The following is a 57671-nucleotide window of genomic DNA, read 5'->3' on the forward strand; positions in this document are numbered from 1 at the left end:
AAACGACTGATGGCGGATATGAAGAATGTGGCGCTCGCTACGGTAAACCAGAATTGCAAGGCTGTGCTTGTATGGAATCTGATGCTTGACAATAAGATGGGACCTAACCTGGATGGTGGATGCCAGACCTGCTATGGTGCTATTGATATCAATCAGAATGGCTACAACCAGTTGAGCTACAATTCTCATTATTACATCATCAACCACATGTCTAGTGTCGTTGCTCCTGGTGCGGTTCGCATTGGTAATACGTCCCGCACCGTTAATGACAGCAATATTACACATGCTGAGTTTGTTAATCCTGATGGTAGTTATGCTGCTGTCATTATCAACGAGGGAGATGAGGCTAAGTCAATCAACCTCAGTGATGGAACTCATAATTTTACCTGCAATGTTCCTGCTAATGGTGTGATTTCTTGCAAGTGGAATAAGTAATCCATAAACTATAGTAAATGATTCATTAAAGATACGATCATTATGAAACATATCAGATATTATATCATGGCGTTGCTCGCCCTGCCACTGATGGCATCTTGCGGCGATGATGATTACAGTGCGCCTACTCCTGCCGGTAATCCTGTGATGAGCTATACGGCTCCTGCTGCAGCTGTATGGATGGGCGATGAAGTGGAGGTGAAAGTAAACTGCAAGGATGAGGGAGGCGTGGCTCTCTCTACCTTGAAAGCAAACCTCCTGTTTAGTGGGCAGAGTGTAGATGAAACTACCATCCGTACCAAGGAGGCTGGTGAATATACAGTCAAACTGAAAGTGCCTTATGCACAGAATGTTCCTGATGGAAAGGTAGATATTCAACTTACTCTGCAGAATGTATCAACCAAATCGAATACAGAGACCTTGTCGTTTGATATCAAGCGCCCTCACTTCAACAATCTGCAGTTTGTGAGTGCTGATGGTGTTAAATATGACATGACAGAGAAAAGCGACTTTGTTTATCAGGCTGTTCTTCCTAGCAGTCAGAAGACCTTCAAGGGATATTTTGCAACGAAGGATGGAAAGTTTGTCTTCGGTTCCAGCACAGGTAAGGATATCAGTTTGGGAGAAACAGGCAACTTCAACTTCACTTCTGAGAATATGAACGATGTAGTTGTCACTTTCGATGCCAAGAACTATACGGCTGGTCCTACCGATGTATTGCCGGTTACTATCCTCGATTTTGCCGATTCTGATGCAGGCAAGACTTGGGTGGGTGATATCAAGCAAGGTGCTACCTGTAACCTTACTATCAACGGCAATAATCTGCCAGATGACTGGTATTATGACAGCGACTGGTTCCAGAAAGAAGCGGATGGAAGCTATACTTTCAAGGCTATTACCGGCAGATATACCGTTCTGGCAGACTTCACCCATAAGTCATTCCGTATTTGGACAATGAATGGAAGTGAGCCTATGTCACTGAATAGCGATGGTACTGGTGCACTCTGGATCATCGGTAATGAAGGTGTCAACAAGCCAACCTGGGACGCTGTAAATCATGGCTGGTGGACAGGTGTTGACTCTGACGTCTGCCTCACTCCAATCAAGGATAAGGTATATCAGGTTACACTCACCGTTGGTAAGCAGCTCAGAGCTACTGACGTAAACTTCAAGTTCTTCGGTCAGGCTAACTGGGGTATTGAGTTCAAGGGTAAGGATAACAGCCATCTCATCTCAACCGAGAGCGAGGTATTCGGCATCGGTGACGGTAACGGTCACGACAACGGCAATGTTTATCTGAAAGATGGAGTAGAACTGAAGGATGGCGAGACATACGTTCTTACAGTTGACTTGACTGCCGGTGTAGACAAGGCAGTTCTCAAAGTAGAAAAGAAATAATATGTAGGTTTATAATTATTCATAAGCTTTTTAGGTTTTAGTTTAATAATTTAGGTATAAAGTTTTGTTTTAGGCTGCTCCAAAATAGTTGGGGCAGCCTTTTTAAGTAGAGTTGTAAAGGTATGGGGAAGCTTGATACATTTAAAAAGAAAGAATATCAAAAAAATGCCCGAAAATTTGGATATATTCAAAAAAAACTATACCTTTGTCATTTGAATGTCCTATACAGCAGTAAGGGCTGGATTTAATGATACTTATACAACAAAATATTATCAGCTAATGATAGAAAGATTATTATCTATATTGTATATCTGGTGTTTCGCTACACTTACATCATGCTTTGCTCAAAAGGAAAGCATCAGTGAACTGTATGCCCAACTTGATCGGGCTATAGAGCAATCCCAGCACTATACCAAACTGAAAGAAAGTAGCATCGCTCAGTTGAAGGAATTGATTCATCAGGAGAACAATCCGAAGTTGCTCATCAATACTTATCGCAAGATTTATTCTGAATATAAGTCCTACCAGAGCGATTCTGCTGTGGCTTATATTCAGAAAGCCATTGTATTGGCTCAGAAGGAAGGACTGCCGGCTGAAGTTGCTGGATTGAAAAGTCAGTTAGCTTTACAGTATTCTACAGCCGGAGCTTTTGCTGAGGCTTTGGAGGTACTCAATCATATAGATAAAAAGACATTGGATGAATCGAACCGGAAAGATTATTTCATCGCCTATTACCATGTCTATGGTGAGTTGGGCTTTTCTAATATACATGTAGATACTGATTTAAGTCAGAATTTCTTTAGTCGTCAGAATGCATATCGGGATACTTTGTTTGCTATCCTTCCACATCATAGCGAAGATTATCTCATGCGTAAAGAGGTGATGCTTACCAGTCAGAATAAATGGGATGAAGCATTGAAGGTGAATGATGAACGGTTGAATTTATGTAAGGAGGGGAGTCATGAATACGGTATCGTAGCCTACTATCGCTATCTGATTTACCGTTCTCTGAAAAACGAAGAAATGAAGAAATATTGGTTGCTAAAATCTGCCATTTGTGATGTGAAGTGTGCTATCAATGATCAGGCTTCGCTCTGGATGCTCGCCGATATTCTGAGTCAGGAGGGAGATGTTGAGCGTTCCTATAAATACATCAACTTCTCCTGGAATGCCAATAAGAGTTTTAGTACGCGTATTCGCAGTTGGCAGATTTCGCCAGTTCTTGGTACCATCGATCATAATTATCAGGCACAGCTCAAAAAGGCAAACCAGCGTCTTGTCTTTGCCATCATCTGTGTCAGCCTTCTGGTTCTTTCTTTAGGTGTTCTGGCTTTCTATGTCAATAAACAGAAGAAATATGTTACCATAGCGAGAAATGAACTGAAGAAAACGAATGAACAATTGGAGGAACTGAATAAGAAACTTTCTGCTACCAACGAAATGTTGAAGACTTCGAATGATAAACTGAATGAGTCAAATGGTGTGAAGGAAGAATATATAGGTCAGTTCCTGGGAGCATGTTCTCATTATATAGATAAACTGGATAAGTTGCGTCTCCATGTCAATAAAATGGTAAAGAACCGTGAATATCAGGAACTTTATTCAATGACGAGAAGCAGTGAACTGAAGGAACACGAGTTGGGAGAACTCTATGCAAATTTCGATAAGGTCTTCCTGCATCTGTTCCCTGATTTCGTGGAAGACCTCAATAGCCTTCTGAAGCCGGAGGCACAAATCCATCTTACCGATGCAACAAAGTTACCGGCAATGGTGAGGGTATTCGCCTTGATAAGACTGGGTATTGATGACAGTACGAAGATAGCAGAATTCCTACATTATGCAGTTAATACGATATATAATTATCGGGCAAAACTGCGTAATGGAGCTATTGGTGAAAGAAATGAATTTGAGAAGAATGTGAAAGAATTAGGAACGATAAAAGGAAAAGGTTAATATATAAAATCAAAGAGGGTGTGTCATAAATACAGACACACCCTCTTTGTTTTTTATTACAACTGATAGAACTTGGTGAAAGCCTTCACGCAGTATTCGTGGTCGATAACGCTACCGGTTTCGCGGCAACTGTGCATAGCGAGGATAGCATTGCCCATATCAACACCCTTCAATGGGATGGAAGAGGCGAGGATGTTGCCCAATGTGCTGCCACCAGCTACATCGCTATGGTTTACGAAACGCTGGCATGGTACACCGGCTGCATCGCAGATGTTGGCGAAGATGGCTGCTGATACAGCATCGCTCGCATACTTCTGGGCTGCATTGAACTTGATGACCGGACCACCGCCCAGCATCGGATGATTCGTAGGGTCGAATTTTTCGCTATAGTTAGGATGCCAGGCATGCGCATTATCTGCTGAAATCATGAAGGCACGCTCTACTGCCTGATAATAAGCCTCTTCTGTATGGCTCTGTGCCAGGGCGATGCGCTGGAGCATATATGAAAGGAATGGACTTCCGGCTCCCTGTTTGGTCTGAGACCCCGTCTCTTCATTATCGAAGATGGCGAGAACCTGGGTGGTATCATTGGCTTCAGATGCAATCATCGCCTCTACACCAGCCCAGCACATAGACAGGTCGTCGAGTCTGCCTGAAGAGATAAACTCATCGTGTACACCGAAGGTGCAGGCTGGAGTGGCATCAGCCAGATAGAGATCGAAATCAAGAACATCCTCTTTCTGGATATTCAGTTCGTCGGTTATCACATTCATCAGGAGGTTACCCTTCTCCAGTTCATCATTGATGATGCCGAGGATAGGGAGCACATCCTTCTGCTTGCTCAACTTCACACCATCATTCACCTGACGGTTGAAGTGGATAGCGAGATTGCTGATCTGCAGCAATGGGCGCTTCACATGAAGAAGGAGCGTCTGGGGATTCATCGCATTCTCGCCCTTCACGATAACTCTACCTGCCAGGGTGAGCGGACGGTCGAACCAGGTTGACATGATAGGACCACCATAAACCTCGGTATTCAGTTTTACGATACCGCCCTCGCAAAGCATCTCAGCATTTGGCTTGATGCGGAAGGTAGGCGAGTCGCAGTGGGCGCAGATCATGTGGAAACCGGCATCTGCCAAAGGCTTCTTTCCAATTTGGAAGGCGTAGATGGAAGAGTCGTTCTTGGTAACAAAGTACTTTTCACCCGCTTCAATCTTGCCCAAAGGCTCCTGTGGGTTCATACGGCGGAACCCGTTCTTCTCCAATTCCTCGGAGATATTCTTTACTGCCAGGAAATTCACTGGCGATGCGTCTAGAAAGGATAATAATCTTTTGATCATAGTCTATATCTTTATATTAATATCTTGCAAAGATAATAGTTTTTTTTCATTTTATCTCATTATTCTATTTGTTTTTCATTTTTTTGTATTATCTTTGTCCCCAAATAATATCAATGAAAGAATTATGAAACGATATAAATCCTGCACTCTCATTATATTGCTGCTGTTGGCATCGGTTCTTCAGGCATATGCGCATATTTCCAGAAATATGTTCATGCTTTCCAATCTCAATGCTGACAATGGTCTTTCCAGTCCTCGAGTTTATTCTATTGTCGAGGCAGAGGATGGTGCCATGTGGATAAGTACTAAGCGTGGAGTTGACCGATATAATGGGCAACAAGTAACCAATTATACTTTATACACAGAGATGCCGTATAGTGATGCTTGTGGTAGAAGTATTAAACTGACTAAGGATGCGCAACATCTGATTTACGCCTACGACAACAAGGGAAAGGTGTATATATATGATAAGAGGAAAGATGCATTTGTCTTGAAATGTAATCTTCAGAATATTTTAGGTGGAAGTATCGTGTTGAACGAACTGTTGGTAGACGAAAAGGGCAATTTCTGGTTAGCTATGGATAGAGGCATTTATTGCTTATCAGCAGCTACTGATGGAAAGGAGATAGTTCGGGAGACAGCTAAGGGTAGGTTTGTATTGAAAAATACCTATATTAATCATATCCAATTTATAGGTCAGAAACTCTTGATAGGAACATTTAAAGATGTTTATTGCTATTCGATGTCTGCCCGGAAGTTAGAAAAGAAGATTAGTGGCAGTTCTGTAGTATCCTCTTATCATGATATTGTGGGACATCGTATCTGGCTGGGTACTTTTCACGAAGGAGTTAAAGTAGTGGATGATCGTACTTGGAAGCTGATAAAATCTGCTGATTTCCAATCTTTGCAAAACATTCCTAAAATTCCCGTACGTTCAATCATTTTATATGATAAGCAGACTCTTCTGATGGCTGTAGATGGAGCTGGAATATATGCTTATGACAGTTCGAATAAACAAACCAAGCTCTTGCTTGATACAGATGGACGTCCGGGTAACATGCTGAATGGTAATGGATTATATACCTTGTGCTGCGATCGTTTTGGCGATTTATGGACAGGCTCTTACTCGGGAGGAGTAGATTTGGCAATACCGATGAAACATACATTGGAATATATCACACATGAATATCTCAACAATCAATCACTGATAGATAATTGTGTGAACGATGTTTTCCAAAGCCGTGATGGGAAAATATGGTATGCCACAGATAAAGGAGTAAGTGTCTATGATGCGCAGACTCGTCTTTGGCATCATGGATTATATAATAAGGTGGCGCTTACGATTTGTCAGACTGTAGACGGCAGAATTCTGGTTGGTACCTATGGTAATGGCGTATATCAGGTTCATGCTGATGGCACTAGTATGCCTGCTTATTCTGTAGAAACAGGAATGTTGAAGAGTGATTACGTATTCAGTCTTTTAACTGATAGCGATGGTAATATTTGGGTGGGATGTTTGGATGGAGATATGGCTTGTTTCCCTTCAGATAAATATAATTTGAATGGAACGGGAAAGTCGGTATTCTATCTGCCTGTCAACGAAGTGCAATGCATCACGGAATCACTGGATAAGCGTTTTATTGCTGTAGGAACTTCGCATGGAGGCTATTTGATTGATAAGCGTGAACCTTTGCATCCTCGTCGTTTCTTTTATCCTGAACAGTATCCCGAAAAAGACATTAATTTGTTTGTCAACAGTATGGCTTTTCAGGATTCCCGTCATATCTGGATTGGAACGGATGGAGGAGGACTCTATGATTATGATTTCTTGACAAAGAAGTTTAAGCGCTATACGAATCAGGACGCTTTGCCTTCTAATACTGTTTATGGACTTATAAAAGGTATTAATGGCAATCTATGGATAAGTACGGATAAAGGATTGGCGTTCATGAAACAGGGGAAGATAGTAAACCTCAACATCTTTAAGGGAATGGAACGTGAGTATAACCGAATGTCTGTTGCGTGTACTTCAGATGGCAGGGTGCTTTTTGGCAGCAACGATGGAGTTGTCGCTTTGACTCCTATGTTTGCCAAAGGTTTGAATTATGCCGCTCCACTTCGTATTCATAGTGTTGAGGTTGAAGGTGTCGAACGTTCCGATTACTGGAATGAATGTCTCTTTGAAATGTTGAAGGAAGGCAAATTGAAACTTAGCCATAATGAGAATACGCTGGTTGTTTCTTTCGAGAGTATCAATTATCAATATCAGTATGATATTCAATATCAATATTATTTGGAAGGATACGACCGTAATTGGAGTAAACCATCTTCTAATCAGTTGGCACGATTTGTAAATTTGCCTTCGGGCAGCTATGTGCTTCATGTAAAGGCTATCTGCAGAAGTAATGGTAGAGAATTGGGAGAAACAACTTTGGAGATTCATATAGCCCAACCTTGGTGGAATACCTGGTGGGCATGGATTATCTATCTCTGTATTTTTGCTGCCATTTTATATTTTGTCTGGCAGTATTACAAAGAGCGCTTACAGCGAAAGTATTATGATGAGAAAATCAATTTCTTCGTTAATACTGCCCATAACATACGTACTCCTTTGAGTCTCGTGTTGGCTCCTCTTGATAATCTGGCTAATGATTCCAGCTTGAGTGAGAAAAGTCGTGGATTCTTGGATGTGGCGCATCGCAACGGCAACAAACTATTGAAGATGGTTACAGAATTGCTTGACTTCCAAAAGATAGAGCAGTCTGCCGAACAGGTTCGCCTGCAAGATATAGAATTGCCGATGCTTTTACGTGTGCAGTTGGAAAAGTTTGTATTGGCAGCTCAGGAGAAGCATATTCAACTGTGTATTGAAACGTGTCCGCAGCAACAGATTCATTCTGATGTCAAAATGATGGATCTGATATTGGAAAATCTTCTCTCGAATGCTATCAAATATACACCTCAAGGTGGAAAGGTTTCGTTGTCGGCTTCTGTTGAAGGTAAGATGGCTATGATTCATGTATGTGATACAGGTATAGGTATTCCAAAGGCCGAAATTAAGAGTATCTTCAAGACCTTCTTCAGGGCTTCTAATGCGATAAATTCTCAGGAAATGGGAAGTGGATTAGGACTGATGCTTACACGAAAGCTTGTAGAGAAATTAGGAGGAAAGCTTAGTTTCGTAAGTGAGGAAGGAAAGGGTACTACTTTCTGTGTGAAGATGCCATTAGGTCATGTAACAGATTCTTCTGTCCGGCTTGTGGGAGAAAAGAAAAATGTTGCAACTGAATCTTCTTTAGCAGAAGATAAGCATGATGAAACTTGCCAGACTGTGTCTTCTGCGGTTCAGCAGGATGCTGATGTTTCAACGGATACACTTCTTTTTGTCGATGACAATGAAGATCTTCGCAAATATATCAGAATGACTTTTGGTGATTCTTATCAAGTAGTTGATGTGGAGAGTGCAGAGGCTGCCTTGAAATATCTGAAAGAGGGCGGGGTATGTGATATCGTTGTTTCTGATGTCATGATGCCGGGAATGCACGGAGACGAGTTTTGTCGCAGCATCAAGGAAAATAAGGAAACATCATGGCTGCCTGTTATCCTGCTGACTGCTAAGGCTGGTCGTGACTTTATGATAGAGGGACTCGGACTTGGTGCTGATGACTATATAGCCAAGCCATTCGATACTGCTATTCTTGCGAGTAAGGTTGCCAGTATTTTGAAGAATCGTCGCCGGTTGAGTCAGTATTATATGGACAGAAGCCTTGCTCTTGTTAAAGGAGAGGTTGCTTCTGAGTCTGCTTCTTCCGAGCAGATTGTGGGTTCTGATTCTTCCTATGAACACTTGGAACCTACTGGAGCTTCTGAAGAGAAAAAGGATGATACAGTCTTGAATAAGCAAGGCCAGACATTCGAAAAAGTGGCAGAAGCTGTTCTGGATCCGCAAGACCAGGCTTTTGTAGATAAAGCTACCCGTTTGGTGTTGGCTCATCTGAGCGACACAGACTTTAATATCGACCGACTCTGTAGAGAGATGGCGATGAGCAGAACGCTTTTCTATGGTAGGCTGAAGACTCTTACGGGCAAAAGTCCGCAGGATTTTATGCGTTTGATACGTCTGGAGCAGGCTGCAATCTTCCTGAAACAGGGGGATAGTGTGCTGGATGTATCTGTGAAAGCCGGTTTTGTAAATGTGAAGTACTTTAGTACTGTATTTAAAAAGCACTTTGGGGTTTCTCCAAGTAAGTATCTGTAAATTAGAGTTTTAAATTCAAAGAAAAGGTTTCTGTTTAGACGATATGTCTGAATTGAAACCTTTTTTTGTTTGTTATCTAACCCTCTGAAAGTTCCTTTTCTTTATCTTTGCAACCAGATTCTGTTACGTAAGTTAAACAGTTAATTAAAAAACGAAACAATAACAATATAAACATAAAAATGAAAAGGAACTTTTTGAAAATTAGCCTCTTTTTAATAGGCGTCTTCACATGTTTTTCATGCGAAGCAAGTACGTTGCACTCATCCAGCAGTTCTGATGGTGTAGGCGAATCCATGCCTACTGCCCAGCAATGGAATAAAGATGTTGTGGGGTGGAATCTTGGCAATGAATTCGAGTGCTCAGCTCCTGGCCAGGATGGTGAGTCGATGCAGATTGGCAACCCTGATGGTTCTATCCATGCAGAGACAGCCTGGGGCAATCCCGTTGTTACCAAGAAGATGATACAAGCCGTGAAGAAGGCAGGTTTCAATGCCATCCGTATTCCAATCCGTTGGCAGTGCCACATTACCAACGCTCAGGCGATGAGCATCGACAAGGCTTGGATTGCTCGCATCAAGGAGGTGGTGGGCTGGTGCCTTGACAACGGTTTGAAGGTTATCATCAATGTGCATCATGAAAAATGGCTCGAAAGTCGTCCTACCTATCAATATAAGGAAGAAAACTGCCAGAAGCTTGCGCTCCTCTGGATGAATATCGCCTCTGAGTTTGCCAATTATGACAGTCGCTTGGCTTTCGCCGGTACCAATGAGGTTCACATCAGGGACAACTGGGGCAAACCTACTGCCGAGAACCTCGAAGTGCAGAATGCTTACAATCAGATATTCGTGGATGTGGTTCGTGCCACAGGCGGCAACAATGCCAAGCGCCACCTCATCTTACAGACTTACGTTTGCAACCCATGGTTTGGCATAGAGAATGGAGATTTCATCATTCCGAAGGATGCCGAAGGCAATGGCAACAACTATATGAGTGTGGAATTCCACTACTATCAGCCATGGAGCTACGCCGGCGATTGCACCTACGATTACTGGGGTGATGCCTACAAGGATGCTGGCAAGATACCTGCAGACAACGAGAAGACGATGACGGATTTCTTCGACAAGGCGGTGAATACCTGGAGCAACAAAGGACTGGGTATCGTAATAGGAGAGTGGGGAGTAACCGATCACTATAAGTCAAACTCAGAGAAAGTGCATGAAAACATGACCTACTACTGTAAGTTCTTGACTACGGAGGCTCGCAAACGAGGCTTCTCTACTTTCGTTTGGGACAACAACCACTTCGGCAACGGCTCTGAGAAGTATGGCATCTTCGACCGTTTCAAGAGTATGAAGGTGAATGCTCCTTGGATTCTCGAAGGAATCTTTGGGAAAGAATAATGTTAAACTAAAAACAAAAATATCAATTATGAGAAAGAAAACTATGTTTCTCGGCCTGCTTGGTGCAGGTTTGATGTGGATGCCTGCTTCTGCCATTCTCGCTGCCCAGATGAACAGTGCAGCGATGAGCGTTCAGCAGAACCAAGGCATCAAGGGTACAGTGGTGGATGCCACTGGCGAAACCTTGATTGGCGCTAGCGTGAAGGTGGCTGGTACAACCAACGGTGCCGTTACCGATATAGATGGTAACTTTACGTTGAACTGCAAGCCTGGAGTAACGCTCGAAGTGAGCTACATCGGTTACAAGACGATGACCGTGAAAGCTGCTAATGGCATGAAAATCACGATGCAAGAGGATGGTAAGGCCTTGAATGAGGTCGTTGTTACCGCCCTTGGTATCAAGCGCGACCGCAAGGCTTTGGGCTATGGCTTGGAGGAGGTTAAAGGTGAGGAACTTACCAAGGCGAAGGAAACCAACGTCATCAACTCTCTTTCAGGTAAGGTGGCTGGTCTCGTTGTGCAGAACACCGCTGGCGGTGCTTCTGGTTCTACCCGCGTGCTTCTTCGTGGTAATACAGAAATGTCAGGCAATAACCAGCCTCTCTACGTGGTGGATGGTGTGCCTTTGGATAATACCAACTTTGGCAGTGCTGGTGAAGCTGGTGGTTATGACCTCGGTGATGGTATCTCTGCCATCAATCCTGACGACATCGAGACGATGACCGTATTGAAAGGTCCTGCTGCCTCTGCCCTCTATGGTAGCCGTGCTTCCCACGGTGTTATCTTGATTACGACCAAGAAGGCGGAGAAGGATAAGGTGGCTGTAGAATATAATGGCTCTTTCACCATCGATACCCAGTTGGCTAAGTGGAACGACATCCAGGAAGTGTATGGTATGGGATATGGTGGCAAGTTGCCTACTTCTAGTACTTCTGGAACCAACTCCAGTTGGGGACCTAAGGCGGATGACTTTGTTTATAAGTATTTTGATGGTCAGGAGCATGCTTTCATGATGTATCCTAATAATGCCTCTGATTTCTTCCGCACTGGTTTGACCGCTCAGAACTCAGCCATCCTCTCTGTTAACTCTGGTAAGACTGGTATGCGTTTCTCTTTCACAGATATGCGCAACAAGGACATTCTGCCTAACACCAACATGAGTCGTGACAACTTCAACCTGCGTGTCAACACATCAGCTGGTCCTGTGGATTTCGACTTCACTGCCAACTATACCCGTGAGGATGTAAAGAACCGTCCTGCCTTGGGTGATTCTCAGAGCAATGTAGGTAAGAACCTCATGACTTTGGCTGGTACATACAACCAGGTATGGCTCAAGAACTATGAGGATGCCGATGGCAACTACCAGAACTGGAATGGTAACGACCAGTATAACAAGAACCCATATTGGGATCTCTATAAGAACAGCAATACATCTAAGAAGGATGTGTTCCGCTTGACAGGTAAAGCTATCTGGAACATCGACAAGCACTTGAAGTTGCAGGGTACCATCGGTACCGACATCACCAATATGAACTTCGAGGACTTCATCGCCAAGACCACTCCTGGTACACCTGCAGGAAAGCTTACCGACCAAATCTTCAATAACCGCACACTGAATGCGGAGCTCCTCGCCCTCTACAACAATTCATGGGGCGACTTCGATGTCAATGCCACAGCTGGTGGTAACATCTTCAAGGTGAACAACAAGACCATCACCAACACCGGTCTCAACCAGCAGATGAATGGCATCAAGAACATCATGAACTATCAGGAGCAGAACACTCGTGAGAGCATGTACAAGAAGCAGATTAGCTCTCTCTATGCCAGCGCAAGCATCGGCTACAAGCATACTTACTATCTGGAGGGAACCATCCGTGGCGATAAGTCATCTACGCTCCCTACCAGCAATAATACATACGTTTACCCATCTGTATCAGGTAGCTTGGTATTCTCTGAGTTCATCAAGAACAAGAAGATTATCAACTATGGTAAGGTACGTGCATCTTGGGCTAAGGTAGGTAGCGATACCGACCCTTATCAGCTTGCACTCAACTACTCCACAGGCAAGTACAGCTATGCTGGCTATACCATCGGTATGATTAGCAATGCTACCCAGCCAAACAAGGACTTGAAGCCAACCATGACAGGCTCTTATGAGTTGGGTTTGGAGATGAAGTTCTTCAATGGTCGCTTGGGCTTGGATGCCACCTATTATAATCAGAACTCCAAGGACCAGATCTTGAGCCTTGCCTCTACCACTACTTCTGGCTACTCTTACCGCTTGGTAAATGCCGGTGAGATTCAGAATAAGGGTATCGAGATTGCCCTCAATGGTCGTCTGCTCCAGATCAAGGACTTCGGTTGGGACATGGGTGTCAACTTCTCCAAGAATACCAACAAGGTGAAGTCGCTTGTAGATGGCATGGACTATTTCGAGTTGGCTAAAGCTACCTGGTGCGGCGTATCTGTAGGTGCCGAGGTAGGAGAGAATTATGGTGCTATCCGTGGTAAGGACTTCAAGCGCACTGCTGATGGACAGGTGATTATCAATCCAACAAGCGGTTTGCCAGAGGTTGACCAAACAGTGAAGACCATCGGTAACTCTTCTTGGGATTGGACAGGTGGTTTCTATACCACATTCTCTTACAAGAACTTCCGACTCTCTGCATCCTTCGATGTGAAGGTGGGTGCCGACATCTATTCTATGTCTATGAACTCTGCTTATAAGACTGGTAAGGCAAAGCAGACCTTGGCTGGTCGTGATGAGTGGTATGCTTCTGAGGAAGCTCGTGAGGCTGCTGGTATGACAGATGAGCAGTGGCGTGCTGCTGGCAATGCCAAGGGCTTTGTGGCTCCAGGTGTCATCGACAATGGTGATGGAACTTATCGTCCAAACGATATCGCAGTCAACCCAGAGACTTATTGGAAGGCTATTGCCAACAATGTGCAGAGTGCCTTTGTATATGACAACTCTTACGTGAAGTGTCGTGAGATTACCTTCGGTTATACTTTCCCTGAGAGTTTGTTGGGCAAGTGGGTCAAGGGCTTGAATGTTTCCTTCGTGGCACGTAACCCATTCATTGTTTGGAAGAACATTCCTAACATCGACCCAGACTCAAGTTATAATACTTCTGGACTCGGTTTGGAGTATGGTTCTTTGCCATCTCGCAAGAGCTATGGTATCAACGTGAATGTGAAGTTCTAACTTTATTTTAAAAGACAAGAAAAAATGAACAATATAATCAAGAAATATATAGGCAAAGGCGGTTTCGCCATGGCTATGCTGTTGATGGCTACTGGCGGTGTGATGACTTCTTGCTCAGACGATATGATGGAGCGCACCAACACCGATAAGACCAAGGTGAACCAGCTGGACCCTAATGCGCAGTTGACAACATCTTTGTTGCAGACTTATGGTGACTTTAGTTTGATGGATACCTATCGTAACTATATCACTGGTTTCACTCAGCATTTTGCTGGTGGTTGGAATGTGACCAATTACGCAGGTGCCGTACATCATGAGGATGATATTGCCCGCCGTATCTGGGACCGTTATTATGAGGTGGCTATCAAGAATCTCGTAGATGCCATCCACAAATCTGAGGACAAGGCTAACCTGAATGCTGCCCTCCGCATCCATCGTGTCTATCTACTTTCTGTATTGGCAGATACTTATGGTGACATTCCTGCTTCAGAGGCAGGTTTGGGTTACATCTCAGGTATTTCCAATCCTAAGTATGATACCGTAGAGGACTTGTATGGTTGGTTCTTCACCGAGTTGGATGCTTGCGAGCAACAGTTGGGTACTGGTACCGACCATATCTCTGGCGATGTTACCAGCATGGGTGGTGATGTGGCTAAATGGAAAAAATATGCCAACTCTCTGCGTATGCGTTATGCGATGCGTATCTCTGATGTAAATCCAAGCAAGGGCCAGGAAGAGTTTGAGAAGGCGATGAACCATGCCGATGGCTATATTGCATCAGCTGCTGACGATGCTTATATCAAGTATGCTGATTCACCTTATACCTATTATGATGGTGCCAACGACTACGACTTCCGTACCAATGCCTTGGGCGAGATTCTCTATGGTCAGGATCCATCGTCGCCAACTTTCGTCAGCTCGACATTGTTCTATCAGTTGCAGAATACAGGCGACCCTCGTCTCTATCGCATCTGTCGTCACTACTACAATATCAAGCGTAGCCAGGTGAAGCCTGACAAGGAGCAGAACATCGACCTTACCGATGAGGTGTTGGCTTATTTCCAGCGCAACAATATCGGTGAGGAACCATGTAATACAGGTTCGGCGTGGTATGAGAACTGGATGAATGTAGCTGATGCTGCTGAGTTCCCTACCTTGGCAAAACTTGCTGAGCAGGATGCCAACAGTTATGACAACTCCGACTATCGTGCCCGCTTGATGCGTCCTTGCTTGAACATCGATTTCGAGATGCCTTCATGCCCTGGTATCCTCATCACTTCTGCCGAGGTGGATTTCCTTTTGGCTGAGGCTAAGACCAAGGGATGGAACGTAAGCGGTGATGCCGAGAGCCATTACGAGGCTGGTGTGCGTGCTTCCATGGAGATGCTCAACAATTATTATCTTACATCCAATAAGATTTCTGAGGATGAAATCAATGCGTTTATCGCCAACAATCAGTTGGGCGAAAATCCAAAGCAAACCATCAACACACAGGCTTGGATTCTCCACATGATGAACCCATCTGAGGCTTGGGCGAACATGCGTCGCTCCGACTATCCTGCCTTGTTGGATCGCAGTCGTTTGGCGACATTCCCTGGTGATGGTTTCGTATATGACGACCCTAATATGTCAATGCCTACTCGCTTGCGCTATCCTGAGTTGGAAGGTCAGTACAACAGTGTGAACTATAAGGCTGCCATCGAGCGCATGGGTGGTACTGATGACTGGCACAAGAAGTTGTGGTGGGATAAGTCGGATGTCAACGTACAGGGCGACTTCAATCCTCCTTACGGCAAGGGCTACATTAAGTAATTAAGAATTAATAATTAAGAATTAATAATTAGGGGCTGACGCCTTTATGAATAAATATTATTAAGATGAAAAAGATAATGAATCAATATATGGGTAAGGTGTTGAAGTCATGGATGATGCTTTTCGCCATTAGCTTCGCACTCGCAGGCACTGCTACACTGTCTTCTTGTTCCTCTGACGACGATCCTTTCTTCACCGTATCAGAAGATGACGATCCTCGTATCTTGAACACCGACTTGGCTGACCAGAAGTTGGATCGCAAGACCAAATTGAACTTGGAAATTAAAGTCACTCCTGTTCACTACACCACTGTGACATGGCTCTTGGATGATACTCAGATTGCTGAGGGTACAACCATCGACCAGACTTTGCCAGTGGGCAATCATACTTTGAAGATTGTGGCAACCACCACCAAGGGCAAGAGCACATCCCGCACCTTGAAAGTTACCGTGACTCCTGCTGCCGATGATCCAGCCCTGGGTACCAATGCCATCGAGCTTTGGGTAGCTCCAGGTGCTGAGACCACTATCCATAAGTGCAAGAATCTCGGTACAGTAACTAAAGTAATGGTAGGTGGCAAGGAAGTAGTCTTCGAGGTTCTCGAAGAGGGCACAGCCTTGAAGCTCACAGCTCCTACAGGTTTGGAGAATGGTGACTATGATATCACTTTGGTAGATGGTGAGGGCAACCAGTTCTCTGGCGGAATCATCAAGGTAACCACCGAGGCTCGCCCATCTATGGAGAATACCCTCTGGGAAGGTGAGTTCTCTGTAACATGGGGCACTCCTTTCGAGGCCTTGAAGGATACCTTCCTCTCAAAGGTGAAGGCGGGTACTATCCTCCGTGTTTATGTGGATGGAAATGGCCAGGGTACCGCTACCACAGCTTGGTGGAACAACATCCTTACTGGTAAGGGCGACCCTGATCGTAATGACTTCATGGTGACTGGTCCTGCTACATGGGAGTTTGAACTGACCGACCTCTCTATCCAACTCTTGACAGAGCAGAATGGTTTCCTCCTCGTGGGTGATGGTTACACCGTAAAGAAAGTAACTATTGAATAACATATTAGAAAGATTTCCGTTTTTATCATAAAACGTCAAACCTTTACTGTTTATGAAGAAAATTTTATTATCTATTTCATTGTTGGCATTGGCTTATACAGCCAGTGCCAATGTTCCGGTTATCAAGAGCGACCCTAAGATTGAGGCTCAGGTAGAACAAACCCTGAAGAAACTCACCTTGGAGGAAAAGATAGGTCAGATGATGGAATTGGTGACCGACCTCTTTGGTGCCAACGACAAGAACGGTGTGTTCTATATCGACGAGCACAAGACCGATTCTATCCTTTCCCGCTATAAGATTGGCTCTATCCTCAACGCTCCAAATACCTGCGCACCAACCGCCAAGCAGTGGGAGAAGTACATTGCGCAAATCCAGAAGATCTCGATGAAGCGCATCGGCATCCCTTGTGTCTTCGGTCTCGACCAGAACCACGGTTCTACTTATACACAGGGCGGAACCCTCTTCCCGCAGAACATCAATGTGGCTGCCACCTTCAATCGTGAGATTGCTCGCCGTTCGGCTGAGGCTACCGCTTATGAGACTCGTGCGGTGAGCATACCTTGGACTTACAGTCCTACCGTTGATCTCGGTCGTGATGCCCGTTGGCCTCGCATCTGGGAGAACTTTGGCGAGGATTGCTACCTCAGTTCTGAGATGGGCAAGGCGATGGTCTATGGTTTCCAGGGCGAGGACCCAAACAACATCGACCAGTATCACATTGCCACTTCAATGAAGCACTTCATGGGCTATGGTGTGCCTTGGACCGGTAAAGACCGTACGCCAGCCTATATCTCTCCAGCCGACTTGCGAGAGAAGCACTTCGCTCCTTTCCTGGCGGGTCTGCAGGCTGGAGCCTTAACCGTGATGGTGAATTCCGCTTCCGTCAATGGTATGCCGATGCATGCCAACAAGGACATCCTGACAGGATGGCTGAAGGAAGAGACAGGATGGGATGGTGTGCTCATCACCGACTGGGCAGACATCAACAATCTCTATACTCGTGAGATGGTGGCAAAGGACAAGAAGGATGCGCTCCGCATCGCCATCAATGCCGGTATCGATATGATTATGGAACCTTATTCTTGCGATGCTTGTGGTTATCTTGTAGAACTGGTGAAGGAAGGTAAGATTCCGCTGAGTCGCATCGACGATGCCTGTCGCCGTGTGCTTCGCATGAAGTACCGTCTCGACCTCTTCAAGAACCCAACCCAGAAACTGAAGAATTATCCTAAGTTTGGTGGTGAGGAGTTTGCCAAGCTCGCCTTGGAGGGAGCTACCGAGAGTATGGTGCTCCTGAAGAACGAGGGTAATATCCTTCCTTTGCAGCATGGCAAGAAGATTCTCCTTACAGGTCCTAATGCCAATCAGATGCGTTGCCTGGATGGTGGATGGAGCTATACCTGGCAGGGGCATCGTGCCGATGAGTTTGCCGGCAAGTACAATACCATCTATGAGGCATTCTGTAATGAGTATGGCAAGGAGAATGTTATCTTGAACCAGGGTGTTACCTATAATGAGAAGGGAAAATACTGGGAGGAGAACGAACCTCAAATTCAGGGGGCAGTGGCTGCAGCGAAGGATGCCGACGTCATCGTGGCTTGCATTGGCGAGAACTCCTATACAGAGACTCCGGGCAACCTGACCGACCTTTGGCTCTCAGAGAACCAGCGTAATCTGGTCAAGGCTTTGGCTCAGACAGGCAAGCCTGTCATCTTGGTGCTGAATGAAGGTCGTCCTCGTCTCATCGCTGACATCGAACCATTGGCACAGGGCATCATCAACATCCTTATCCCTGGCAACATGGGCGGCGATGCTTTGGCAAACCTGGTATCGGGCAAGTCAAACTTCAGTGGCAAGATGCCTTACACCTATCCTAAGGAAATCAATTCGCTCGTCAACTATGACTTCAAGAAGAGTGAGGAGGTGGGTACGATGGAAGGTGCTTACGACTACAATGCGAAGATTACCCAGCAGTGGGGCTTCGGATATGGTTTGAGTTATACCACTTACAAATATAGCAACCTGAAGGTTTCTCAGTCTGATTTCCGCCACGGCGACATCATCAAGGTGAGCGTGGATGTGAAGAATACGGGAAAGGTGGCAGGCAAGGAGAGTGTCCTCCTGTTCAGTAGCGATCTCATCGCTAGTATGGTGCCTGATGGCCGTCGTCTCCGTGCCTTCGACAAGGTGGAACTTCAGCCTGGTGAGACCAAGACCATGACATTTGAATTAAAGGCAGACGATTTGGCCTTCGTAGGTTGGAATGGCAAATGGAGATTGGAGGAAGGCGACTTCAAATTGATGATTGCCGACCAGAGTGCCGATATCCATTGCACTGATACTTATCAGTGGTCTACTGCCAACCGATAATGTATATTTAAAAGATGATTTAAAGAAAAGAGCGTGCCAAGAGTGGTGCGCTCTTTTTGTTTGCATAGTAAAATGCAGAAGAGTTAAATATCTACAAGAATCCCCCATGATGTTTGGTGGTATGTCTTGAAATGATTACTTTTGCAAATCATAATTTTTGCAGATTTACAGAATCATTCAAAACAAGGATAAATGGAAATAGTAATTGGAATCATCATAGGGCTTGCCATCGGATTCTTCGTGGGGAAACTGATGGAAGCAAAAAGTGCGGGAGAGGAGAAAACCCAGCTCGTAGCGAAGGCTCAGGTGCTGGCGGCTAACATCGAACAGATAAAACTGCATCATGCTTCTGAGGTTCAATCAATGAAATCTCAAATGGAGAACGAGCGGCTGTATGCGGCGAAACTCAGGGCGGAAAGCGACCAGCAGTGGGCACAGAAACTCGAGAGTCTGAAGCAGGAAATGCAGCGAATGACGATAGAACAGCAGAAGGTGGCAGCTGAGCAGTTGGCTGCCAAGCAGTCGGCTCTGCAGGAAAACAACCGTCTGCAGATGGATGAACTCCTGAAACCTATCAAGGAACAGTTTGCTGATTTCAAGAAATCGGTAGAGGAGAGCAAAACCCAGAACGAGGTGAACAAGAAGGAACTGCAGAACACCTTCGAGGCAACGATGAAACTCTTCCAGCAGGAACAGCAGCAGGCTGTTCTGAACCTGAAGGAGCAGACCGAGAAGATTGGCTCCGATGCTGCCAACCTGACCAAGGCATTGAAGGGCGACAGCAAGATGCAGGGCGACTGGGGCGAGATGGTGCTGGAAACCATCCTGGAGAACAGCGGACTTCGTAAAAATGAGGAATTCTTCATTCAGGAGTATACGAAAGATGAAGAGGGAAAGAACTATCGTCCGGATGTCATCGTCCGATTCCCGGAAGGCAGAAGTGTGGTCATCGATTCCAAGGTTTCGCTTACCGCCTATTCCGATGCTCTGGCAGCTGAAGATGAGGCTGAACAGGAACGCCTGATGAAGGCGCATGCGCTGAGCGTACGAAAGCACATCGATGAACTGGCAGCCAAAGACTATTCCAAACTGGTGGATGATGCCATCGGCTTCGTACTGATGTTCATCCCTAACGAAACCAGCTATATCGCAGCGATGAAGCAGCAGCCTGATCTCAGCCGTTATGCTTATCAGAAGAAGATTATCATCATCTCACCAAGCAATCTGCTCATGGCGTTGCAGCTTGCCTATAATCTCTGGCAGTACGACCGGCAGAACAAGAATGTGGAGAAAATCGTGAAGACGGCTGCTGACTTGTATGATAAGGTAGCAGGCTTCGAAGATACCTTTATGAGTGTGGGTGATCTGATAACCCGCCTTTCGGGTACTTTTGATAAGGCTAAGAAGCAACTCTATGACGGCACCGGCAATGTGATGAGAAGGGTAGAGAGCCTGAAGGGACTTGGAGTAACACCGAAAAAGCAGATCAAGGAACTGGATAATCTGTAAAGTGTATACAAATAGTCTACTACCGGTAAAAAGGGAAACGGGGCGAAAAGTATTTTTTTAGTTACCGTAACATTTCTAATTGTTCAATTTAAGTTTCTAATTGTTCAATATTTTGAAATAATCTCTAAAAAGGAGCGGTATTTCAGATTAAATTCGTAATTTTGCCCCGACTCAACAGAAAAGAAATCATTGTATTGATTATAAAAAGGTAAAAATTTACATAAAACAACATCAATAATTATTAATCATGAAACTGAACGAAATTCTTTCAGACAGCTTTAATGCTGCAGAATGGGAAGCTAAGGGTTATGAGCTTCCTAAGTATGACATCGCAGCCGTAGCTAAGAAGACTCACGACGAGCCTACTTGGGTTCACTTTGGTGCAGGTAACATCTTCCGTGCGTTCCCGGCAGCCATCCTTAACGATGCACTTAACACCGGCAAGTACGATCGTGGTGTTATTGTTGCTGAAAGCTTCGACTACGAAATTATCGACAAGGCTTATCGCCCTTACAATAATCTCTCTCTTCTCGTAAGCCTCCAGAGCAACGGAACCATCGAGAAGAAGGTCATCGCTTCTATCACAGAAAGCCTCAAGGCGGATAAACAGTTTGGTGAGGACTGGGCGCGTCTGGTCCAGATTTTCCAGGCTCCAAGTCTGCAGATGGTAACTTTCACCATCACAGAGAAGGGATATTCTTATAATGATGCCGATTTGTCACGTGGTCTTGATGCTGTATTTGCTATGGGTAAGCTTACCGCTCTTCTCTATGAGCGTTATAAGGCAGGCAAGTTGCCACTTACTCTTCAGTCTACCGACAACTGTTCTCACAATGGCGACCATGTTAAGGCTGGCGTAAAGGCTTATGCTGAGCGTTGGGCACAGGCTGGTATCGTAGAGGCTGGTTTCGTAGATTATATCAATGACAGCAGCAAGATTACCTATCCTTGGTCTATGATTGATAAGATTACTCCTCGTCCACACGAGAAGGTACAGGCGATGCTCGCTGAGGATGGTTTCGAGGATAACAATACGATTATCACCGAGAAGCATACCTTCACCGCTCCTTTCGTAAATGCTGAGGAAGTGCAGTATCTTGTTTGCGAGGATACTTATACCAACGGTCGTCCGCCATTGGAGTTGGGCGGTGCGCTCTATACCACTCGCAAGACCGTGGATGAGGTTGAGACCATGAAGGTAACCACCTGTCTGAACCCTCTCCATACAGCGATGTCTATCTATGGCTGCATGCTCGACTATACCTTGATTTCTGCCGAGATGGCTGATGAGGACCTTCGTGCCTTCATCCAGAAGATCGGTTACATCGAGGCGATGCCAGTGGTTACAGATCCAGGTGTATTGAACCCATACGAGTTTATCGGCACCGTTATCAACAAGCGTCTGCCTAACCCGTTCATGCCAGATGCTCCTCAGCGCATCGCTACCGATACCAGTCAGAAGCTCTCTATCCGTTTCGGTGAGACCATCAAGAAGTATATCGACCGTGGTCTCGACAAGAGCAATCTCGTGTTGATTCCTTTGGTATTGGCAGGTTATGCCCGTTATCTCAAGGCATTGGATGATAACCTGAAGCCATTCGAGCCATCTTCTGACCCATTGTTGGCTGAGCTTCAGGCTATCGTAGCTCCTCTGGAGGTAGGCAAGGCTGATCAGGACTATTCTTGCCTGAAGAACCTCTATTCCCGCAAGGATGTATTCGGTCTCGATCTCTACGAGGCTGGCTTCGGTGAGCAGATTGAGGGCATGGTGAAGGAACTCTTCGCCGGCAAGGGTGCTGTAAGAGCGACATTGCATAAATATGTTTCTGCAAGATAATTCATTTTTAAACTTATACATTATAATATATATATGGAAAGAACATGGCGCTGGTTTGGCAAGAAAGATAAGATTACACTTGCACAGTTGAAGCAGATTGGTGTTGAGGGCATTGTTACCGCATTGCACGATGTTCCTCTGGGCGAGGTTTGGACACGCGAGAAGATTCATGAACTCAAGGAGTACATCGAGTCTTATGGTATGAAATGGAGCGTGGTAGAGTCTTTGCCTGTGGTTGAAACCCTGAAATATGGCGGTCCAGACCGTGACCATCAGATTGAGGTTTACAAGGAAAGTCTCCGTAACCTGGGCGAGGAAGGCATCAAGTGCATCTGCTACAACTTTATGCCAGTCTTGGACTGGGCTCGTACCGATTTGTCTCACGACAATCCTAACGGAGCCAACAACCTCTATATGAACTGGGGCGAGTTTGCCTACTTCGATATCTATATCCTGCAGCGTGAAGGCGCTCGTGAGGATTGGGCTGAGTTCTCTAAGGAGCACAAGTGGGGCAGAGACCTCGTGGCTGAGGCTGATGAAATCAAGAAGACTTCTACACCAGAGCAGGATCATGCCTTGGTAGAGAATATCATCATCAAGACCCAGGGTTTCGTATCGGGTAACTTCAGCGAGGGCGATTCTGCTCCTGTTCAGAAGTTCCGCGACCTCTTGAAGCTTTATGATGGCATCGACAAGAAGAAGTTGCAGGAGAACATGAAGTATTGGCTGGAGGCTATCATGCCTATCTGCGATGAGTACGATATCAACATGTGTGTTCACCCAGACGATCCTCCTTATCCTGTATTCGGTTTGCCAAGAATCATCGGTCGTGCCGAGGATATCCAGTGGATGTTGGATGCAGTGCCAAACAAGCACAATGGTTTGACTTTCTGTGCAGGTTCATTCTCTGCCGGCGAGCACAACGACTGTGTGGCAATGGCTAAGCAGTTTGCCGACCGCACTCATTTTGTTCATCTGCGTTCCTGCTACATTTTCCCTAACGGCAACTTTACAGAGGCTTCTCACTTGGGTGGTCGCGGCCATCTGATAGAACTTTGCCGCATCTTCGAGAAGGCTGAGCAGGAAGGCAAGTGCAATTCCGGTCGTCGTTTGCCTATGCGAGTAGACCACGGTATGACCTTCACTGATGAGCCGGGTGGCGTATTCGATGAGAGCAATCATGGTCACAATGCCGGTTACACTCTCCTTGGCCGTATGTTTGCCATGGGTCAGATTCAGGGTGTCATCGCAACAGTAGATGATGAACTGGGCATTGAGTATAAGCAGCCGGGATTCTATGATTAGTTGATAGTTTATAGGCTATTAAGTGATTTGAAATTCAGGTTAGATAAAATACGAAAAAGGCTAGCGTGCGTTTTTGCATGCTAGCCTTTTTGTGCTGATTTTTTTGGTTATTGGCTAAAGCACCACCTCCTCTACATACTTCACCAGCGAATCCTTGCCGTTATGCAGATAGAAGTCTACACGAACCACGTGGTTGATGTCGGCATTGCCCTTCACCTTTATGTGTCGGGTCTTGCTGTACATCATCGTGTCGCGGCGTGAAGGATAGGATACGAGCTCGATGAGGTCTTTGGTAGAATTGCTGCCCACATAATAGATGCCTACACTGTCTTTTCCGTTCTTGATGGCTGCAATCTTCGCCATCTTCTTGGCATGAGCCGCAGAGGTATCTATCGGGTAAAACTCGCTGGCAGCTACCGTGTCGCCGTCATGCTGGTCGGGTGCAAACTTGCAGCTGGTACCCATCGTAGTGATAAAGGATGCAGCAGCCAGGGCTGCCACAAAGTATAATATTTTCTTCATTGTTATTTCCTTTCTTTTCTTTAAAGAATCCTGTTTTGTTCGCAAAATGCGTTATCGGCTGCAAAAGTACAAAAAATAACTCGAAAAGCCATACCTTTTTTATCTTTTTCCTTTTAATACTTCGGATGGAGAGACGCGTGCTGAGTTGGGCGGAAGGAGTTGTGGGGATGGCATGGAAGGAGCGCTATGGAAGGAGTTGGAAGGTATGGATGATATGGATGGAATTCCGTGCAAAGATACAACTTTTCTCTGATACTGCAAAAATTGGGGGTGTGATAAGGAAATGTTTGAACTATGCTTTCAGATTGAAAGTAGTTAAACTTCCTTACTCATAGTTTTGCAGGTGACAACTCATAGTTTTACGGGTAGCAACTCATAGCTTTGTTCTCTTAAAGTATAGAGTTAAGCAGTAAATCAGGTGTTTATGAGGGTTGTGATGTTTTTACAGCAATGACTCAGTTCCTCAGTTTTTCTCTGACCCTTCACTTTTTCCTTTATTTAGAAGTTTATTATATATATAATATATAACAATTTAAAACAACTTTGAACTATAAGGGCTATATACCCCTAGAAAAAAACTGAGGAACTGAGGAACTGAGTCAATGATAGAGACTTAGAATCTTACTCTTGATACTGTTGAATAGGTGCTTATGTTAAAATTTAAGTATCAGATTATCAGATAAATAAAATACTTGACCCCCTGAAATAAGGGGTCAAGTGTTTATTGTGATACCCATACGTCGTGAAACACAACGTATGGGTATGAAAAAGAATTTCGTTACATTGAACTTTCAAATCGTAACTTGATGAGATTTGGCTGATTTACATCTCAACCACTACTTCATGCTTGCCTTGAGAGCAAGGAATGATGGTGCCTGAGATAGGAGTGCCATCCACTGTAATCTGCTTCACACCCTTCTGGTTTCCGCTAGGATTCTTTACTGTGATATGGTATTCGCCACCACGGAACTTGCGGGTTACCTCATACTCCTTAGCGGTACTTGGGAGACAAGGATCGATGAGCAAACCTTCATAATCTGGCTTGATGCCGAGGATGAATTCTGATACAGTATACCACATCCATGCCGCTGTACCGGTGAGCCAGGAGTTCTTTCCTTCGCCCGGTTTGGCTGCATCCTTACCGGCTACCATCTGGCAGTTTACGTAAGGCTCTACCTTGTGAAGTGTCTGATATTTTTCCTCTACATAGCTAGGCAGAATCTTGGTATAATGGCTCCAGGCATCGTTGCCTCGACCGGCTACAGTCTCTCCGATGATGACCCAAGGATTGTTGTGGCAGAAGATACCGGCGTTCTCCTTGTAGCCTTCAGGATAAGAAGAAATCTCACCCATTTCTACATGATAGGTAGTGTAGGCTGGATTGTTCAGCACCAGTCCGTGCTCGCATTCCAGTCGTTTCTTACTGCTGTCCAGTGCTATATCGCAGAGTCCTTCTTCCAGACCGATACCAGCCATCGTACACCAGCCCTGGCTCTCGATGAAGATTTTGCCTTCCTCGTTCTCATCACTACCAATCTTGTTGCCGAAGAAATCGTAAGCGCGGAGGAACCATTCACCATCCCATCCATGCTGCTTTACAGCCTCGTTCATCTCATCTACAGCCTGCTGCATGCGCTCAGCTTCTGTCAAATAATCTTCCTCTGCAAGACCGGCTATTTCGCCCTCCTTGCTTTCCATAGCTTCCTTGGCAAGCTGCTTGCACAGAGCCACATAATCCTTGCCGGTAACAACGAACAGACCGGCTATCATCAGACTCTCTGCCTTGCTTCCTTCGCCCTTGTTTTCGGTGGTCTGGAAACTCTCGTTAGGGTCCCAGGAGAAGCAGTTTAGGTTCAGACAGTCGTTCCAGTCGGCTCTTCCGATGAGTGGCAACTTGTGCGGACCCAGGTTGTTGATAACATGGTTCATCGAAATCTTGAGGTGCTCGAAGAGGCTTACTTCTGTGCCTGGCTGGTTGTCGAAAGGCACCTGCTCAGCGAGGATAGAGAAGTCGCCCGTCTCCTTGATATAGGCTACGGTACCGAAGATGAGCCAGCAAGGGTCGTCGTTGAAACCGCCACCGATATCGTTGTTGCCACGTTTGGTGAGTGGCTGATACTGGTGGTAGCAGCCACCGTCAGGGAACTGGGTGCTGGCGATATCGATGATGCGCTGGCGGGCACGGGTAGGTATCTGATGAACGAAACCTACGAGGTCCTGGTTGGAATCGCGGAAGCCCATGCCTCGACCGATGCCGCTCTCGAAGAAACTTGCCGAACGCGACATACAGAAGGTGATCATGCACTGATACTGGTTCCAGATGTTCACCATGCGGTCTAACTTGTCGTTGCCGCTCTTCACGGTGAAGATGTTCAGTAGGTTATCCCAGTACTGGTTGAGTTCTGCGAAGGCAGCATCCACCTTTTCTGTGGTATCAAACTTGGCGATAAGCTGATGAGCCTTCTCCTTGTTGATTACCTTCTTGGCGCTGAACTTCTTGTCCTGTTCGTTCTCCACATAGCCCAGCAGGAAGATGAGGTCGCGGCTCTCGCCTGGCTGCAGGGTAACCTCGATATAATGAGATGCGATAGGGCTCCAGCCGTGGGCAAAGCTGTTGCGTGGCTTGCCTTCCATCACAGCCTCAGGCTCGGCAAACTCGTTGTAGAGTCCGATGAAGCTCTCGCGGTCGGTATCGTAGCCCTGAATCTCGGTATTCACTGTATAGAAAGCATAGTGGTTGCGGCGCTCGCGGTATTCGGTCTTGTGATAGATAGTAGAACCCTCTACCTCCACCTCGCCCGTTGAGAAGTTGCGCTGGAAGTTCTCCATGTCGGTAGCAGCATTCCAGAGGCACCACTCTGCAAAGGAGAACACCTTGAGGGTCTTCTCCTCCTCAGTCTGGTTCTTCAGCGTCATCTTCTGCACCTCAGCCCATGTATGGAGCGGAACGAAGAAGAGCACACTCGCCTCCACGCCGTTCTTGCTGCCCGTGATGCGGGTATAGTTCATGCCGTGGCGGCATTCGTAGCTGTCGAGCGGTGTCTTGCAAGGTTTCCATCCCGGGTTCCATACGGTATCGCCATCTTTGATATAGAAATAGCGACCGCCATTATCCATTGGCACACCATTGTAGCGATAACGGGTGATGCGACGGAACTTGGCATCCTTGTAGAAGGAATAACCACCTGCTGTGTTTGAGATGAGCGAGAAGAAATCCTCATTACCCAAATAATTGATCCAAGGCCATGGGGTCTTTGGGTCAGTAATCACGTATTCGCGATTGGCGTCATCAAAATGACCATACTTTTTTTCTGCCATTGTTTTTTAAATGTTATTTCTTGGTAAAATATACGATTTTGGTGCAAAGATAGTAAAAAGTTTCACTTTCGGGGTTAGAAAACAGTTTTTTTTTGTATTTTTGCAATGAAAAGTTTGATGATTATCATCATTCTATAAACATTTTATACAGTTGGCTTATGAAAAGAAATATTTTATCACTTCTGATAGCCCTCTTTGCTACGATGCAGGTAGCGGCTCAGACATACGACAACTTGTGGAAGCAAGCTGAAATCAATGCTCAGAAGGACCAGCCTAAGAGCGAAATCGCGGTGATGAAGAAAATCATCGCCAAGGCTTCGGCTGCCAAAGATTACGGGCAGCTGCTGGCGGCTGAGATAAGACAGATGACACTCTGGAATGAGATTTCGGCTGACTCGCTGACGCCTAACGTAAAGCGGATGGAAGCAGAGGTGCTGAAGGTGAACGACCCTGCATTGAAGGCGGTGAGATATGCCGTGCTGGGTAAGGTGTACTGTGATATGAACGAAAAGAAAAGCCAGGAGTTCTTCAAAAAGGCCTTGGAACAGCCTGAACTTCTTGCTCGACATACATCTACAGAGTATGTTCCATTGACACTGAAGGGCGTGGATGGCAGTTCCTTTAACAACGATCTGCTGCATCTCATCGGATTCGCGGCAGACAGCAAGGAGGCGTATCTGCAGCTGTACACCTATTATAATAAGGTGGGCAATCGGGGTGCGGCTTGTCTCTGTGCCTATAAGCTCATCGAGAAATACCGCCAGGACGACGTGAGAGAGGTGAAGAAATCGAAGTATCTGCAGACCATCGACTCGCTCATCCAGGTTTATCAGGATATTCCGGAGGCAGGCGAACTTGCCGTGGAGCATTTCCGCTTCATGGAAGGTGCTACCGATGCCAAACCGCAGGATAAGCTCAACTATATCAACTATGCGCTGAGCCGCTGGGGTGGATGGTCGAGAATGAACGAACTGAGAAATGCGCAGAAGCGACTCACCGAACCGATGTTCCGGGTAAAGGATATGCCACAGGTATTGCGACCTGGGGAGAAGGCGTGGGTACAGCTGAACGTGCGCAATCTCCAGAACCTGAAAATCAGCATCTCCCGCCTCAATATTACGGCAGATAACGATTATAATGCGCAGAATGAGGCTACCTATAAGATGCTCCTGAAGAAGACTACGAAGCTGCATCAGAAGGATTACAGCAGGAATTACTATGGTCGTCCGGATTATCAAGTGGTGAAGGATTCCATCGAAATCGGTGGCAATCTGCCGCTGGGTGCCTATCTGATGGAGGTAACTTCGGATAATACCGGCATAGCTCCGCAGCGCAAACTCTTCTATGTCAGCAATCTGGCGGTGATGATCCAGCAGTTGCCGGATGATAAGCATCGCTACGTAGTGGTGAATGCTACTGATGGCCAGCCTATCGCCGGGGCTAAGATTGAACTCTATGACCAGTGGTATGGTTTCAACATGAAGAAGGACAAACGAACGGTTCATGCCCGCTTGACGACCGATGAGAACGGAGAGGCTTACTTCAAGAATGTGGATGGAAACATCTTGATTTCCACCAGCAATGATAAGTTTACGCCTGCCAAGGGCATCTATCTTTCTCGTGACCGCTATTACGAACGGAAGGATAATGAGACTAAATATCAGGTTTATACCGACCGCAGCATCTATCGCCCGGGTCAGAAGGTACATGCCTCAGCCATTTCCTATACTGTCAAGAAGGGGTTGGATGCCAGCGTGCCAGGAAAGAGTATGGAACTGAAGTTTGTCCTGAGTGATGCCAACTGGAAGCAGGTGGCAGAACAGAAGGTTACGACCGATGAATATGGTACGGCTTCGGTAGATTTCGAACTCCCGAAGGAGGGAAAGACAGGACAGTATTCCATCTCCGTGAACGGTACGGCAACAAAATATGTAAGAGTGGAGGAGTACAAGCGTCCAACCTTCGAGATTACCTTCCCGAAGGTGAACGAGAAATATAACTGGGGCGATACTGTAGTGGTGAAGGCTACAGCCAAGACCTACTCTGGTGTGCCTGTGCAGGGTGCCAAGGTGGAGTATCAGGTGACTCGCAGAAACCAGCTCTGGTGGTGGGGCGCAGGCTCTACCGGACAGTTGGTGAAGACTGACAGTTGCGTGACTCGTGAGGACGGAACCTTCGACGTAGAGATTCCGCTAGAGGCTTCCTTGTCAGGAAAAGACGAGGCTGATATGAGCGACTTCATGCGCATCGCCCGTTTCTTCAACTTCGAGGTCTCAGCCATCGTTACCGACATCAGCGGTGAGAGCCACGAGGGTGTGATGAGTCTGCCTCTGGGCACCAAGCCAACCATCCTCACGGTGAATCTTCCTAAGCGTATCGAGACAGACAGTCTGAAGACGGTGACCTTCGCTTACCGCAATGCCAGTGGTATGCCGATTTCGAGCAGGTTGAAATATCGAATTGATAAGGGCGAATGGAAGGATGCCGAGGCGAATGCACCGGTTTCTATCAAGGAATATGCTTCTTCTGCATCTTCTGCCTTTGTTTGGAAATCTGGCGTTCATCAGCTGGAGGCAATCTGCGGACAGGATACCCTGCAGCAGAAGTTCACGCTCTTCAGTATGAAGGATACCCATCCGGTGGAGCCAACTACCGAATGGTATTATCAGACGGCGAAGACCTTCCCTCGTGATGGCAAGCCGGTCTATATCCAGGTGGGCTCTTCGGAGAACGGAGCGCACATCGTATATTCCATCATCGCCGGCAACAAACTGCTGGAGAAGGGCGCCTGGGAGTTGGGCGACAGTATCGTGACTCTGCCTTTCACCTACAAGGAGGAATATGCGTCGGGCATCGTACTGAACTATAGTTTCGTGAAGCAAGGCAAGTGCTATACCCGAATGATGAGCATCGCCCGTCCTTTGCCTGAGAAGAAACTGAACATCGCCTGGAAAACCTTCCGCAACCGTCTGACCCCTGGACAGAAGGAGGAGTGGACGCTGAGGATTACCACCCCTGACGGCAAGCCAGCCAAGGCGCAGCTGATGAGCGTACTCTATGACAAGTCGCTCGACCAGATAGCCCCGCATTCCTGGAATTTCTCCCTGGGCTTCTATCAGAGTTTGCCAAACTGTTACTGGAAGCACAACCTCAGTTTCCGTTCATTATACTTGAATGGTGTTTATCCTACCAAGTATTATGATGAGAAGCAATTGGATGTGGATAAGTTTGATGGCAAATTCTTTAGCTATTATACTTATATGCAAGCGGTAGAGCTGAGCAAGTTGGAACGTTCTTCTGGCGGAACCGTTGAGTCTGTTCGTATACAGAAAGACGAGCTGGTTCAGGAAGAAGCGAAAGTCATAAGGATTCGTGGCTCTAAGATGACCCGTGTTGCAGCGGCTGCTCCATCTGCCAACAAGGTTTTTGATGTAGTAGAGGAGATGCCGCAGTTTGTAGGTGGTTCTGGCTCAGACGTAGGACAGTACCTTGACAATGTGCAGGTGCGTGAAAACCTGAACGAGACCGCCTTCTTCTATCCTGCCTTGGAGAGCGACAACAATGGCAACGTAGCCATCAGATTTACCCTGCCGGAAAGCGTGACTACCTGGAAGTTCATGGGCTTGGCTCATGACAAGGAGATGCGCAACGGTTTGCTGGTGGATGAGGCTGTGGCTCAGAAGACCGTGATGGTGCAGCCTAACATGCCTCGCTTCCTGCGTGAGGGCGATAAGAGCACCATCGTGGTGAAACTCTTCAATACTTCCGACAAGAAGGTGAGCGGTAACGCCCGTATGCAGATTCTCGACCCGGAGACCAACAAGGTGGTTTGGCAGAAGACGCAGAACTACAGCATCGATGCCGAGGGCTTTGCTACCATCTCCTTTGATGTCCAGGGACTGAAAGAAGGCGTATATATTAATAAGGTGGTGGCTGCCGGTAATGGCTACAGCGATGGTGAACAGCACTATCTGCCGGTTTTGAGCAACCGTGAACTCGTGGTGAACACCCTGCCTATCACCCTGCATCAGAAGGGTGAGCAGAACTTCGACCTGAGCAAACTCTTCCTGAACAAGGAGGGCAAGCAGGCGAAGGGAGCTGAAGAGGCAAAGGTAACCATCGAGTACACCAACAATCCTAGGTGGCTGATGGTGAAGGCGCTGCCAGCTATCAGTAATCCGGATGAGGAGAACGCCATCTCGCTGATGTCTGCCATCTACGCCAATACCATCACTACCCATGTCCAGAAGACTCTCTCTTTGGATAATCATTCTCAGAAGAATCTCTCTCAGGAGAGCATCCGCTTGCAGAATCAGGTGGAGAAGCTGAAGAAATTGCAGAACGCTGACGGTTCCTTCTCCTGGTGGAAGGGAATGAAGGGCAGCCGGTATATGACTACATCGGTAGCCGAAATGATGGTTCGATTGAATGCCATCGCAGGTGTGCAGAAATCAACCGCCAAGATGCTGACTTCCGCCATCGATTATCTCTCCTGGCAGACAGCACAGGAAGTAAGAGAAATGAAGAAGCAGGAGGAGAAAAAGCAGAAGGTGAATCCTAGCGAACAGGCGCTGCATTATCTCTACATCCTTTCGATGGATGGCAGAAAGATGAAGCAGAATCTGGAATCTGACAAGGCTTATCTGCTGGAAAAGATGTCGAAGATGACGGGTGATTTCTCCATCTATGGCAAGGCGCGTGCCGCCGTGGTTCTCGCCAGAAACAGCCAGCAGAATGCTGCTTACCGCGAGAAGGCAGGCGAATATCTGCAGAGCGTGAACGAATATGCCGTTTACCGCGAAGAGATGGGCCGCTACTACGATACCCGCAAGGCACTCTACAGCTGGAGAAACTATAAGATTCCTACCCAGGTATCCGTGATAGAGGCGTTGCAGATGCTGAAACCGAACGACAAGCAGACCATCGAGGAACTGCAGCGTTGGCTCCTGATGTCGAAACGCACCCAGGTTTGGGATACGCCGGTGAACACCGTGGATGCCGTTTACGCCTTTATGAAGGGCAATGAGAGCAACTGGAGCAGGAAGGCTGAGAATGCCGTGCTGAAACTGGACGGAAAGCTGCTGCCGATGCCGCAGGATTCCACTACTTTGGGCTATGTGAAGACCGAAAGACCGGGCAAGGCATCTAGGCTGAGCATCGACAAAAAGAGCGATTATACCAGCTGGGGAGCCGTCTATGCAGAGTTTAAGCAGCCTATCAGCGAAATCGGTTCCATGGAGTCGGGCATCAAGATTCGCCGTGTCATCGTTCCAGCCGAATCTGAGGGTAAGGGCAAGGCGCAGGCGAAGGTAGGCGAGAAGGTGAAGGTAACGCTCCTCATCACCGCCGACCGCGACTACGACTTTGTGCAGATTACGGATAAGCGTGCGGCATGTCTGGAACCGGTTAACCAGAAGAGTGGTTATCAGTGGGGCATAGGCTGCTATGTTTCTCCAAGAGATCATGCAACAAATTTCTATTTCGATCGTTTATCTAAAGGTATGCACATCGTTGAAATGGAGTATTACGTGGATAGAAAGGGCGACTATCAAAGCGGAACTTGCACCGCTGAGTGTACTTACAGTCCGGAGTTTGGTGGCCGCACAGAGGCGTATGAGTTGAGAGTTAACAATTAATAGTTTATAGATTGATAATTTAAAATAGAATAGTATGAAACGGATGAATATATGGATGCTCTCAGCGCTGTTGGCACTGCCTGCATCAGCACAGAAGATTACAACCCAGCACGAGGTGGTAGACTGCGGACAGGTGGTGTTCCGCAAGCCTGTAACTGCCGAATTCATGCTGAAGAATGACGGGCACAAGCCGTTGGTTATCAACAATGTATTGAAAAGCTGCGGTTGTACGGAGGTAGATTATCCGAAGACGAGCATTGCTGCCGGCGAAAGTTTCGTCATCAAGGCGGTATACGATGCCAAGCAGATGGGTACTTTCACCAAGCAGGTTTGCCTCTATACCAATGCGGATGAAGAGCCGTTCATCCTCTCTATGAGGGGAAAGGTAGTGGGCAGCGTAGTAGATTTCGCTGGTTCTTACGATGAGATGCTGGGTGTCATCAAGAGTGATGCCCAGGAGGTGGAGTTTGATGACGTGAACCGTGGCGACCGTCCGGTTCAGCGCATCCATATCTTCAATCCTACCGACGAATTACTGGAGCCGGTAGTGATGCATCTGCCATCCTATCTTCATGCTTTCGTATCGCCTTCCAAGGTAGCTCCGCGTCATTCTGCCGAAATCAGTTTCGTGCTGGATTCCAAGAAACTGCGCGACCTGGGCTTGAACCAGACATCGGTTTATCTCGGTGAGCGTCCTGGCGATAGGATTGCGCCTGAGAAGGAAATCGTGGTATCAGCCGTTCTTCTTCCTGGTTTTGAGAACATGACTCCAGCCAAGAAGGCACTGGCTCCGAAGATAGAGATGTCTGCCACCGATCTCAATCTGGGTAGTTTCAATGGAAAGAAGAAGCTGAAGGGTGAGATTCTGATTACCAATAAGGGTAAGTCGGAACTGGATATCCGCAGCATGCAGATGTTTACGATGGGCTTGCAGGTGAACCTGAAGAAGAGTAAGATTCAGCCAGGAGAGACCGTTAAGATGAAGGTGACGGCTGTGGCTGCCGACTTGAAGAAATCGCGTGTCAGACACCCTCGTATCCTCATGATTACGAATGACCCTGACCATGCTAAGGTGGTGGTGAAGATTAATGTACAATGAATTAAAAACGAATATCGTGCAGATAGAAATAGATAACGGTAGTGGGTTCTGCTTTGGCGTAACCACTGCCATCAAGAAAGCTGAAGAGGAGTTGGCTAAGGGCGGTAAACTTTACTGCCTGGGCGATATTGTGCATAACGGTATGGAGGTGGAGCGCCTGCATGAAGCGGGACTCATCACGATAGACCATGAGCAGATGGAGGAACTGCAGGGCGTAAAGGTCTTGCTCCGTGCTCATGGTGAACCGCCTGAAACTTATGCCCTTGCCGAGCGAAACAACATCGAAATCATCGATGCTACCTGTCCTGTGGTGCTCCAGTTGCAGCGCCGCATCAAGAAGCAGTATGTCAACAATCCGGAGGCACAGATCGTGATTTTCGGCAAGAACGGCCATGCTGAGGTGCTCGGACTGGTGGGACAGACGGAGAGTCATGCCATCGTGGTAGAGAAGTTTGAGGATGTGAAGCAGTTGAAGGAAACCGGTCAGCTGGATTTCTCTAAAGATATCTATCTTTACTCCCAGACTACCAAGAGTCTCGATGAGTTCCACCGCATCATCGAATACTGCCAGGAGCATATTGTTGAGGGCGCTGTCTTCAAGAGTTTCGATACCATCTGCCGTCAGGTGGCTAACCGCATGCCTAACATCGCTGCCTTTGCCAGCAAGCATGATGTCATCCTCTTTGTGAGTGGTAGAAAGAGTTCGAACGGTAAGGTGCTTTTCAAGGAATGCAAGAGCGTGAATGCCAACAGCTACCAGATAGAAAGTGCCGACGAAATAGATATGAACTGGTTCAAGGATGTGGAAACGGTAGGTATCTGTGGTGCTACCAGTACGCCGAAGTGGCTGATGGAAGAGTGCAAGGATAAGATTATCAAGGAAAGTTCTGCTCTTTTGTAGTAAGAGTTAATGCGTTGATTGTTAGTTTGTTAACCCACTTGTTACCGCGTTTTGCGGTAGCAAGGGGGCATCTTTTATAAACTGTCTGAAAATAAAACAGGTGATAAATCTTCTCCCGAAGACCTATCACCTTCAAAAAACAGTAATTAACTCAAAATTTATAATCTATATCATTACTACCTTGTTAATATGGTTGCAAAAATACTAAATTGAAGTTTTTTTTCCAAATCTTTTTCATCGAATAAAATAAATTTATCGGCAAAAGTAGTATATTTAACGTATTTTTGCATTAATAACCCGGCAGTCTCTTTTCTGTAGCTTATTCTGCTATTGCTTTTTGATATTGTTCCATCAGCCATGCCTTCTGTTCAGGAATGGTCATGTTGCTGTTGTCGAGCGTGATGGCATCATCAGCCTTTCTGAGTGGGGAAGTCTCGCGGTGGGTATCGATATAGTCGCGCTCCCCTACATTCTTCAGAATCGCATCGAAGTCGGCTGGCATTCCTTTTTCCTTCAGTTCATCGAAACGGCGCTGTGCTCTCACCTGTGAGCTGGCTGTAACGAAAATCTTCAGTTCGGCATTAGGGAACACGGTGGTACCTATATCGCGACCATCCATCACAATGCCCTTGTCTTCGCCCATCTTCTTCTGCTGCTCTACCAGCGCCTCTCTGACGAAAGGAACAGCGGCAATCGGACTAACGTGGTTGGAAACCTCTAATGAACGGATTTCCTTTTCTACCAGTTCGCCGTTCAGATAGCAGTCTGGGCGACCGGTTGTTTCATTAAACTTGAATGAGATGCTGATGTTCTTCATCTCCTTCTGCAGTTCTTCAGTCTTTACGGCTCCATCGGCTTCGAAGAGCTGATGACGCAGCGCATAGAGGGTTACCGAGCGGTACATGGCGCCCGTATCTACATAAACATAACCTATTTCCTTGGCAAGATCCTTTGCCATCGTACTCTTACCGCAAGAAGAGTATCCGTCTATTGCTATTGTTATTTTCTTCATAATTTCGAACTAACTTTAATGTATAATTTATCATGTAGAATTTATAATCTGTAACTTACGTTCAGCATGAGACTGCTGCTACTGACGTGATATTTGCCGTAGGCAACGTTCAGATGGAAGCGCTCCAGGTTGATACCGCCACCCACAGAGAAACCGGCTCCATGACTGCTTTCCTCATCTTCTGAGGTACTGATTTTCATCTCGCTGGCTCTCCTGAAGTTGTAGCCGGCACCTATCCACAGGCTCTCCGAAAGCAGAATGTCGGCACCTACTACGGCATGATCACGAAGACTGCTGTCCCAATGGTTCAGGTTGACCAGTGTGGCTGATACCCTGAACGGTGCGTTGGCGAAGCGTTTCGTCACGCCCAACTGCAGGTCGATCGGCATCTTCTCATATTCATTGTCGTAAGCTTTCAGCTGTCCACCCAGATTCTTTGCCACGCAAGAAACCGACCATTCCGTTTCAGGGTCGTAATAGTTGATACCCAGATCCACTCCTACAGCGATAGAATTGTAATCGCCAATATACGAAGTGATGAATTTGGCGGCAATACCACCCGCAAACTTTTCACCGAGCATATAAGAGAAGTAACCCGCAATGGCAATATCCTTTGCAGAGAACTCACCCATCTGGATGTTGTTCTCATCCGTCTCTTTCATCTTGCCGTAGTCAACAAGCTGAGCCGAAACAGCCCACGAAGCCTTGTCGTTGACAATACGGTTGAAACTAGCCGAGGCAGTGTTCACCCCCGACATATAGTTCATATAATTGAGATTGACCGTCTTGTCGTTTACTGATGACAGGAGAGCCGGATTATGGAATATGAGTGCCTCATCATCTTCTATCAAGGTGATGTTGTCGCCACCCAGAGCAGCTGCATGAGCACTCACCGGCAAGCGAAGGAAATTATACCCCGTTTGGCTCTCTTGAGCATCAATAATTGTCGCAAAAAGCGTCAATATTGCGGAAATTACATATTTTTTCATTTAAATTTTCTAATTCTTTGGCAAAGATACTGCTTTTTTCAATAATAAGAAGTAATTTTGCAATGTTTTCGTAGGAAATAACGATTTTAAACGGTTTTTATTGTGGAAATTAAGAAATCAAATAGCGCACAACTGGAAGATAAGCGGGTTACATTTTTCCTGCTAGGGTTGCTGCTGGCTTTTACTTTCATCTTCGTAGGACTCCAATATCAGAGAGGTCCGCAGGGAGATGATGACTTGTCGGAATCGATGGAAGATCTTTCACAGGATCTGGAAATGTCGGCTCGTCCCGACCTGAAAGATATGGTGAGTGCAGAGGCTGTTTCGGCTCCTGCTTCTAAGTCAATAACTCAGGAAGTGAAGGCTGCCGAGCAACAGACTCAGAAGGCACCGCAGAAAATCAGTTCTACAACCAGCGAACTGGTTATCGGCGACGGCTCGGGTGTAGTGGATGGAGCAGAGGTGAAGGAAGCGGTTCCTGAAACTCCCATTGAGAATCCGGGAGCTGAGGCTCCTATCAAACTGACCGTCGTGCAGAAGATACCGCAGTTTCCTGGTGGCTGGTCTGCCTTCATGCAGTGGCTTACCAAGAACCTGAAGTACCCTGTAGCTGCCCAGAAGAGTAAGATTCAGGGAACCGTAGTGGTATCCTTTATCGTAAACAAGGATGGTAGTGTTGCCAATATCAAGGTAAGCACTTCGGTAGATCCATTGCTCGACAACGAGGCTTTGAGGGTGATGAAGATGATGCCGAAGTGGAAACCGGGCATCGATAAAGGCAAGGTCTGTCGCACGATGATTGCCATCCCGGTAGTGTTCCAGCTATAAATTATAAATTGTTCATTGTAAATTATACATTATAAATTATACATTATTATGAAGACAGCAGATGAAATTTTAAGCATGGTAAATGAGTTTCTGGCTAATTTGCCTTACGAAAGAAAGCCAAAGTCTCTTTATGAGCCTATCAGATACGTTCTTTCTATGGGTGGCAAGCGTATTCGTCCTACGCTCATGCTTCTGGGCTACAATCTTTTCAAGGACAATCCTGAGAAGATTCTGATGAATGCCGTTGCCCTGGAAACTTATCATAACTATACTTTGCTGCATGATGACCTGATGGACAATGCTGATTTGCGTCGCGGTCATGAAACGGTTCATAAGAAATGGGATGCCAATACGGCAATCCTCTCGGGCGACAGCATGCTCGTTCTGGCTTATGAACGTATGGCACAATGTGATGAAAAGCATCTTGCCAAGGTGTTGAAACTCTTTACGACCACTGCTCTGGAAATTGGTGAAGGTCAGCAGTTTGATATGGAGTTTGAAAACCGTAACGATGTGAAGGAGGAGGAATATATCGAGATGATCCGCCTCAAGACCAGCGTTCTCCTGGCTTGTGCCTTGAAGATGGGTGCTATCCTTGCCGATGCTTCTGATGAGGATGCAGAGAACCTGTATAAGTTTGGCGAGCAGATAGGATTGGCGTTCCAGTTGCAGGATGATTACCTCGATGTTTACGGCGATACCAAGGTGTTCGGTAAGGAGATTGGTGGCGATATCACATCCAACAAGAAGACTTACATGCTCATCAATGCCTTCAACCATGCCAACGACGCTCAGCGTGCAGAACTCCAGAAATGGGTGGATGCCAAGGAGTTCGACCGCAAGGAGAAGGTGGCTGCCGTTACCCGTCTATACAACGAGATAGGTATCGACAAAATGGCGCAGGATAAGATTGCTTATTATTTCGAGCAGAGCAAGAAGTATCTGGATGCCGTGAATGTGCCTGCTGAGCGTAAGGAGGAATTGGCAAAGTATGCTCAGAAAATGATGAAGCGCCAGTACTAGTTGATAGTTAATAGTTTATAGTTGACAGTTGATAGGGCAATGTTCAAAGTAATAGATACACATACGCATTTCGATGCGGAGGAGTTTGATGAGGATAGGGCGGAGGCTTTCGCCCGTGCCAAGGAAGCGGGGGTAGGCAAGGTGTTCTTGCCTGCCATCGATGTGAAGACCACACACGCGGTACTGGCATTGGCTAAGGAATATCCGGGCTATGCTTATCCGATGATTGGTCTGCATCCTGAAGAGGTGAAGGCTGACTGGAAGGAACAGCTGGCTGAACTCCGGAAGATACTGGAGGAGCATCGCATGACCGGTAATGCCTGTCAGGAGGGTGGTTCTCCTCGGTTTTCTGACTTGATCGCTATCGGAGAGGTAGGACTTGATTATTACTGGAGCCGTGAGTTCGAAAACGAGCAGCTCGAGGCTTTCGAGGAACAGGTAAAATGGTCGGTAGAAACCCAGCTCCCGCTGATGATTCATTGCCGCAAGGCGCAGAACGAGATGGTACATCTGCTCAGAAAGTATGAGAAAGAACTGCCGGGTGGCGTCTTCCATTGCTTTACCGGCAATCAGAAGGAGGCCGAAGAACTCCTCTCCTTCGATAAGTTTGTATTGGGCGTCGGTGGCGTATCTACTTTCAAGAGCAGCCATCTCAGAGAAGACCTACCTGCCGTAGTTCCTCTGGATCGCATCGTGCTGGAGACAGACAGTCCGTATATGGCGCCTGTTCCTTATCGTGGCAAGCGTAACGAGAGTGCTTTCGTGGTAGAAGTGATGAAGACGCTCGCCAAGGCTTATGGCGTAAGCGAAGAGGAGTTTGCCCGGCAGACCAACCTCAATGCAGAGCGGGTTTTTCCGCTTTCCGTATCGCAAGTATAGGACGCAAGCGTTCAAAACTCCTTAAATAAACATAAAAAAACAATGAAAGTTATGGTATTTCGGAGGAAAAGCAATAATTTTGCACTTCGAAATTGTTGCGGCAGCATGTTGCGGCGATTAAGAAGAGTTCTTCGGAATATGGAAAGGTGCTCGAGTGGCTGAAGAGGCACGCCTGGAAAGCGTGTAACCGGCAAAACCGGTTCGGGGGTTCGAATCCCCCTCTTTCCGCTTTTATATATATAATAAGGTATATGAAGAAAAATACAGCTATTGCACGTTTTGCAATATTGGTTTTCACATGGATGTGTTCTCTGCCTATGATGGCTCAAGAAGAGAACATGGGATTTCATCAAGCTCTTAAGACAAAGTTTATAGAGGGTAATGCGGGATTTATGTCTCTCGTTGCCATCGCCCTCATCGTAGGTATGGCTTTCTGTATCGAGCGCATCATCTATCTGAGTCTTTCTGAAATCAACGCCAAGAAGTTGATGCAGGATATCGACCAGAAGGTGTCGGCGGGAGATGTGGAAGGGGCTAAGACGCTCTGCCGGAATACCCGCGGACCGGTGGCTTCTATCTGCTACCAGGGTTTGATGCATATCAGCGAGAGTCTTGATGACATCGAGCGCTCGGTAAGCGGATATGGTACCGTTCAGGCGGCTAACCTGGAGAAGGGATGCTCCTGGATCAAACTCTTTATCGCTATGGCGCCATCGCTCGGATTCCTCGGAACCGTGATAGGTATGGTCATGTCGTTCGACCAGATTCAGCAGGCGGGCGATATCAGTCCTACTATCGTTGCTTCGGGTATGAAAGTGGCGCTCATCACTACCATCTTCGGTATCATCGTAGCCCTCATCCTTCAGGTTTTCTATAACTACATCCTTTCAAAGGTGGAGCACCTGACAAGCCAGATGGAGGAGTCGGCGGTTACTTTAATGGATATTATTGCCAAGAATAAATAAACGAAGAGAGAAATGGTTAAATTTCAATTTTCAAAGCAGAAGACGAAGTCGGCCGAAAAGATATCGCAGCAGGTGTTCTATATCATGATAGGACTGGCGGTGCTGGTTTTCGGTCTGTTCTTTTTGGTAGGCTACGATTTGCCTTTCGAAGAGAACCCCGACTTTAATGCGCCTCTCTTTACCGATGTGCTCATCCTGCTGATGTGGCTCTTCCTGATAGGAGGTACAGGTCTGGCAGTCTTTTCGATGATCAGAGATTATCGCAGCAGCAAGTCGGAGGCTGTAGTGAATGGCATTCCCGTGCGTCGCATCTTCCGCATCACATGGATCGGAACTTTGGCAGTTTTGCTGCTTACCTTCTTTTTGGGCGGTTCTGCTCCGATGCTCATCAATGGCGAGAATTATGCCGACTGGCTCTGGCTCAAACTTTCAGATATGTTTGTCATCACATCGCTCCTGATGCTGGTGGCAGGAATCGGTGCCGTCTGTTTCGGTGCCACACGTTATATTCGGAAGAAAAACTAAAGAGAGTGCTTTGGGCTCTCTATTCTATAAATAAGGATTAAATATGCTGATTAGAAGGAAGCAACACGAAACCCCGGGACTGAATACCACATCTACAGCCGACATCTCGTTCATGCTGTTGATATTCTTCCTTGTCACCACATCAATGGATGTGGATAAGGGACTGTTGCGCCAACTCCCTTCACCTGAACCGCAGAAGAAGGAACAACAGCAGTCGGTGGTAGACAAGGCTAACCTCATGGAGCTGCGCCTGACGGCTGGCGATACGCTTTTGGTCAACGGTAAGCCGATGCAGGTGAGCCAGCTCAAGGAAGAAACCATCCGCTTTGTACACCGCCTGGGCAAGAAACATCTCATCTCTATCGAGAGTGACCGCGATGCCGACTATAATCTCTATTTCCAGATGCAGAATCAGCTGATGGAAGCATATAGCCAGCTACGCAACGAAACAGCCCAGAAGAAATATCACAGGGATTATGCCCTCTTGAACAATGACCAGAAAGAACAGGTGCGCAACATCTGTCCGCAGCGCATCACAGAGTCGTATGCCAACGCAATGACTCATGCCGACCAGCGTGTTGATGTCAATGCTGAAGAAAAGCAAGGGGAAGAAAATTCGACAGAAACAGCTACAGAACAGCAGAAAGGAGGTAAACAATGATGAATTTTCATAAGAAATCGCATGAAGTGCCAGGGTTGAATACATCTTCTCTGCCAGACCTCATTTTCTCCGTACTGTTCTTCTTTATGATTGTTACCCACATGCGCCAGGTTACCTTGAAGGTAGACTGCCGTTTGCCACAAGGTAAGGAACTCACCCGCCTGACCAAGAAATCGGCGGTGAGCCATATTTATATAGGTAAGCCAACCAAAGAGATGCAGGCAAAGTATGGTACCGGTACCCAGATTCAGTTGAATGATAAGTTTGCTTCGGCTCCCGAAGTGATGGATTACATTTCGGCAGAAAAGAAGCGTATGTCACCGGAAGACCAGAAGCTGATGACCGTATCAATCAAAGCAGATCAGGAAACCAAGATGGGTGTGATAACCGACGTAAAGCAGGCTTTGCGCCAGGCAAAAGCACTAAAAATCAGTTATTCTGCCACAGAAAAAGGAAAATAATATTAATTTATCATGTTTTTCTCTTAAAAAATTGCTTTTATTAATTTTTTGTATTATCTTTGCAAGCAAATTATTAGTATTATGTCAAAACAAATTTTAGATTCATTAGATAGGCAGATTCTGAAGCTGATTTCTCAGGATGCCCGTATTCCATTTTTGGAAGTGGCACGCGCTTGCAATGTGAGCGGTGCTGCCATTCATCAGCGTGTTGCTAAACTTACAAATCTTGGTATCATCAAGGGTTCACAATTCATCATTGACCCAGAAAAGATAGGTTACGAAACTTGTGCTTATATGGGACTCTATCTGAAGGAGCCTGAGAAGTTTGACCAGGTTGTAGAGGAGTTGAAGAAGATTCCTGAGGTTGTAGAGTGTCACTATACTACAGGTGGTTTTGATATGTTTATCAAGATTTACGCGCTGAACAACCACCATCTCCTGGAAATCATCCACGACAAGTTGCAGCCACTGGGATTGTCTCGCAGCGAGACCATCATCTCTTTCAATGCATCTATCAACCGCCAGCTTTCTATGCAGGATCTCAAGAGTTTCAACGATGATGAAGAGGAAACTGATGAGGAGGCTGCAGCAGAGAAATAAGATATAAAAAGAAAAAAAGCAGTAGCACCCTGCGGGATTACTGCTTTCTATAAAGGGTGAGGAATGTGAACGGTAAGCCGTTTTCATTCCTCATTTCTTTTTCTGTCACTTCCCATTCTGCCGGATTGATTTCCGGAAAGAAGGTATCGGCATGTTCAGGTTCCTTTTCTACGATTGTGAGATAAAGCTTGTCTGCAAAAGGCAAAGCCTGTTCATATATGCTGGCTCCTCCGATGATGAAACATTCATCTGAAGCTTCTTTGCTTCCAACCGTTTCTTTGTTTCCAACCTCTTCTTTCCTTGCTGCCTCTTCTTTCCTTGCTGCCAGCGCTTCTTCCAGAGAGGTGTATACTTCGCACCCTGTTATCTGCTCTCTTGTCTTCGAGATAACAATATTACGGCGGTTGGGCAAGGCTCCGTTAGGCAGCGACTCAAATGTCTTCCTGCCCATGATGATCGTATGTCCGGTTGTGAGCATACGAAATCGGGTCATGTCTGATGGGATGGCGTAGAGCAACCGGTTCTTGTACCCGATAGCTCTATGCACTTTTGATATACAGGCGATGATGCTGAGCATTTTTTTATTTTAATGTTAAGTGTTAAATGTTAAATGTTGAATTATTCATTCTTGCTGTAAACTATTAACTATAAACAGCTCTCCCGTCCCGTGGCTGCTCTTGATCTTCCACTCCTGCGGATAGAGGTTGTTGGCACGGTTGCCAATGTTCTTTTCCCAGCCTATCGGAACCTGTCTGTAGGTTATCAGAACATAACCCTTAGGCGTATCGGCAGGCAGATTCACAGCCTCCTTGCGAAGGTAGCGGATGGCATCATCGTAGGATAACTCCACCTGTGGGAAGTGATCTTTGTTGAGCATCGTAGAGAGAGCGAGAGCCTGGTCGGGAATGAGACCCTTTCCCTTGTCTGTTCCCAGTTTCACACCGGCATGCAGCACCTTCAGGTTCTTTTCAGCCTGGTCGTAGATGTCTTTCCATCTGCCCGGAATGGCGTAAACCGTCTCGTTGCTCTCTGCAGGCATCCATTCCGTATCAGCCTTCAGCCAGCCGTCCGGAATCTCCGGTCCCTTTCCTTTAGCCACCTTCTTGTCTTTCTTCTTCTTATCCTTCCTGTTCTCCTTGGCTGAAGAACCGGCTTCCCATTCGCCCTCTTTCTTCAGAATCGCCATAAACAGACCTTCGCCTCGCGAAACGCCAGGAATGAACCGGTAAACAGGGAAGTCGGTGCCCGTGAGGTTGCGGGTGATGTTCCATGCATCTTCTACACCCTCCAGTGCCATCACTTCAGCGCCAAGTTCTTCGCATATCCAGTCCACGTTCTCCTCATCTTCGTGCGCATTGAAGGTGCAGGTAGAGTAAATCAGGATACCGCCTGGCTTCAGACAGTTCCAGATATCCGATACGATTTCGCGCTGCAGCTGCCAGCAGTTGTTCACATTCTGGGTACTCCATTCGCCGATAGCCCCTTCATCTTTGCGGAACATTCCTTCGCCGGAGCAGGGAACATCTGTAAGAATCACATCAAACTGCAACTTCGATTTCTTGTAATCGCGGGGATAGTTGTTGGTAACAATCATATCCGGATGACCGAACTTCTGTACGTTCTCGGCAAGAATCTGTGAGCGGGTGCGCATCGGTTCGTTGCTGAAGAGCAGACTCCCTTCCGGCAAGGCAGCTCTTACGGCAGTCGACTTTCCGCCAGGGGCAGCACAGAGATCCAGCATCATCACCGGTTCTTTTACGAACTGTCGGATAGCCATATCAACAAACATAGATGAGGCTTCCTGTACATAATATAAACCGGCATGCAGCAGCGGATCGAAGGTGAATCCGGGACGGGTAGAGAGATAACGGCCGGTTTCCGGACACCAGGGAATCGGTTCGCCATCAGCATCCTTGCATTTAAAAGGATTGATGCGGATACTGGTTGGTGCCTCCTCTTCAAGGATAGCATGCTCCAGACGCTGATACAGCTTTTCGCCCATCAGTACCTGCGTATATGTTCTGAAATCTTCAGGTAATGTCTTCATTCTGTTTCTTTTTCTTTAATTTGTTTGCAAAAATAAGAAATTTTTCGTTTCTTTGCAACTAAATCGCGAAGAGATGCGTCTAAGAAGCAGAAATTTTTCAAATAACAAGGTAAAACAATAAAAAATAATGATATGAAGAAAGCAATATTGGCATTAGCGCTCGTTATGAGCATCGGAGCCACCCAAGTGTCTTTGGCGTCTTCTGCTCCAAAACATCGTTATCATCCAACTACCCAACAGGTAGATTCAAAGGCTGCTCCTGCATCTGCCGCACAGCCATCTGCTTCGAAGGATAAAGACGACGAGGCGTTGGAGGCTTATTCTGATACAACCAGTACAGATTCGGCTAACTATGATGATTATGATGAGAATGATAATAGGTCTGTTCATTCTAGATACAGTTTAGACAACTATGATGATCCGTTCGATTTCATCGGTTCGGTATTTGGTGGCGGAGCGCTGGCTGTTATGATCATTTTCTGCATCATTTTCGGCTTGTTGTTCGTCTTTGCCCCTTTGATTATCGTCTTTCTCATCGTCCGTTATCTGATGCGAAGACACAATGATCGGATGAAACTGGCGGAGATGGCGATGGAAAAGGGCATCAATGTTCCGGAAAGCGACCGGCCGATAGACAAGCAGAGCGATGAGTATCTGGTAAAGCGTGGATTGAGAAATGCCTTCCTGGGAGCCGGCTTGTGTGCCATGTTTGCCTGGTGGGATGCAGATTTCCTGGCTGGCATCGGAGCCCTGGTCTTCTTCTATGGCATCGGTCAGACCGTTATCGGCTCGCTTCCTGCCATCAAGGACTGGTGGAAGAACCGTCACGGCGACCAGGGCACGGGCTATAATGGTACTCCGGTCTAGCAGCCGACATTCAATATATCATGGCTTCTCAATAGGAGGGGGAAGTCACAAGGAAAAGAACAACAATTATTAGTTAATATATATATAAGGTGGAAAAGTTATCCGATATCTCTCTCGTCACGAAGGTGGTGATGCTTCATGACCGCAAGTCGTTCGACCTGCTGGTCAGGAAGTATCAGTCACCCATTCGTGGGTTCTTCCTGCGGCAGACGCTGGGGGATGCGCAGCTGAGTGACGACTTGGCTCAGGATACCTTTGTCAAGGCTTATACCCATCTGTCCGGTTTCAGGGGTACAGCCAGCTTCTCCACCTGGCTCTACCGCATCGCCTATAATGTATGGTATGATTATACTCGCAGTCATAAGGAGACGCAGGACATCGATACGCCTGCCGTTTCCAGTAAGAATGCACAGGGCGCCCATACCGGATTAAAGATGGATTTGCTCAAGGCATTACAGATATTGAATGAAAATGAACGTACATGCATCACGCTGCAGCTGATGGATGGACTCTCTATAGATAAGATTGCAGAGGTGACGGGATTGGCGCAAGGTACCATCAAGTCGCATCTCTCTCGAGGAAAACAGAAACTTGCAAGTTACTTAAAACAGAATGGTTATGACCGATAAGATAAATGATAAGAAGTTGAAGAGCATGAAAGGGGAACCGTTGAACCCTCAGGATGAAGAACTCTTGCAGATGTTCTTTTCCGATTGCCAGATGTCAGAGATTCCTGATGACGGATTCTCCGACAGGGTGATGCAGGCATTGCCGGCTTTACCCGAAACTGATACTGCGATGTCGCTGGTTAAGCGCCAGCGCCTGGAACATTTATGGACGGCAGCCTGTGTGGCAGCAGGCATCATCATAGCAGTAGTCTGTCAGGGATGGGAGCAGATTCAGGGATGGCTTTTCTCTATGAAGATAGATTTCCTCCTTTCCGGTTCGCGTGTTCTTACGCATGTGGCAGATTCCATCGCCCACTCTCAGAATCTCCTGATGGTGCTGGCTGGCTTCGTTGTCCTCATCATGGTTTGGGGATATAATGAACTGGCTGATGCACGTCAGTAGGCTTCTTCCCTGATATCAATTGTATGAATGATCAACTCTTTCTATTAGCAGAATAGTTTTTAGTGCTAATAGAAAGAGTTTTTTATTACTATAAATATCATCTTTATGCCTTTGAAATCTCCGTTCATCGACGCTGAACGGACATTCAACGTCGCTGAACGTACATTCAACGTCGCTGAACGGACATTCAGCGTCGATGAACGAAGATTTAATATTGCTGAATATAGAAAAACAAATAGGTGCTGCTACTTTTTCAGTAGAGCACCTATGCTTATGATATCGGTTTCTAAAACAATTTATAGGTAGTGCGGAGCACTTTGAACTCGGTTCGGCGGTTCAGCTGGTTGCAGATTGCCTGATGCTCCTTGCTCTGCTTCAGGATAAATTCTTCGCTGAGCACATCGCCTTCCTTGAGCCAAGGATACTTCTCGGTAAGTTTCTTGCGCACATTCTTCGGCTTCTCCTTGCCGTAGCCCACAGGGGTGAGGCGCTCTTTCTCTATGCCGTGTTTTATCAGATAGTCTACTACCGATTGGGCGCGGCGCTGAGACAGATGCTTGTTATATTCGCTGTTTCCCTTGTAGTCGCAATGGGCGCTGAGTTCGATGGTAACGTGCGGGTTCTCTTTCAGCAGCGTTACCAGCTGGTCGAGGGCTGTTGTACTGGCTTCGGTAAGGGTTGCCTTGTCGAAATCGTAGAAGATGTTGTCGATGAGTACAGGGGCTGTGATGGAAGCCAGCGGGAACTGGAGCACGTATTCCTTACTCTCTTTAGCCGAATCAACCCGAAGTTCTTCCTTGTGGTTGAGGTAGCCTTTGCAGGATGCCATCACCAGGTAGTCGACATGCGGATTGATAGGGAGGACAAACGAACCGTCGCCCTTGACGGATAGTTTCCTGTTCGTTCCGTCGTTGCCTACGATTCTCACCTCGGCGGCAGGCAGTTCATAACCGTCTTTCTCGTAGACCCATCCCTTCATCGTGGTAACAATCTCCGGATTCTCGAAGGAGTAGATATGATCGTAGCCTCTTCCGTCTTTTCTGTTGGAGCAGAAGAAACCCTGGTTGTGGAGACCCTCGAAAGTCATTCCGAAGTCATCGGCTTCTGTATTCAGCGGATAACCGGGGTGGGTGAGTTCATATTTCCGGGTGATGGAATTCACTTTGGCGATATAGATGTCGAGTCCGCCCATTCCTACATGACCGTTGCTGCTGAAGTAGAAGTCGCCGTTAGGACGGAAGGTAGGGAACATCTCATCGCCTGGGGTGTTGATAGGTTCGCCCAGGTTCTCTACGCCGCCCAGTCCGGCAGGAGTGATGCGCACTCGCCAGATGTCGAGACCGCCCTTTCCGCCCGGCATGTCTGATACGAAATAGAGCCATTCGCCATCAGGGGAGATGGCTGGATGGGCAAAACAACTGAGCGTATCTTTGCTGATTTCCAGATTTGTAGGCTTGCTCCAGGCTGCATCTGAGCGGTTGGAGGTTACTATCTGGGCTAAGCGGGGCGAAGTGGGATCGGTGGTACACTGGGTGAGGTACATCTGCTTGCCGTCTGGGGTAAAGCAGCATGCGCCCTCTTCGTAGTCGGTATTGAGACCGGTTCCGATGGCTTCCGGCTTGCTCCATTTGCCTTTGTCGTTCTTTTCAGAGAAGAAGATGTCGGCAGATTTCGTTCCCGTCACTCCGTTCAGGTCGCTGCCCTGGGCTTCGTTGCGGGTTGAGGTGAAATAGAGCTGGCTGTAGTCATCGCTGAGGAACATCGGCGAATAGTCGTCTCTTCGGGAGTTGAAAACATCCATCCGCTTTACCTTGTACCGGCTTCCTTCCTTCTTCCAGACTGGGGCTTTTCGTGCCGATTCGAGTCCGTTCTTTACCAGCACATTGTCGGGCATGGAATCGAGCAGGAATTCGAATTCCTTGGCTGCCTGTCTGTAACTTCCGTTCTTCAGGAGAAGCCGGGCGTAAGCCAGGCGGTCGTTGAGGTCTGCCTGCTTGTATCGGATGGCATTGCTGTAGGCAGCCAATGCCTTCGGCGTACTGTTGATTTTATCATAGCAGCGTGCCATCTTCAGAGCCACCTTGCCCCGGGCAGCCCGCTCTTTCGTAGGTGTTTTGGTGTACACCTTTTTATATTGGGTTGCCGCATCGTAGTATTCGCCTAAAGAAAGATGCTTGTCTGCTTTCTTCAGGTTCTGTTCAATGCCGCAACTTATCAGAAAGAGGCAGCTGATTGCTGTTATGATTTGATAAAGTCTTATTTGTTTCATATTGATTTACATCTGCGAGAATGGCTGACGATATTGGCAGCCTGCCTTCCAGTTGCTGCAGCCATAGGCGGTCTTGCCCTTGATGATGACGCCCTTGCCGCAGAGCGGACATGGTTTGCCAACCATTGGGTCGGCAGCTGGAGCCGGCTGAGCAGGAGCATTCTGAGAATCTGTATTCTGTGCTGCAGCCTTATCGGCTTTCTTGGCTTGAGCTTTCTTGGCAGCCGGTTTCTTCTTGAGGTCTTCCTCTGTCATGATGGTCACTCTCCGGTTGCTGTTGTCTGACAATACATCGATGACTATCTTGTTGATCTGTTCTTTCAGTCCGTTGATGAAGTCGGCAGGATCGTAGGTCTTGTGTTCGATGTCGCGGAGTTTCTTCTCCCAGATTCCGGTCAGTTCGCAACTCTTCAGCAGTTCCTCATGGATGGTGTCAATGAGTTCGATGCCTGTCGGGGTTGCCATCAGATTCTTGCGCTGGCGACGGATGTAGTGGCGCTTGAAGAGGGTCTCGATGATGCCGGCACGGGAGGAAGGTCGGCCGATTCCGTTCTCCTTCAATGCAGCACGCAACTCTTCGTCTTCTACGAATTTGCCGGCTGTCTCCATCGCACGGAGCAGGGTTGCCTCGGTATAATACTTAGGTGGCGTGGTCCATTTCTCCGTCAGGGTAGGCTGATGTTCTCCCGATTCGCCTTTTGTGAAGGATGGGAGGGTTCTTTCTTCTACTACTTCCTTCTTGGCACCGTTTCCAGAGTCTGCATTTCCGTTGGCGTTATCTGAAGCATCATCGTCATCTGCATTCTTTACATCCTTGGCATAGACTACTCGCCAGCCTGGTTCGAGAATCTCCTTACCGCTTACCTTGAACTCTATCTTCTCCGGTTTCGGTCCGTCTTCGTTGATGACTTCGCCCAAAACGGTGGTGGTAGAGAATTTACAGTCCGGATAGAACACGCTGATGAAGCGCTTGGCGATGAGATCATACACGTTTGCCTCCATATCGGTGAGTCCGGTTGGCGGAACACCGGTTGGGATGATGGCGTGGTGGTCGGTTACCTTGCTATTATCGAAAACCTTCTTGCTCTTCGGCAATTTCTTGCTGATTGTTGCGAGCTGCTGGATGAGCGGGAGGTATTTCTGCTGACTCATGATCTTTGCCTGACTTACTCCGTTCAGAATCTGCGGACATTTCGGATAGATATCGTCGGTCAGGAACTGGGTGTCTACACGAGGATAAGTGGTATACTTCTTCTCGTAGAGACTCTGGATGAGCTTCAGCGTAATATCGGCAGAGTAAGCAAACTTCTTGTTGCAATCCACCTGTAGCGAGGTGAGGTCGTAGAGATGAGGTGGCGCCTCGTTTCCCTTCTTCTTGCTTACTTCGGTAACGGTGAAGGGTTTGCCGGCGATGGTGCTGAAAGCCTTCTCGCCTTCCTCCTTGCTGGTAAACTTGCCGCTGGTAGCGGTAAACTGGGTGTCGCGGTAGATGGTGGCGAGTACCCAGTAAGGTTCGGAAACAAAGTTGTCGATTTCCTTCTGTCGGTTCACGATGAGGGCAAGGGTAGGGGTCTGCACCCGGCCGATGCTGAGCACCTGTCGGTTCTGACCGTATTTCAATGTATAAAGTCGGGTGGCGTTCATACCGAGAATCCAGTCGCCGATGGCACGGGAAAGTCCGGCAAGATAGAGTGACTGGTATTCGGTCTGGTCTTTCAGTTCCTGGAAGCCCTGCTTGATGGCTTCATCGGTCATGGACGAAATCCACAGTCTCTTGACGGGGCATTTCGCCTGTGCCTTCTGCATCACCCATCTCTGGATGAGCTCTCCTTCCTGTCCGGCGTCACCGCAGTTGATGATGCTGTCGGCAGCCTGCATCAGTTTCTCGATGGTAGCAAACTGCTTCTTGATGCCTTCATCGTTGATGAGCTTGATACCGAATCGCTGTGGAATCATCGGCAACGCCGAAAGGCTCCAATGTTTCCACATCGGAGTATAATCATCCGGTTCCTTCAGCTCACAAAGGTGGCCGAAGGTCCATGTTACTTGGTAACCATTACCTTCCATATAACCGTCGCGTGCCGTGGTAGCCCCGATGATTCGGGCGATATCCTTAGCCACACTCGGTTTCTCTGCTATACAAACTATCATGTTTTATTCTTATTTCTGTTTGCAAAGGTACAATAAAATAATGAGATAGCCATCATTTCTGCTTCTTTTTCTCATTGCCGGGAATAAAAAAGCCCTGTAAGGTTGCTGCCCTGCACCAACGGTCATCTGTTGAAGGGAAAGGACAGAAGCAAGTTTTTGGCAGCACGCCCTGAAAGGGCAGAAGCTCCTAGCCCAGGGCAGCGCCCTGGGTAACCTTATGGCGCAAACAAGACGCCCTGTAAGGGCAAAAGCTTTAAAATACCTAGCAATATATAAAGCTTTTGCCCTTACAGGGCGACTTTGCTGATTGTTATCTAACCCAGGGTGTTGCCCTGGGCTAGGAGCTTCTGCCCTTTCAGGGCGTATTCGTATAAATCTGCGTAATCTGCGTGAGAAAAATTATTCCCGCGTGAAATAAAAATTATTCCCGCGTGCGATTACTCGTACTCCTGCCAGCTCTTAATCTGAAGCTGGTCCTGGCTCAATGTGCAGAATGCCTCGATGAAGGCGGAAGCCAGGCGGGCATTGGTGATCAGAGGAATGTTGTGGTCGATGGCGCCACGACGGATTCTGTAACCATTGGTCAACTCACGCTTGGTGTGATTCTTAGGGATGTTGACGATGAGGTCGAACTTGTGGTCAGCAATCATCTGCATCACGTTAGGAAGATCCTTGTGGTCTTCATCAGGCCATCCTACGGCTGTAGCCTTCACGTTGTTCTCGTTCAGGAACTTCGCTGTACCGGCTGTAGCATAGATGGTGTAACCGTTCTTCACCAGCGCCTGGGCAGCGTCGAGCAGAGAAGCCTTCTCCTTGGCACCACCGCTTGAAAGCATAATGCCCTTGTCCTTAGAAGGAATCTTGTAGCCGGTGGCAATCAATGAGTTGAGCAATGCCTCCTCGAAAGTATCACCCATACAGCCTACCTCACCGGTAGAACTCATATCCACACCCAAAACTGGGTCGGCGTTCTGCAAACGGGCGAATGAGAATTGTGAAGCCTTCACACCCATACGGTCGATATCGAAAGCAGACTTATCCGGTTTCTGATATGGAGCATCGAGCATGATGCGGGTAGCAGTCTCGATGAAGTTGCGCTTCAATACCTTGCTCACGAATGGGAATGAACGGGATGCACGGAGATTACACTCGATAACCTTTACATCGCGACCCTTAGCCAGGTACTGGATATTGAAAGGACCCGAGATGTTGAGCTCCTTGGCGATGGCACGTGAAATCTTCTTGATCTGACGGGCTGTAGCGAAGGAAATCTGCTGAGCAGGGAAGGTCATGGTAGCGTCGCCGGAGTGAACACCTGCATACTCTACGTGCTCTGAAATACCATACTCTACAATCTCACCATTCTGAGCCACACCGTCGAACTCAATCTCGTTGGTCTCTGTCATGAACTGGGAGATAACTACTGGGTATTCCTTAGAAACCTCAGAAGCTGCCTCCAGGAAGCGACGCAACTCCTCATCATCGTGGCAAACGTTCATGGCTGCACCGGAAAGAACGTAAGATGGACGAACGAGAACAGGATAGCCTACCTCGTCGATGAACTTCTGAACATCCTCCATAGAGGTGAGGGCGCTCCACTTAGGCTGGTCGATACCCAACTTATCGAGCATGGCAGAGAACTTACCGCGGTTCTCGGCACGGTCAATGTTGACAGGAGATGTGCCCAGGATTGGCACAGACTGGCGATGAAGCTTCATAGCCAGGTTGTTTGGAATCTGACCACCTACAGAAACTATCACGCCACGTGGTGACTCCAGGTCGATGACATCGAGTACACGCTCGAATGAAAGCTCATCGAAGTAGAGACGGTCGCACATATCGTAGTCGGTAGATACGGTCTCCGGGTTGTAGTTGATCATGATTGACTTGTAACCCAACTTGCGGGCTGTATTGATGGCGTTTACTGAACACCAGTCGAACTCTACAGAAGAACCGATGCGGTAAGCACCCGAACCGAGAACGATGACAGACTTCTCGTTCTTGTAGTAGTTGATGTCGTAACCCTCTACAGCGTATGTCATGTAGAGATAGTTGGTGAGGTCAGGATGCTCGCTAGCCACAGTAGGGATGCGCTTTACTGCAGGCAGAATGTTCAACTTCTTACGCAGGGCACGAACTGCCAGTACCTCCTTCTCCATATTGGTGTTCTGAGTCTTCAATACGAAGCGGCCAATCTGGAAGTCAGAGAAGCCCAATACCTTAGCCTCGCGCAATACCTCGGCTGGAATCTCCTCCAGCGTATTATATTCAGAAAGCTTGTGCTTGTAATCTACGATATTCTTCATGCGCTCGATGAACCAAGGGTCAATCTTGGTCAACTCCTCGATGCGCTCGATGGTGTAACCTTCCTCCAGAGCCTGGGCGATGGCGAAGATACGGAGGTCGGTAGGGTTGGAAAGTTCCTCATCCAGGTTATCAAACTTGGTGTGGTCGTTGCCTACGAAACCGTGCATTCCCTGACCAATCATACGGAGACCCTTCTGGAGCATCTCCTCGAAAGAACGGCCGATAGACATGATTTCGCCTACAGACTTCATGGAAGAACCAATCTTGCGGCTTACACCGACAAACTTGGTAAGGTCCCAACGAGGAATCTTACAGATCATATAGTCGAGTGATGGAGCCACATAAGCTGAGTTAGGAGTACCCATCTCGCCAATCTGGTCGAGCGTATAACCGAGGGCAATCTTGGCTGCAACGAAGGCGAGCGGATAACCGGTAGCCTTAGAAGCGAGGGCAGAAGAACGGCTCAAGCGAGCATTGATCTCGATGATACGATAGTCGTTGGTCTCAGCATTGAAAGCATACTGGATGTTGCACTCACCCACGATGTTGAGGTGACGGACGCACTTCACGGCGATGTCCTGCAACATCTTCACCTGCTCGTCGGTGAGAGAACAGGTTGGAGCCACAACGATAGACTCACCTGTATGGATTCCGAGTGGGTCGAAGTTTTCCATAGAGGCAACGGTGAAGCAACGGTCGTTCGCATCACGGATGCACTCAAACTCAATCTCCTTCCATCCCTTCAGGCTCTCTTCAACGAGTACCTGAGGTGCGAAAGTGAAGGCAGATTCAGCAATCTCCTTGAACTCCTCTTCGGTCTTGCAGACACCAGAACCGAGACCACCCAGCGCGTAGGCAGAACGGATCATGATAGGGTAGCCGATGTTGCGTGCCGCAGCCACAGCCTCCTCCATGTTCTCGCAAGCGTGGCTTACAGGAACCTTGAGGTCAACCTTGTTAAGCTCCTTTACGAAGAGGTCGCGGTCTTCCGTGTTCATGATAGCCTCTACCGAAGTACCCAACACATCCACACCGTACTCCTTGAGCACACCGTTGAGGTAAAGTTCTGTACCAACGTTCAAACCCGTCTGGCCACCCCAAGCCAGCATGATGCCGTCTGGGCGCTCCTTCTTGATAATTTCAGTTACAAAAAAAGGTGTCACCGGCAAGAAATAAACCTTGTCAGCAATACCTTCACTTGTCTGAATTGTAGCAACGTTTGGATTAATGAGGACGGAACTAATACCCTCCTCGCGCAAAGCCTTGAGAGCCTGCGAACCGGAATAGTCAAACTCACCTGCCTGGCCGATCTTCAAAGCACCGGAACCCAGAACGAGGACTTTCTTAAGCTGTTTCTTCATCATTAAATATAACTATAAGTTTGTTCTTTATATGTCTTGTTATTTATGTTTTTAGCAACTAAACTGCATTTGGCTTAGTTCACAAATGGTAGACACTCTATTTCTAGATGCAAAGTTACGCTATTTATTTGATTATTCCAAATTTTCTGCAATTCTTTACAGTTAAATAACATCAATTCTCATAATTTCTTCCATAAAATCTTTTATTTTTACTATTTTTTTGTTACTTTTGCAGCGGCTTTTAGTCATGTAGAAAAAGAATAAACAAATAGAAAACAAGATAAATATAACAACAATGAAAGTCGGATTATTCGTCCCTTGTTATGTGGATGCCCTTTACCCTGAAGCGGGTGTGGCTACATACAAGTTGCTTAAGCATTATGGACTAGACGTGGGTTATCCCGAAAAACAGACTTGCTGCGGCCAGCCAATGGCTAATGCCGGTTTTCAGTACAAGTCGGAGAAGGTCATAGAGACATTTGATGAGCTGTTCAAGGATTACGATTATATCGTAGCTCCCTCTGCCTCATGTGCTGCTTACGTAAAGGTGTATTATCCTAAAATCTTTGAGGGTAAGCACGAGTGTATTTCCTCAAAGAAAATCATGGATGTTGTGGAGTTCCTTCACGATGTGCTGAAGGTGGATCATGTGCCGGGCAAGTTCCCGCATGTGGTGAGTGTACACAACAGTTGCCATGGTGTGCGCGAACTGGGATTGTCGTCTCCATCTGAGCGCCACATCAAGCCTTTCAACAAAATCGTCGACTTATTAAATATGGTGGAAGGCATTACCATCCACGAACCGGAGCGCAAGGATGAGTGCTGCGGATTCGGCGGTATGTTCTCTATTGAGGAACCTGCCGTTTCTACCCGTATGGGCGAAGATAAGATCAAGCGCCACATGGCTACAGGTGCCGAGTATGTAACGGGTCCGGATTCTTCCTGCCTGATGCACATGGCGGGAATCGCCAAGAAAGAGAATATGCCGATCAAGTTTATTCATGTTGTTCAAATATTAGCTGCAGGACTATGAGTACAGAACATTCCAAGAGAGCTGCGAAGTTTACGCAGAACGTAGAGAAGACCACCTGGCACGACGCTACCTTCTGGTCTGTTCGTCAGAAGAGAGATAAAATGGCGCAGGAACTTCCTGAGTGGGAAGATCTCCGTGAGCATGCGTCTGAAATCAAGATGCATACGATTACCCATCTTGCCGATTACCTCGATATGTTTTCCAAGAATCTGGAGAGCCGTGGGGTGAAGGTTCACTGGGCAAAGGATGCACAGGAATTCAATGAGATTGTGCTCGGTATCCTGAAAGACCATAACGTGAAGAAGATGGTGAAGTCGAAGTCGATGCTCACCGAGGAGTGCGAAATGAATCCTTATCTGGAGCAGCACGGCATTGACGTGGTAGAGACCGACCTGGGTGAGCGCATCATCCAGCTCTTGCATCAGAAGCCTAGCCATATCGTGATGCCTGCCATCCACCTGAAGCGTGAGGAGGTAGGTAAGATGTTCGAGGAGAAGGGTATCTCCAAGGAAATCGGCAACTACGATCCTACTTACCTGACCCGCTGTGCCCGTCATCATCTCCGCGACCAGTTTATGGAAGCTGGAGCAGGTATGACCGGATGTAACTTCGGTGTGGCTGCTACCGGCGATTGCGTGGTTTGCACCAACGAGGGTAATGCGGATATGACCACTTCCATGCCTAAGCTCCATATCGTAGCGATGGGTATTGAGAAACTGGTTCCTGATTATAAGTCATTGGCTGTGTTCCAGCGCCTGCTTTGCCGCTGCGGAACCGGTCAGCCTACCACCGCCTTCACTTCTCATTTCCGCCAGGCTCGTCCGGGTGCCGAGATGCATGTAGTATTGGTGGATAACGGCAGAAGCGACATTCTCGCTGATAAGGACCACTGGCAGACTTTGAAATGCATGCGTTGCGGAGCCTGCATGAATACCTGTCCGGTTTATCGTCGTTCAGGCGGTTACAGTTACACCTATTTTATACCGGGTCCTATTGGTGTGAACCTGGGTATGCTGAAGAATCCTCAGAAGTACAGCGACAATGTTTCTGCCTGCACCTTGTGCTTGTCTTGCGACAATGTCTGTCCTTCCAAGGTAGGACCGGGTTCGCAGATTTACGTATGGCGCCAGAGTCTGGAGAAGTTGGGCAAGGCAGATCCTGTGAAGAAGGCGATGTCGAATGGTATGAAGTATCTCTTCGACCGTCCTGCGCTCTACACCACAGCCCTGAAGTTTGCGCCACTCGCCAATCTGATT

The 57671-nt window shown here is 47.1% G+C and carries 38 protein-coding genes and 1 tRNA gene (2 of these 39 only partly in view); 29 read left to right on the forward strand and 10 right to left on the reverse strand.

Annotation, left to right across the window (positions count from 1 at the left end; translation table 11 throughout):
• The 3 genes from NQ544_RS00985 to susR form a co-directional block, all read left to right on the forward strand.
• Positions 1-435, forward strand: partial view of an endo-1,6-beta-glucanase gene (locus NQ544_RS00985; RefSeq protein ID WP_006847813.1) — the end only. The gene continues 1113 nt to the left of window position 1, outside the view; the window shows 435 of its 1548 coding nt (coding positions 1114-1548); its start codon lies beyond the left edge, outside the window; its stop codon occupies positions 433-435.
• Between the two features lie 42 nt (positions 436-477).
• On the forward strand, positions 478-1833 hold the full coding sequence (locus NQ544_RS00990) for a DUF5121 domain-containing protein (RefSeq protein ID WP_006847812.1): 1356 nt from the start codon (positions 478-480) through the stop codon (positions 1831-1833).
• A gap of 279 nt (positions 1834-2112) precedes the next feature.
• Entirely contained in the window at positions 2113-3786 is a 1674-nt protein-coding gene (susR, locus tag NQ544_RS00995; RefSeq protein ID WP_040553147.1) for a SusR family glycan utilization regulator, read from the forward strand.
• Between the two features lie 56 nt (positions 3787-3842).
• Here the strand turns inward: susR and NQ544_RS01000 are convergent, their stop codons facing one another.
• Positions 3843-5129 carry a M18 family aminopeptidase gene (locus NQ544_RS01000; protein ID WP_006847809.1) on the reverse strand — a complete coding sequence of 429 codons (1287 nt, stop codon included), beginning with the start codon at positions 5127-5129 and terminating at the stop codon, positions 3843-3845.
• Positions 5130-5253: 124 nt separating this feature from the next.
• Here NQ544_RS01000 and NQ544_RS01005 point away from each other — a divergent pair, with 124 nt between their 5' ends.
• The 9 genes from NQ544_RS01005 (at position 5254) to uxuA (ending at position 23890) form a co-directional block, all read left to right on the forward strand.
• Positions 5254-9387, forward strand: a complete 4134-nt coding sequence (locus NQ544_RS01005; RefSeq protein WP_006847808.1) for a hybrid sensor histidine kinase/response regulator transcription factor — start codon at positions 5254-5256, stop codon at positions 9385-9387.
• Positions 9388-9566: 179 nt separating this feature from the next.
• Positions 9567-10787: a glycoside hydrolase family 5 protein gene (locus NQ544_RS01010; RefSeq protein WP_040553145.1), complete on the forward strand. Its 1221-nt coding sequence runs from the start codon at positions 9567-9569 to the stop codon at positions 10785-10787.
• A gap of 28 nt (positions 10788-10815) precedes the next feature.
• Positions 10816-13992, forward strand: coding sequence for a SusC/RagA family TonB-linked outer membrane protein (locus NQ544_RS01015; RefSeq protein WP_040553143.1), 3177 nt, complete (start codon positions 10816-10818; stop codon positions 13990-13992).
• 24 nt (positions 13993-14016) lie between these two features.
• Entirely contained in the window at positions 14017-15804 is a 1788-nt protein-coding gene (locus NQ544_RS01020) for a SusD/RagB family nutrient-binding outer membrane lipoprotein (RefSeq protein ID WP_006847804.1), read from the forward strand.
• 77 nt (positions 15805-15881) lie between these two features.
• On the forward strand, positions 15882-16868 hold the full coding sequence (locus tag NQ544_RS01025) for a hypothetical protein (protein ID WP_228023612.1): 987 nt from the start codon (positions 15882-15884) through the stop codon (positions 16866-16868).
• Positions 16869-16920: 52 nt separating this feature from the next.
• Entirely contained in the window at positions 16921-19239 is a 2319-nt protein-coding gene (locus NQ544_RS01030; RefSeq protein WP_006847802.1) for a glycoside hydrolase family 3 N-terminal domain-containing protein, read from the forward strand.
• Between the two features lie 192 nt (positions 19240-19431).
• A complete protein-coding gene (locus tag NQ544_RS01035) occupies positions 19432-20748 on the forward strand; it encodes a DNA recombination protein RmuC (RefSeq protein ID WP_006847801.1) in 1317 nt (438 codons plus the stop codon).
• A gap of 247 nt (positions 20749-20995) precedes the next feature.
• Entirely contained in the window at positions 20996-22585 is a 1590-nt protein-coding gene (locus NQ544_RS01040) for a mannitol dehydrogenase family protein (RefSeq protein WP_006847800.1), read from the forward strand.
• Positions 22586-22618: 33 nt separating this feature from the next.
• A complete protein-coding gene (gene uxuA / locus NQ544_RS01045) occupies positions 22619-23890 on the forward strand; it encodes a mannonate dehydratase (protein WP_006847799.1) in 1272 nt (423 codons plus the stop codon).
• Between the two features lie 114 nt (positions 23891-24004).
• On the opposite strand, the gene NQ544_RS01050 is transcribed toward uxuA, so the two are convergent.
• Both NQ544_RS01050 and NQ544_RS01055 read right to left on the reverse strand, forming a co-directional pair.
• Positions 24005-24412, reverse strand: a complete 408-nt coding sequence (locus NQ544_RS01050; protein ID WP_006847798.1) for a hypothetical protein — start codon at positions 24410-24412, stop codon at positions 24005-24007.
• A gap of 822 nt (positions 24413-25234) precedes the next feature.
• Entirely contained in the window at positions 25235-27730 is a 2496-nt protein-coding gene (locus NQ544_RS01055; RefSeq protein ID WP_006847796.1) for a glycoside hydrolase family 94 protein, read from the reverse strand.
• A gap of 158 nt (positions 27731-27888) precedes the next feature.
• Here NQ544_RS01055 and NQ544_RS01060 point away from each other — a divergent pair, with 158 nt between their 5' ends.
• From NQ544_RS01060 to NQ544_RS01070, 3 genes are read left to right on the forward strand one after another with little or no spacing between them, the layout of a single operon-like run.
• On the forward strand, positions 27889-33366 hold the full coding sequence (locus NQ544_RS01060) for an alpha-2-macroglobulin family protein (RefSeq protein WP_006847795.1): 5478 nt from the start codon (positions 27889-27891) through the stop codon (positions 33364-33366).
• Between the two features lie 34 nt (positions 33367-33400).
• Positions 33401-34465, forward strand: a complete 1065-nt coding sequence (locus NQ544_RS01065; RefSeq protein WP_006847794.1) for a DUF1573 domain-containing protein — start codon at positions 33401-33403, stop codon at positions 34463-34465.
• 13 nt (positions 34466-34478) lie between these two features.
• Positions 34479-35366 carry a 4-hydroxy-3-methylbut-2-enyl diphosphate reductase gene (locus tag NQ544_RS01070; protein WP_040553215.1) on the forward strand — a complete coding sequence of 296 codons (888 nt, stop codon included), beginning with the start codon at positions 34479-34481 and terminating at the stop codon, positions 35364-35366.
• Positions 35367-35685: 319 nt separating this feature from the next.
• On the opposite strand, the gene cmk is transcribed toward NQ544_RS01070, so the two are convergent.
• Together cmk and porQ are read right to left on the reverse strand one after the other, a co-directional pair.
• Entirely contained in the window at positions 35686-36378 is a 693-nt protein-coding gene (gene cmk / locus NQ544_RS01075) for a (d)CMP kinase (RefSeq protein WP_006847792.1), read from the reverse strand.
• A gap of 41 nt (positions 36379-36419) precedes the next feature.
• Positions 36420-37367 (reverse strand): type IX secretion system protein PorQ, encoded by a 948-nt coding sequence (gene porQ / locus NQ544_RS01080; RefSeq protein ID WP_006847791.1) that lies wholly within the window; start codon positions 37365-37367, stop codon positions 36420-36422.
• A 102-nt stretch (positions 37368-37469) separates the two neighbouring features.
• Here porQ and NQ544_RS01085 point away from each other — a divergent pair, with 102 nt between their 5' ends.
• From NQ544_RS01085 to NQ544_RS01125, 9 genes are all read left to right on the forward strand, one after another.
• Entirely contained in the window at positions 37470-38195 is a 726-nt protein-coding gene (locus NQ544_RS01085) for an energy transducer TonB (protein ID WP_006847790.1), read from the forward strand.
• A 48-nt stretch (positions 38196-38243) separates the two neighbouring features.
• Entirely contained in the window at positions 38244-39218 is a 975-nt protein-coding gene (locus tag NQ544_RS01090) for a polyprenyl synthetase family protein (RefSeq protein ID WP_006847789.1), read from the forward strand.
• A 39-nt stretch (positions 39219-39257) separates the two neighbouring features.
• Entirely contained in the window at positions 39258-40097 is an 840-nt protein-coding gene (locus NQ544_RS01095; RefSeq protein WP_006847788.1) for a TatD family hydrolase, read from the forward strand.
• 140 nt (positions 40098-40237) lie between these two features.
• Positions 40238-40325, forward strand: a tRNA-Ser gene (locus tag NQ544_RS01100).
• A gap of 74 nt (positions 40326-40399) precedes the next feature.
• Complete coding sequence (locus NQ544_RS01105) at positions 40400-41062, forward strand: MotA/TolQ/ExbB proton channel family protein (RefSeq protein WP_006847787.1); 663 nt, start codon at positions 40400-40402, stop codon at positions 41060-41062.
• 12 nt (positions 41063-41074) lie between these two features.
• Positions 41075-41587 (forward strand): hypothetical protein, encoded by a 513-nt coding sequence (locus tag NQ544_RS01110; protein WP_006847786.1) that lies wholly within the window; start codon positions 41075-41077, stop codon positions 41585-41587.
• A gap of 43 nt (positions 41588-41630) precedes the next feature.
• On the forward strand, positions 41631-42248 hold the full coding sequence (locus NQ544_RS01115; RefSeq protein WP_006847785.1) for an ExbD/TolR family protein: 618 nt from the start codon (positions 41631-41633) through the stop codon (positions 42246-42248).
• Entirely contained in the window at positions 42245-42709 is a 465-nt protein-coding gene (locus tag NQ544_RS01120) for an ExbD/TolR family protein (RefSeq protein WP_006847784.1), read from the forward strand. Before NQ544_RS01115 ends, NQ544_RS01120 begins: the two co-directional genes overlap by 4 nt.
• An 81-nt stretch (positions 42710-42790) precedes the next feature.
• A complete protein-coding gene (locus NQ544_RS01125; protein WP_006847783.1) occupies positions 42791-43309 on the forward strand; it encodes an Lrp/AsnC family transcriptional regulator in 519 nt (172 codons plus the stop codon).
• Positions 43310-43346: 37 nt separating this feature from the next.
• On the opposite strand, the gene NQ544_RS01130 is transcribed toward NQ544_RS01125, so the two are convergent.
• The gene (locus NQ544_RS01130) at positions 43347-43886 is read right to left on the reverse strand and encodes a dihydrofolate reductase (protein ID WP_006847782.1); all 540 of its coding nucleotides are present in this window, start codon (positions 43884-43886) and stop codon (positions 43347-43349) included.
• A gap of 45 nt (positions 43887-43931) precedes the next feature.
• Complete coding sequence (locus NQ544_RS01135) at positions 43932-45356, reverse strand: methyltransferase RsmF C-terminal domain-like protein (protein ID WP_006847781.1); 1425 nt, start codon at positions 45354-45356, stop codon at positions 43932-43934.
• 132 nt (positions 45357-45488) lie between these two features.
• On the opposite strand from NQ544_RS01135, the gene NQ544_RS01140 reads away from it, so the two are divergent.
• The 3 genes from NQ544_RS01140 (at position 45489) to NQ544_RS01150 (ending at position 47294) form a co-directional block, all read left to right on the forward strand.
• Entirely contained in the window at positions 45489-46223 is a 735-nt protein-coding gene (locus tag NQ544_RS01140) for a DUF6249 domain-containing protein (RefSeq protein ID WP_006847779.1), read from the forward strand.
• 89 nt (positions 46224-46312) lie between these two features.
• On the forward strand, positions 46313-46852 hold the full coding sequence (locus tag NQ544_RS01145; protein ID WP_006847778.1) for an RNA polymerase sigma factor: 540 nt from the start codon (positions 46313-46315) through the stop codon (positions 46850-46852).
• A complete protein-coding gene (locus tag NQ544_RS01150) occupies positions 46842-47294 on the forward strand; it encodes a DUF5056 domain-containing protein (protein WP_040553137.1) in 453 nt (150 codons plus the stop codon). The genes NQ544_RS01145 and NQ544_RS01150 overlap by 11 nt, the downstream gene beginning before the upstream one ends.
• Positions 47295-47580: 286 nt before the next feature.
• Here NQ544_RS01150 and porE read toward each other — a convergent pair whose 3' ends face one another.
• The 3 genes from porE to carB form a co-directional block, all read right to left on the reverse strand.
• Positions 47581-49563, reverse strand: a complete 1983-nt coding sequence (gene porE / locus NQ544_RS01155; protein WP_006847776.1) for a PorE family type IX secretion system protein — start codon at positions 49561-49563, stop codon at positions 47581-47583.
• 6 nt (positions 49564-49569) lie between these two features.
• Entirely contained in the window at positions 49570-51714 is a 2145-nt protein-coding gene (locus NQ544_RS01160) for a DNA topoisomerase 3 (protein ID WP_006847775.1), read from the reverse strand.
• Positions 51715-52151: 437 nt separating this feature from the next.
• On the reverse strand, positions 52152-55382 hold the full coding sequence (gene carB, locus NQ544_RS01165; RefSeq protein ID WP_040553206.1) for a carbamoyl-phosphate synthase (glutamine-hydrolyzing) large subunit: 3231 nt from the start codon (positions 55380-55382) through the stop codon (positions 52152-52154).
• Between the two features lie 295 nt (positions 55383-55677).
• Between carB and NQ544_RS01170 the strand changes: the two genes are divergently transcribed.
• Positions 55678-56415, forward strand: coding sequence for a (Fe-S)-binding protein (locus NQ544_RS01170; RefSeq protein ID WP_006847772.1), 738 nt, complete (start codon positions 55678-55680; stop codon positions 56413-56415).
• On the forward strand, positions 56412-57671 hold the 5' portion of the coding sequence (locus NQ544_RS01175; RefSeq protein WP_006847771.1) for a lactate utilization protein B. The gene runs 114 nt beyond the window's last position; 1260 of the gene's 1374 nt are visible here — the first part of the coding sequence; it begins with the start codon at positions 56412-56414; its stop codon lies off the right edge, out of view. The genes NQ544_RS01170 and NQ544_RS01175 overlap by 4 nt, the downstream gene beginning before the upstream one ends.

Source organism: Segatella copri DSM 18205 (genome assembly GCF_025151535.1).
In the GTDB taxonomy this organism is placed as follows: domain Bacteria; phylum Bacteroidota; class Bacteroidia; order Bacteroidales; family Bacteroidaceae; genus Prevotella; species Prevotella copri.

Bases quoted from the DNA above. Each gene is read 5' to 3' on its own strand.
- NQ544_RS00990 (WP_006847812.1), top strand. From the start codon at position 478: ATGAAACATATCAGATATTATATCATGGCGTTGCTCGCCCTGCCACTG.
- susR (WP_040553147.1), top strand. From the start codon at position 2,113: ATGATAGAAAGATTATTATCTATATTGTATATCTGGTGTTTCGCTACA.
- NQ544_RS01000 (WP_006847809.1), bottom strand. From the start codon at position 5,129: ATGATCAAAAGATTATTATCCTTTCTAGACGCATCGCCAGTGAATTTC.
- NQ544_RS01005 (WP_006847808.1), top strand. From the start codon at position 5,254: ATGAAACGATATAAATCCTGCACTCTCATTATATTGCTGCTGTTGGCA.
- NQ544_RS01010 (WP_040553145.1), top strand. From the start codon at position 9,567: ATGAAAAGGAACTTTTTGAAAATTAGCCTCTTTTTAATAGGCGTCTTC.
- NQ544_RS01015 (WP_040553143.1), top strand. From the start codon at position 10,816: ATGAGAAAGAAAACTATGTTTCTCGGCCTGCTTGGTGCAGGTTTGATG.
- NQ544_RS01020 (WP_006847804.1), top strand. From the start codon at position 14,017: ATGAACAATATAATCAAGAAATATATAGGCAAAGGCGGTTTCGCCATG.
- NQ544_RS01025 (WP_228023612.1), top strand. From the start codon at position 15,882: ATGAATCAATATATGGGTAAGGTGTTGAAGTCATGGATGATGCTTTTC.
- NQ544_RS01030 (WP_006847802.1), top strand. From the start codon at position 16,921: ATGAAGAAAATTTTATTATCTATTTCATTGTTGGCATTGGCTTATACA.
- NQ544_RS01035 (WP_006847801.1), top strand. From the start codon at position 19,432: ATGGAAATAGTAATTGGAATCATCATAGGGCTTGCCATCGGATTCTTC.
- NQ544_RS01040 (WP_006847800.1), top strand. From the start codon at position 20,996: ATGAAACTGAACGAAATTCTTTCAGACAGCTTTAATGCTGCAGAATGG.
- uxuA (WP_006847799.1), top strand. From the start codon at position 22,619: ATGGAAAGAACATGGCGCTGGTTTGGCAAGAAAGATAAGATTACACTT.
- NQ544_RS01050 (WP_006847798.1), bottom strand. From the start codon at position 24,412: ATGAAGAAAATATTATACTTTGTGGCAGCCCTGGCTGCTGCATCCTTT.
- NQ544_RS01055 (WP_006847796.1), bottom strand. From the start codon at position 27,730: ATGGCAGAAAAAAAGTATGGTCATTTTGATGACGCCAATCGCGAATAC.
- NQ544_RS01060 (WP_006847795.1), top strand. From the start codon at position 27,889: ATGAAAAGAAATATTTTATCACTTCTGATAGCCCTCTTTGCTACGATG.
- NQ544_RS01065 (WP_006847794.1), top strand. From the start codon at position 33,401: ATGAAACGGATGAATATATGGATGCTCTCAGCGCTGTTGGCACTGCCT.
- cmk (WP_006847792.1), bottom strand. From the start codon at position 36,378: ATGAAGAAAATAACAATAGCAATAGACGGATACTCTTCTTGCGGTAAG.
- porQ (WP_006847791.1), bottom strand. From the start codon at position 37,367: ATGAAAAAATATGTAATTTCCGCAATATTGACGCTTTTTGCGACAATT.
- NQ544_RS01090 (WP_006847789.1), top strand. From the start codon at position 38,244: ATGAAGACAGCAGATGAAATTTTAAGCATGGTAAATGAGTTTCTGGCT.
- NQ544_RS01095 (WP_006847788.1), top strand. From the start codon at position 39,258: ATGTTCAAAGTAATAGATACACATACGCATTTCGATGCGGAGGAGTTT.
- NQ544_RS01105 (WP_006847787.1), top strand. From the start codon at position 40,400: ATGTGTTCTCTGCCTATGATGGCTCAAGAAGAGAACATGGGATTTCAT.
- NQ544_RS01110 (WP_006847786.1), top strand. From the start codon at position 41,075: ATGGTTAAATTTCAATTTTCAAAGCAGAAGACGAAGTCGGCCGAAAAG.
- NQ544_RS01115 (WP_006847785.1), top strand. From the start codon at position 41,631: ATGCTGATTAGAAGGAAGCAACACGAAACCCCGGGACTGAATACCACA.
- NQ544_RS01120 (WP_006847784.1), top strand. From the start codon at position 42,245: ATGATGAATTTTCATAAGAAATCGCATGAAGTGCCAGGGTTGAATACA.
- NQ544_RS01125 (WP_006847783.1), top strand. From the start codon at position 42,791: ATGTCAAAACAAATTTTAGATTCATTAGATAGGCAGATTCTGAAGCTG.
- NQ544_RS01130 (WP_006847782.1), bottom strand. From the start codon at position 43,886: ATGCTCAGCATCATCGCCTGTATATCAAAAGTGCATAGAGCTATCGGG.
- NQ544_RS01135 (WP_006847781.1), bottom strand. From the start codon at position 45,356: ATGAAGACATTACCTGAAGATTTCAGAACATATACGCAGGTACTGATG.
- NQ544_RS01140 (WP_006847779.1), top strand. From the start codon at position 45,489: ATGAAGAAAGCAATATTGGCATTAGCGCTCGTTATGAGCATCGGAGCC.
- NQ544_RS01150 (WP_040553137.1), top strand. From the start codon at position 46,842: ATGACCGATAAGATAAATGATAAGAAGTTGAAGAGCATGAAAGGGGAA.
- porE (WP_006847776.1), bottom strand. From the start codon at position 49,563: ATGAAACAAATAAGACTTTATCAAATCATAACAGCAATCAGCTGCCTC.
- NQ544_RS01160 (WP_006847775.1), bottom strand. From the start codon at position 51,714: ATGATAGTTTGTATAGCAGAGAAACCGAGTGTGGCTAAGGATATCGCC.
- carB (WP_040553206.1), bottom strand. From the start codon at position 55,382: ATGAAGAAACAGCTTAAGAAAGTCCTCGTTCTGGGTTCCGGTGCTTTG.
- NQ544_RS01170 (WP_006847772.1), top strand. From the start codon at position 55,678: ATGAAAGTCGGATTATTCGTCCCTTGTTATGTGGATGCCCTTTACCCT.